The sequence below is a fragment of the Paenibacillus sp. FSL K6-2859 genome, from assembly GCF_038008265.1.
Classification (GTDB): domain Bacteria; phylum Bacillota; class Bacilli; order Paenibacillales; family Paenibacillaceae; genus Paenibacillus_AQ; species Paenibacillus_AQ nitricinens.
In genome coordinates this window covers 2359916-2417586 of record NZ_JBBOYU010000001.1, presented here as the reverse complement: position 1 = coordinate 2417586, position 57671 = coordinate 2359916, and the positions used below count along the sequence as shown (strand labels likewise).

The following is a 57671-nucleotide window of genomic DNA, read 5'->3' as shown; positions in this document are numbered from 1 at the left end:
CCTGCTGCTGCATTTGAGATAATAGACTCTGGAGTTACATCTCCAGCCGCTTGAGGCCATCTAAAGTCAGTGCCTGTCGTGGTGAATTGTCCGCTTTTATTAATCCCGCTCCAACCAAAAGCTGCAGCATCAAAGCTAGGAAGCAAGGAAATTTCGCTGTATGAGCTAAGCGCATAGAAGCCCAGTTTGTACATATCCGTCTTGGGTGAAGTGATGGATACCGTCTTCGTCGCTTGATCCCAAGCTACCCCCGCACCAAACTGCTGGCCGAAGAAGCTAAGCGGAATCATCGTGTTATTGCGGATCGTTTGGGGAGCAACCCCTAGCTTCACCACTTCGCCATTTACGCCTGCATTTTTGCTGCCAAGCGTCAATGTTACCACTTTAGTACCCGCCGTATCTGTCTTGGTGGCGGTAATTTTCTTAAGCGCTTGATTCCACTCTACGTTGATCCCCAGCGCTTCAGAGATCGCCCGGAATGGAACCATCGTGGTTCCGTTCATCACAACAGGTTCTACTGGAAATGGTAGTGCATAACCGTCCAGCACAATACTAACTCCACCTGCTGGTGCTGCTTGTGTAGTATTTTGGAGTAATGCCGTGGTGCCACCTAGCGATATCGCCAGACATAAGACCAATTTACCAATCCGTTTGTTCATGACTGTTAAGTCTCCCATCTTCCATAATATGAAGTGTAATCTCTTAAACTCTTTATATGTCTTCTACCATTTTACCAAAGATTATCCAATTGTAAAATTAATAGATTGTCATTTATGAGCTTCGAAATTATTTTTCATATTAGTAGAAGTCGACAAAATTACATAAACACGCTCAAAAAGGTACCCACCGCTCGTTCAACATCTACATCCACAGCAACTTGTATGGGCTTACCCACTTTTGGCTGAGCCCGCAAATCCGCTACGACCATTCCAGATGTAAACTCACCTTTGTGCTCCACACGAACATTCATTTCTTTATAGGTTACTAGATCTGGTTGCAGCGCAACCATAAGCGCGAGTGGATCATGCAGCGGTGCACTGTTAATCAAAAAGTTCGCTTCACGATAGAAATTAAAATAATGAGTGAGCGATTGTTCCATAAACGAAATGATCGCTTTATTCTCTTCACGTCCAAAACGGTTTAATAAATCGATATGCTCTTGGGTAATCCGCGTCTTAAGCGTAACGTCTAAACCCACCATCAGAACGGGAAGTCCAGATGTAAATACATGATCAGCAGCTTCCGGATCTCCAGCAATATTCGCTTCTGCAACCGGTGTTCTATTGCCGGGATTAAAGATCGTACCGCCCATCACCACTACTTTTTTCAAAGTATTCCTAATACCAGGGTCCAAATCAAGCGCCATCGAAAGATTGGTTAGATGTGCCAGTGTAACTAATACAATTTCTCCGGGATTCTCATTAGCCATCCGAACAATAAACTCAGACGCAGTCTCGCTAATGGGACGCTGGCTGGATGGAGCAATTTCCACATTACCAATACCGTTCTCACCATGCACATGAGTGGCGTAGCCTGAGTGCTCACGAACGAGTGCCTTGGATGCTCCGATGGCTACAGGAATCTCATACCCAGGCTTAGCAAGCTCAATCAGTCGCAGAGAATTGTCCGCCGCCTTTTCGACATCAATATTCCCAAAAACGGTTGTAATTCCTTCTACAATTACATTTGGAGCACGTAAGGCATATAGAATTGCCAGTGCGTCATCAATACCTGTGTCTGCATCAATAATAATTCGTGTTTTGCTCATTTATGTTCTCTCCCACCCTGTAATGTCGTATGGATTATCATATCACGGCCTACCAGTACGCTCAATTTTATTCCTTTGCTGTTTTTTAAAAGTATGAATAAAGCTTTCAGGATCACACTCTACCAAATAAGTATATACACCTTTACTCGTGTACAGATAGAACATCCCCTCTGAACCTCCCATTGAGCGATAGGACATATCTAAAATATCTTTTATTGGAAATTCACGATGACGAGTCACAACTCTATCTTTGTACAAATACATAAAGCGATTGCATGTAATACTTCGTTGTTCTCCATCCTTAATTTCTCGCTGTATCTTATAGTACGGAAGCTGAGCTACCCATTTCATTTGAAGTCCTCCTGCTTGACGTAATGGACTCCATTTTATTATTCTTTTTACCTTTTTGCAAAATAAAGAAGCTCGACGATCCCCTTAGAAGGAAACATCAAGCTTCAGGAATACCTTTTATTTCGCAGTATAAGCTACAGCTGCCTGGCAAAAGCGTTCTAACGCTTCAACTAGAGTAGATCTAGGACAAGCTAGATTGATCCGCAGATGACCTTGTCCCTCAGTTCCAAAGACAGAGCCTTCATTAAAAGCAACTTTAGCCTCTTTGTACATTAGCTGTTTAAGTCCATCAATATCCAGATTCAGACCGCGGCAGTCAACCCATAGGAGGTATGTGCCTTGCGGATGCATCACTTGGACCTGTGGCAAATGCTCTGACAGATAGCTAATCGCATAGTCCACATTGCCTGACACGTACTCTAAAAGCTCATCCAACCATTCTTCACCATCATTATAGGCAGCTTCTACTGCACCCTGGGCGAAGAAGCTAGCCATATGTAAACTCAAGGCTTTCATTTTTCGATCAAATTTAAGCTTTAATTCCGGATTGGAAGACACGATAAAAGAAGATTGTAACCCCGGTAGATTGAAGGTTTTGGTCGCAGCAAGTGTGGTCAGTGTAATATTCGCAATTTCCTCAGATAAGGATGCAAAAGGGATATGCTCATAACCTGGAAGCGCCAAATCACAATGAATCTCATCAGAGATTACGGTCACTCCATAACGCAGACAGAGCTCACCAAGCTTCAGCAGCTCTTCTCTTTCCCATACTCTACCACCCGGATTATGCGGACTGCATAAAAGCAGCAGCTTGGCTCCACCTTGCATCAGCCCTTCCAATTGCTCATAATCCATCTCGAAGCGTCCATTACGAATAACAAGCGGATTCTTGGCGACCTTGCGATCATTCATTTGGATGACATCATAGAAGGGATAATAGACTGGCGACTGTAAAATAACCTCGTCCCCTGGCTCAGTAAACAGCTCTACAGAAAAACTTAAGGAGGTTACGATTCCTGGAGAATCCGAAATCCATTCCGGTTTAATTTCCCAATCATGCCGTCTTCTGAACCACGAGGTGATAGCTTCTTTATAAGAGTCACTAGGTACACTGTATCCGTAAACCCCTTGTTCTGCGCGGCGCAGAATCGCTTCCTTCACTGCAGGAGGACTTTCAAAATCCATGTCTGCCACCCAAAGTGGCATTATATCCTTCTCACCAAACAACTTCTCGGACTGGTCCCACTTGTAAGAACGTGTATTACGGCGGTCAATTACGCGATCGAAATCATACTTCAATTAAAGTCACCTCATCCTTATAAACTTGTCCCTTATTGTATCATGAGGCGGAGGATATCGCACTCTGGATAAGAAAGAACGCACTTGTCGAAAGTGCGCCCTCTTTAACTCACGTACAGCTTTGTATCATTTCTGCAGCCACTCTACCAAGTGTGAAGATATAAATTCATGTCCCTGACAGTGATACAAATCTACTCCTTAGCCTGAAAGCTCGCGGACAGCAGACCACTCACGCCAGGCTTAGCCATAAACAATCCTCCCGCATGCGGATACTGACAGATCTCATCTTCATTTAGACCTGTCCTTGCAGTCGTAATGTAAAGCTCTGTTAAATCACTACCGCCGAAGGTGCATGAGGTGACAAAAGGCGCTGGAACTCGAACCAGTCCAATCTGCTCCCCCGTATTCGGATCCCAGCGCGAAACACAACCCCCGCCCCAATGGGCGACCCAAAGCATTCCTTCGCTATCTATCGTCATTCCATCTGGCAAACCTGTAGCATCAGGAATTTGAAAAGCGACTCTCCGGTTACAGATCTTTCCGGCCACTTCATCGTAGTCAAATACATCCACATGTCTCGTAGGCGTATCAATATAATACATTCTGCTCCGTGCGTAATCCCACGCCAATCCATTCGAAATACCAATGCCAGACAACACTTGGCGACAAAATCCGTCGGGCTCAAGGACATACAATCCTCCAACTTTCGGCTCATTATCCATACTCATCGTCCCCACCCAAAGTCGGCCTTGTCGATCGCATTTTGCATCATTGGATCTGTTACGTGGAAACTCTGGTTCAATCGAAATCATTTGGACAGGAGATCCTTCGAGGGAAGAGAGATAGACTCCATCCTCCATAGCTAGAACAAGTCCACCGGCAGTAGTTGGAATAACTGCGCTGACCATAAGATCAAAAGAGCGGACGGTTTCACTGCCTGTGACTCTGTCATATATTCTAAGCTTCTTACCCGTAATATCTACCCAATATAACTGGTTGAATTCAGCATCCCAATGTGGTCCTTCACCCAGCTCTGCCTGAGCATCGATAATCAATTCTGCCTGAATCTCTGTATACTCCAAAACGCTCACTCCTTCCTATTTTCTACACATTAATATCCAAAAACCCTACATCCGAACCTTTCAAAAGCAATGTATGCCGATCACACTAGTTGTGACGAGCACGTAAAGGGATACATGCATTATGACCTTTTCACCTTAGTAGCTCAACTCTTCCAGCGGAATAAGAAGACCTCTCCTATTTCTGTCCAAGAGCACTACAACATAAGTTGAGTAAAAAAACAGCCCCCAAATCCTGGGGGCTTCAAATCATCAATTATATTTTATCAATAGGCTTACGAATCGCTTCGCCAACCTTCACAAGAATATCAGACATCGAAGTCTCATCATTCACATCATAATCATCAATGTTCAAACGAAGCACTGGACAAGCTGTAAACTCGTTGATCCATTTCGAATATCTGCCATGCATATGCTCCCAGTAGGAAACATCCGTTTGAATCTCCATCTCACGGCCACGTTCATTAATTCGCGTCAGAATGGAAGGCAGACTGCCTTCAATATAAATCAGTACATCAGGATGCGGGAAGTACGGCGTCATAACCATAGCTTCATACAGGCTGGTGTAGGTTTCATAGTCCGTCTTGGACATCGTACCTTGATCCGCATGCATTTTCGCAAAAATACCGGTATCCTCATAGATGGAACGGTCCTGAACAAAACCACCGCCGAGTTCGAACATTTTCTTCTGCTCTTTGAAACGTTCAGCAAGAAAATAGATTTGCAAGTGAAAGCTCCATCTCTCAAAATCATGATAGAACTTTTCGAGATAAGGATTGTGATCGACCTGCTCTAGCGAGGTTTGAAAATTAAGTCTTTTGGCCAAGGCGCCTGTTAAAGTGGATTTCCCCACCCCGACAGTTCCAGCCACGGTAATAATGGAATTTTCCGGGATATGATATGAATTCATTTGATTAGCTCCTTTATATAAGAGACAATTTCAGTGAAGTGTTCCGGATTCTCCACGAAATCGACTGCATTTCCATCAATGGTAATAATTACGGTCGAAGGCTCCTGAATGGCTAGAGAGGCCATCGCGTCATCATAATCTTTAATTAATTGCTCCAAATACGCAGTATCCATTCCCTCTTCAAAGGGCCGCCCACGTTTTTCAATTCTGCTTAATAATGTATCTAAATTGGCTTTAATATAGAGAATAATATTTGGCTTTGGCAGGTCATCCGTAAGCACATGATAAATTTGCCGATACTTTTCACGTTTCGTTCCATTCAGCGTTCGTTCTCCAAAGATGAGGTTCTTATAAATATGGTAATCGGAAATGACCAGGATCCCTTTATCTATGTATTGTGTAACGGTATCTTCAAGCTGTTTATACCGGTTACAGAGAAAAAACATCTCCAGTTGAAAGCTCCAATCGTCCATGTTCTCATAAAATTTAGCTAGAAACGGATTCTCATCGACAATCTCTTTGATGATCGGTAAATTTAATTCTTCTGCTAGCATAGAAGCTAATGTTGTTTTTCCAGCCCCGATTGGGCCTTCCACTGCAATAAACGGTGCTTGTTTCATTGACGCTGACTTCCTCCTCAGATACAAACCTTTCAATAGCTAAATCAAGAATAAACGCCTTCGGCGTCCTTATAAGGACGGTAAGTGTTTAAGCGTGAAATATAAGGATAAAGTATAGCGTGAAACTTATACTCTCTTATATTTTAAAAAACAGACTAAATTATTGTATCACATGAGACCTTTCTTGTGAGTGGGTAAATATGAAGAAACTTTTCCAGTAGTTCTAGCGTCTATATGTAAGATAATGGATTATAGTGTAGACATAATGAAAATATTTAATAAGAAAAGAGAGGTATTCCTATGAAAAAATGGATCAGCATGGTTAGTGCTCTTCTCGTATTAAGCCTCGCCTCTAATGTAAGCGCAGTTGCAGCAGAGAAGTCGGTCACAACTACTAACCTCACTTCGTATGGAGCGGATTATCTGACCAAAACAGATGGTTCCTTCTGGGTATGGGGAGGGAATCGCTCTGTCCCCACTCAAATCCATGACCTGAATGAGGTACAAGCATACTTTGGTTCTCAATATGTAATGAAGAAAGACCTTTCGGTCTGGCAATGGAGAACATCGGCATACTCTGAAGCTGTTAAAGTGACACCCGTTCAAGAGTTAGACAATCTGGCAGATATGTTCATGGCGGGAAATAGAACGATAGCCCTTAAAGGAGACGGGACGATTCTAAGCGCCCCCTTTTCATCCGATGGACTCACTTCCTCCGCGTTCACACCGGTTTCCGGCGTCGATAACGTGGCAGCTGTGGGCGGTTACTATGAGTCTGATCTTCATAAGAGCTGGACACGTTACGTGTTCTTAAAGAAAGATGGAACTGTTTCTACTACACGCGATGACTTCGAAAGCTTCGAAACCATCCAAAAATTGACGGATATTATTCAAATCAAAAACAACCTAGCACTCAAGAAGGACGGTTCCATATGGAGTTGGCCAGTCCAAGATTATTACAAGAACCAAGGAGCTCCAATAGATCTATCTGCAACGCCTATTAAGGGAATCAGTAATATTAAAAGTTTAAAAGGAAATCAGAACAGCCTATTAGCCATTGACGGGGCCTCCCAATTATGGTTCTGGGGCGCTACCATTACAGGTTCCTCTGACGGAACAACTTACCATGAACAATCACCGGTTCTCCTTAAAGGAATCAAGAATGTAGTCGATGTTTCTATCGTAGAGCGGACTATTGTTGCATTAACTGGGGAAGGAAATCTCTATCAGACTTCTATTGAAAACGAGAGTATGTCCTCTGATTCAAAATTCACACTTCTTGATACTGAGGTAAGCAGCATTAAGAATGGTGCACGACATATCATCATGCAAAAGAAAGACGGTTCCCTATGGGGTTGGGGTGTCAATAAGAACGCACAGCTAGGATACGGAGACTATGAATTCACCCATGAAGCACCCGTCCCAGTTCAAAAGCCAATTTCTATCTCCCTAAATGGTGAATCCATCCCTCTTTCCAATGGTGTTATCACTCGAAACGGGCAGAATTTCGTCCCCCTCCGATCTCTGTTCGAGAAATTAGGCGCGACGATTACCTTTAAAGAGAACTTAACCGCAGCCAAAACGGTAGATAAACAAATCATGATCACTCGTACAGCTTCAGATAAGCCAGCTCTCGCTATCGGTATTAACGGTGTAACAGGAGCGACAATGGTGAACAATAAATCCGTGAATCTCCCTACACTCCCCTTCATCGTAAATGGATCAATGTATCTGCCGCTTCGATTTATCAGTGAACAACTTGGCGCAAAGGTTGAGTGGCTCCCACAGGAGGAGCGCATCGCCATCACGATGCAATAAGGAGTAATCAAAAAAGGTGTCCCATCACGGGACACCTTTTTATTAACCTTAAGATAAACGTTCGCTGAAATCTTCGAAAGCGAACTGTTTGATCACTTTAATTCCCTCTTCTTCATTGTAACTAACAATAGAAGGCAGGTTCACACCGTTAAACATATGGTTCTTCACCATGGAATAATGGGCCATATCAAGGAATACGAGTCTATCTCCGTATTTCAAAGGCTCCTTAAAGGAATAATCTCCGATAACGTCACCCGCTAGGCAAGTCATTCCACCTAATCTGTACGTATAAGGAAATTCCCCAGGTTGTCCAGCATCAATAATGTTCGGACGGTACGGCATGGCCAGTACGTCCGGCATGTGGCACTCTGCCGAGGTATCGAGAATCGCAATATCCATTCCGTTATGCATCACATCGAGAACGGTAGCTACCAGATATCCGGTATTAAGCGCTACTGCTTCACCCGGCTCCAGATAGATTTCCACACCGTAAGTCTCTTTCATGTGTAGAATGCACTTGACCAGGGTCTCTAGATCATAATCAGGACGTGTAATATGATGACCGCCACCGAAATTAAGCCATTTCATTCCTTTGAGATAAGGTCCGAACTTCTCTTCGACTACCTTGAGCGTACGCTCAAGGGTATCCGAATTCTGTTCGCACATTGTATGGAAGTGTAGTCCATCAATGCCTTCAAGCTCTTCCGGTCTGAAGTTAGGGAGAGTTACTCCCATTCTGGAATAATTATAGCACGGATCATACAGCGGAACTTCGATCTCGGAATATTCCGGATTCACACGAATGCCGCAGCTGATATGCTTCGGTGCATTCTTAACGCGATCCTTGAATCGAATCCACTGGTCAAAAGAATTGAACACAATGTGATCGGAATATCCAAGAAGCTCATCGAACTCACTATCTATATAAGCTGGTGCGTACACATGAACCTCTTTGCCCATCTTTTCATAGCCAAGTCTGGCTTCAAACAAAGAGCTTGAGGTTACGCCATGCAAGTACTTTCCAACTAACGGATACAAGGAATGCATGGAGAAGCCTTTTTGTGCGAGCAAAATCTTTGCTCCAGTACGTTCCTGTACAGAATTCATAATCTCAAGATTACGTGTAAGCAATCTTTCATCTACAAGGTAACAGGGTGACGGGACCGCGCTGATATCTATATCCATTATCGCGCCTTAGTCTAACAGCGTTGGCGAGAAATCTTCTTGCCAAGGCAGACCATGTTTATTTAAAGCTTCCATGAATGGATCTGGATCGAACTCTTCAACGTTGAAAACGCCCGGTTTCTTCCAGATTCCTTTTATAATTAACATCGCTCCGATCATTGCAGGAACGCCTGTAGTGTAGGAAATGGCTTGGGAGCCAACCTCTGCATAGCACTCTTCATGATCGCAAACATTGTATACATAATAAGTTTTTGGCTTTCCGTCTTTAGTTCCTTGGATGATACATCCAATGTTCGTTTTGCCTTTTGTTCTTGGTCCCAAGGAAGCCGGGTCAGGTAAAATCGCCTTCAAGAATTGCAGAGGAACGATCTCTTTTCCTTCATACATGATAGGCTCGATAGAAGTCATGCCCACATTCTCAAGCACTTTCAAGTGAGTCAGGTAATTCTGCGAGAAAGTCATCCAGAAACGGATCTTCTTCACACCCTTGATGTTAACGGCCAAAGACTCTAATTCTTCATGATACAAAAGATAAATATCCTTTGGTCCAATTTCCGGAAGATCATATACTTTTTTCTCGGAAAGCGGTGCTGTTTCAATCCACTCGCCATTCTCGAAATAGCGGCCATTGGCTGTAATTTCACGAATATTGATTTCAGGATTAAAATTTGTTGCAAATGGATATCCGTGATCACCAGCATTGGCGTCTACAATATCAATAGTATGAATTTCATCAAAATAGTGCTTTTGAGCGTAAGCTGTGAACACGCCCGTTACACCTGGATCAAATCCACTGCCTAGCAACGCGGTAAGACCTGCTTTTTCGAATCTTTCTTTGTAAGCCCACTGCCAAGAGTATTCAAATTTCGCTGTATCTTGTGGTTCATAATTGGCAGTATCCACATAGTGCACTCCTGTTGCCAGGCACGCATCCATGATTGTCAGGTCCTGATATGGGAGAGCGACATTAATAACGACATCCGGCTCAAAGCTCTTGATCAGTTCAATGACTTCGTCCGTATTATCTGCATCGAGCTGAGCAGTAGAAATCTTCGTGCGGCCTCCGGCTAATTTATCTTTCAGAGCGTCACATTTCGCGACAGTTCTGCTAGCTATGCAGATCTCTTCAAATACATCCGGGTTCTGGCAGCATTTGTGAACAACAACACTGGAAACACCGCCAGCGCCAATAATTAACGCTTTTCCCAAAATAAAAACCTCCTAAAATTCCATTTGCAAAATCAACAAGGCTGATTATACATAATATTTTTGAATAAATCAATAAAAACCGACAAAAAATGATGTTTATTGTGTAAAATCTTCAAAGATTCTTGTTAATACTCTTGAATGCTCATATTTCCTCGATTATCCACCTATATATCTTATGAAAATCGCTGGAATGGAGTAAATTTCCGGAAACTAGGACAACTAGATTATTCTATCACAATAGGGGGCTACTTCATACGATTTATTTTAAATTCAATGTGAAACCTCACCACCCTTTCAACTCCGCGTAGAGACGTTCAGTTTCAGTGGCATCCTTATTGTTGTAGAGCACATATACATCCGGCAATTTAATCACAATATATGGCGGAGAATTTTTCACAAGATAGACCTTACTCTTCCCAAACCCGTCAAACTTAAAGTTTCCAATGGCTACTGTATCCGTCGCAACGCCATTTGTTCTTCGGCCTCTTGGTAAGCTGTCCACAAGCGTCAGTTCTTGCACATCCTTCATGGCGAAGCTGTAATTATACATTGGATATTCAATCGAGACCCTTCCTTTTGTGTCTGTAGTTAAGGTAGGTGTTGAGAAATCAGTCTGAACGCCCATCCAACCCGTCCCGATCAACAGCAATATAACGAATACAAAGAGGCCGTAGTATATACTCTTACCCGTTTTTGTCCCAATATTAATCGTAGTGCCGATCCCAAGACGCTTCGGAACCATAACAGAGCGATCATTGGGGTTATTATACGTTGTCCCATTAATCCAATATTCATCATCATCCGTATACAATATCTCATGATCACCATTTAGCAGCGCAGCTTCAAGTTTCTTCAATTTATGATGTACATAAAAAATACCTGTCACCGGAATAACGGAGAACAAGAAGATACCCAAACTCCATACTATAGTTGAAGCCGCTCCATTTAAGGATAAGGCAAACACCGAAATTACGGCGATACAGCTATTGATGATAGCCATTCCAAACCATAGCAAGGACCAATATCTACGATTAGCCTGGTTAAGCAGGATATTAGTCTCGCTGTTATTCGTGTAAATTTTAGTCTTCATTCGATTAAAGGAGATAGCAATAATACAGAAAAACACGGTCAGCCCTAATGCTGTACCACCAGCCATTCGAACAATTTCAATATTTTCCTCCGGAACTGGGATCATAAAAGATAACGTAGCAATTAGTGCAGGAATTATGTACCAGTATAAAGAAAGACTCATTTTCTTTTTTAGCAGAGATAGCTTGGTATCCATTCGAACCATTCGCTTCTCTCCCACGAACCACTCATTTTCCCGTTTCAGTTCTACCGCTGCATGATGTGCCTTAATGAATGGAATTCGAAGCAGAAGCATCATAACACTCGTCCAAACATAAAAAAAGATCAGTGTGAAAGAGAGATAGCCGCTCAAGAACAAAATAGGAATCAAAGCCAGAAATGATAGGAGTCCATACTTTTTATATCTCTTCTCAGTTGAAATTTGCAGTTCGCGCAGACGTTCATCCTCAAGAGCAAACGCCGGAAGACTAACCCCAAACCACAGATTATCCTTCAGCTTCAAAGTACTCCTATACGTAAAAAACATAATAACTAAAATAACTATAGCTATACAAAAGAAAACGATAGCCATCTGAGTGTCCCCCTATTCCGTGATGGATGTAGACTTAAACGATACGGATGAAAAAATTCCAGCACACATTTGCATAAACTCCTCCCGGCCAATCCCTTTTACACTTGCCTCCGAGATGACTAACCGTAGTTCATTTTCCAGCTTCTCCTTAAACTCTGGCTGTCCATTCCCTATCGGAGCAACTGTAGCACCATGCCTGCGATCTATCGATATGAAGCCTTCATTCTTCAAAATCGCGTACGCTTTGTTCACGGTCATTGCGTTTATCCCTAAATCTTCAGCCATTTGCCGCACTGTTGGTAATTTCTCCCCATCCGCCAGTTCACCTGAGCCAATTCCAATCACGATCTCATTACGAAGCTGTACATAAATTGGTGTATCACTTTTAAAATCAAGCGTTATGATCATATTATCCATCCATTCAAAAAAAGTATTATTTGTATTAGTGATACTAATACAAATAATACTTAATGTCAAAATACCCCTATTTAATTCGAATGGATTTGAACAGCATAAGCTTCTGCATCCCACTCTACTTTAGCGCCTAACATTTCACTCACCAGTCTTAAAGGTACATATACACTATCATTAATAAAGACTGGCTTTTGATCTGTGGCTATTACTTTTCCATTTACAGTCGTTTGTCCATTAACCGAATTTAAAATCAGCGTAGTAGATGTAGATTTCTTCACAGCAATAACTGATCTCGATGGAACGTCCCAACGTACATCCACTCCCATTTGCTGAAATATTCCTCTTAAAGGAACGTAAGTAGAATTGTTGAGCAATAAAGGAGGCATGGTCAGATCCATTTCACTATTGTTCAACAGGACCTGTATCGATTTTTTCACGGGCTGAGGTGTGTCAATCATAAAATCTCTAACCCCCAACCCAGTCTGTCCAAATTCATTCGTTCCCCATGCAAGAACGTGACCGTCTTTTAAGAGCACATAATGATTTCTGTTCCCGCTGGTAATCGAAGCTGCATTTTGAATACCACTAATCTGCTTAACATTCATTTTATTTTTATCATCAACGGTCCACTGCCATACGGTCCCATCAGCTTTTACTGCAGAGTCCGTTGTCATCGATACGACATCAGTGAGTCCTGGGAGCTGAATCGGCTGTAACGCTTTACCCGGATAACTATCTGTGTAATTACCCCATAACCAAACGGTGCCATCCCATCTCAAAGCTGCTCCATACTGCCCATTAATATCTACAGCTTTATATTCCCCATTCCCCTTAATTTGGGTAGGCTTTAAGACCGTATCCTTTTTAATGCCTATAGTTTTAGATGAACCCCACACCCACACCTCTCCGCCGTTCCCAAGTGCCACTGAATTATTCGATCCTGCAGCTATAGCTAAAATAGAAGGTAGTCCTTTCACCTGCACCGGTGTTAGCCCATTTTTCCCTGAATCGTTACCCAGTTCTCCTTGCTCATTGCCACCCCACGCCCAGACCGTCCCGTCTTTTCGAAGAGCCAAGCTATGTGAGCCTCCTGCCGAAACAGAAATCACGTCCGTTAATCCCTTCACTTGAACCGGCTCTACAAGGACCGTCAAGGATTGTACGCCAGTGCCAAGTTGTCCATGTTCATTCCTACCCACTGCCCACACGGTTCCATCATCTTTTAGCATTAAGTTATGCCGATCTCCACCTGAAACTTGCTTCACATGATCAATATGCATTTTGACGGGAGTATACGCCGGCGTAGTTGCTCCATTACCAATAGAGCCGTATCCACCACCCCAAGCCCAGGCTGTTCCATCTGCAGTGATGGCATAAGCACTTCTATCCCCCGCATCCAGCCCTGTGATGCCAGACAATAACTTCTTTTCATCCGGGAAATTCACTACACTGTCCGCCTTAACTATTAATGGAGAGACTGCAGCTAGGATAATTGCTGCCCCGACAACCACACTACCTATTCGTCTTATCTGAATTTTAATGCTTGAAATTTGTCTTCCCACTTAAAATCACTCCTTTTAGAATCGGTAGGGTCAACCTATTGATCTGCACCAATAGAGACCCATTGTATTCATTCTCCTTATATAGACTGTGGAATATTATGTAAAGTTGCGAGAAACTGTAATTTTTTAAATCAATTTATACGCATTTAGCCTGTAGTTTAGGATTGAAGCTGGTTTTAACTATTTATATGGCATAAATCGCTTGTTGCTGCGCTCTAGGTCTCTCGTCCGTCTTTTGACACACGAAAACTTCAAGAGCATAATAGGCATCGGCATATTGCAACGGATTCCCACAACATACAGGGTTATGCAGGGTGATAGTATGTTTTGCACCAGAGAGGATGATATCGAGTGAAAAAAGATTTTCGGATAAAAAATAAGCCCTTTCTAATCTTTAGCTTCGTCCTGCTCTTAAAATGCGCAGTGGCCTGGTTCGTGGTATTTAGTGACGGACCTAATTGGAGCATGCTGCTCACAGAGATTCCGTTCTTCTTTATCGTATTTGGACTCATTGAGTGGATGGCTTCCAAGCGGAAGTTTCTGTATTACATGATTGCGAACTTATTGATTTCAGTAATTTATTTTGCTGTCCTTATGTATTACAAGTATTACGGAGTCATTGCTACCTACCACGCCTTACAACAAGCGGATAAAGTTACCAAGGTTGGAGAAAGCACATATTCTTTGCTGGACCCTTATTATTTGTTCATTTTTGTGGATATTGTAGTCTTCATGTTCTTTATGTTCCGTCCCAAATATATTGCGGCCTGGAAAGAAAGAGGCATGAACCGGCGTATGAACCGAACCGCCTTGCTTGGGATCATTAGCGTTTCCCTGGCGATCTGTGTCTTTAATGTTTGGCCGAATCATGCCAGTATGAACGAGAATAAAAAGGCAGAGAGTATGGGGATTCTCAATTACGAGGTATATACCATCTTTGCTGACAGCACAGAAAAGCAAGAAATGATCGACAGCAAAGAAATTACGCAGCAGGCTGTGGACGCTACAAAGGGGATTACGGAGCCAGTCTCTCCGAAGTTTTGGGCAGCGTCTCAAGGTAAGAATCTCATTGTAGTGCAAATGGAATCTTTTCAGAATTTCCTGCTTGGCTTAAGCATCGACGGACAGGAAGTGACTCCCAATCTAAATAAGCTTATAGCAAGCGAACATTATTTCAATAACTTCTATACGAATGCGGGGCAAGGTACAACATCAGATGCAGAGTTTGTAGTGAACACCTCGCTATATGTTCCTCATCACGAAGTAGCTACTTCCTCCAACTATATGACTAAAGAACTTCCCAGCCTGCCTAAGCTGATGAAAGCTAACGGATACAATACGGCCACCTTTCACACCAACAGCGTAGAATTCTGGAATCGTAAAACTTTATATAAGGTGCTGGGCTTTGACAAATACTACGATCAGTCCTTCTATGGAGATGATGATCATATCGCATTTGGTTCCTCCGATGAAGTGCTGTTTGCCAAGACGGTTCCTGAATTAAGCAAAATGGATGCTGAAGACAATCCTTTTTACGCGATGGTCATCTCTATGAGTGCTCATCACCCTTATAAAATGCCTGAATCAAAATATAAGATGACGCTGCCTAAGCGGTACGAAGGAACCTTAGTCGGCAACTATATTTTAGCCCAAAATTATGCGGATTACGCCATGGGACAATTCCTAGACGAACTGAAGTCCAGCGGGTTATGGGAAGATAGCGTGATTGTCTTTTACGGAGATCATCAAGGTGTATCACTGTACTCTCTTGATGGCAACGAGAAATCTTTAATGGAGGAAATGGTCGGGCATGAATATGGATATACCGATATGTTCAATGTTCCTTTCATTGTTCATGCCCCAGGCTTAGATCAGCCTACTGTGTACACTCAAACCGGCGGTCAGATTGACATCTTACCCACTGTAGCTAATCTGTTAGGCATTTCTATGAAGGATCAGCTCCACTTCGGAGAAGATCTGATGAATCAACAGACCAACCTGCTGCCGGTTAGACATTTTCTTCCCACTGGTTCTTTTATTAATGACACAAGCTTGTACTTGACGGGTGTCGATTATGATGATGGAAATAACTATAATCTAATCGATGGATCTGAAACTGAGGGCGGTTCGACAAAAGAACAATTCGATGCCGTTCAGCGGCTGTTGAATATGTCTAATAGTTATATTCTGCAACGGCCGGATTTATCTTCTACGGAGGATGGCGGACAGAGCAAATAATTGATATAAACGCAAGAATGCCCTTCAGCCATTGGCCGAGGGGCATTCTTGCGTTTATTAAAATAATTAAACCGTTGTTGCAGGCACACTTTCACGAATTGCCTCTTGCTCTACTGGTGCGTTAACCAGCATATACACACGAGATTCGTAAGGGCGTAATGCCACTGTCTCGATCTTCTCGGCAGGGTCAGCTTCATAGTTATTCAACAGCAGCTCACTGGAGTCAAATTCCAAGTCAAACGGAAGATCGAACAGTGCTTCCTCTGAAGTCAGGTTTGACATGACCAGTAATTTCTCATTGCCAAGTGTACGAGTATAAGCGTAGATTCGTTCATCTTCAGGCAGGATCAAATCATAGGTACCATAAACGGTAATAGGATTAGCAGCCCGAAGTGCGATTAGTTTTTTATAATGATGATAGATGGAATCAGGGTCCTGCTTCGCACGCTCCACATTGATCTCCGTGAAATTAGGATTAACCTTCATCCAAGGCTTGCCGCTGCTGAAACCAGCATTCTCAGAGTCATCCCATTGCATTGGCGTTCTAGAATTGTCGCGACCGTTCTTCCAAATAACCTCCATGACTTCTTCATGTGATTTTCCGGCTTCTGTCTCTAAACGATACAGGTTCTTCATCGCCACATCATCATAATCATCCATCGAATCAAATCGTACATTGGTCATTCCAATTTCTTGACCTTGATAAATAAATGGTGTTCCTTGCATTAGGAAATACATCGTAGCCAGCGATTTGGCCGATGCCTTCCAATACTCCCCATCATTTCCCCAAGTGGAAACTGAACGTGGTTGGTCGTGATTCTCGATAAAGAGTGCATTCCAGCCTCTACCCTCAAGACCTTTTTGCCAACGCGAAAGTGCTGATTTCAGCTGCAGAACATCCAAGCCACCTGTAACACTCTTATTCCAAAGGGCTAAATGCTCGAATTGAAAAATCATATTGAATTTGCCCTGCTCCTCGCCTACCCACATTTCCGCTTGATCGACACTGACACCACTGGCTTCACCAACGGTCATAATGTCATAACGATCAAATGTTTCCTGTTTCAGTTCCTGTAATAAATCGTGAATGCCTTCCCGATTCATATGACCCGCACCGGAGGAAACGAACGGAAGATGATCTGGATTTGGCAGATCAGGAAGACCTGAAATTTTCTTAATATGTGAAATAGCATCCACTCTGAAGCCGTCAATCCCTTTATCTAGCCACCAATTAACCATACCGTATAATTCCTTACGTACTTCAGGATTTTCCCAGTTGAGGTCAGGCTGTCTTTTGGAGAATACATGCATGAAATATTGCTCTGTAGCGGGGTCAAACTCCCAGATTGAACCGCTAAAAATACTCTCCCAGTTATTCGGTTCCTTTCCGTCCTTAGGATCTCTCCAAATATAATAATCACGTTTAGCATTATCCTTGCTTGAACGTGCTTCAACAAACCAAGGGTGTTCGTCTGAAGTATGGTTAATGACAAGATCCAGAATCAGCTTCATGCCCCGTGCATGAACCTCGCTTAATAGCTGATCGAAATCGGCCATACTGCCGAACTCCGCCATAATATCCTGGTAATCTGAAATATCATATCCGTTATCATCGTTCGGAGATTTATAAATAGGACAAATCCAAATGACATTGATGCCAAGGTCCTGTAAATAATCAAGTTTTGAGATGACTCCTTGTAGATCTCCAACACCATCGCCATTGCTGTCCATAAAGCTCCGCGGGTAAATTTGATACGCTGTGGCTTCTTTCCACCATGTTCTGTTCAATGTATGCAGCTCCTTCGTATTCATATACCCTCTCAGGAAAATATTTTCCTATCCAATTCACGAATTAGTGATTTTCATCATAAAAATTAAGATTATCCACTAAAAAACTATCTATTTAGGGTTTATTTAAGGAAATTATTTTCCTATGCGATCATTATAGGATCTTTTATTTTCCTGGTCAATAACAATCTTTTGGATTCTTGAAGCTATCCGTGATATGCTTGCGATATATTCTAGAACGAATACAAGATTGGAAAGTTATGGTGATATTCTTGAAGGTAAAAATTAAAGATATAGCCAAAATGGCTGACGTTTCAATAGCTACCGTATCAAGGGTTGTCAATAACAGCAAACCGGTAAACGAGGAAGTTCGTAAGCGTGTATTGGAAGCCATGAAACAATTGAATTACCGTCCTAATGTCATCAGTTCAGATGCAGGCAGATCGGATACACCTCTGATTGGTGTCATTATTCCGCAGAACAGTAATACCGTGCTTGATGATTTCAATATTGGCATACGTGATCTCGCCGAGCTATATGGTTATGATGTTTTGGTCGGGTTAACAGACGGAAGTGTAAATAGTGAACTTCATTATTTGAACTTATTCCACCATATGGGGACTGAGGGTTATATATATGTAGGCTCGGTTCCGAGTAAGGAGCATTTGGGGATTATTCAAAAATCCGGGTCACCTTGCGTGTTAGTCGGAGAACAATCTCAGATTGATTCGATCCCTTCTGTCCATCTGGATAATGTCACCGCTTCCTATGAAGCCGTTACTTATCTGGTTCAAAAAGGGCATAAAAGTATCGGCATGATCCGGGTATCTGGAGAGAATGCGGTGGGTGGTGCTCGTTATCGCGGATATCAACAAGCGCTGATGGATGCTGGAATAACCTTAAGGGAAGAATGGGTAGTAGAAAGTGGAATGGCTGTAGAAGATGGAAGCGACGCGATGCGCCGGATTAAGGATAGCGGGGAGTTGCCTACTGCGGTTTTTTGCTCCACAGATTGGATAGCTGTAGGGGCGATGAATTTTCTGATCGATAACGGCATTCGGGTGCCAGAGGATGTTGCGGTGTTCGGATTCGATAATAGCTTTATTGCTTCTGTCGTTCGTCCCAAGCTGTCCTCGGTGGAATATTCCGGAACGGAGATTGGAATGACTGCTACCCGGACCTTAATCAAGCTGATTAAAGGGGAGACTGGTATTCAGCATCATGCAAATGTAGCTCATTATTTGGCGATTCGCGAAAGTACGGGTTAGGGAAAACTTCCCTAACCCTATTTTTAAATCTGAGACTGGTTATTGTGTAAATCCTACACGGGCGCGTTCCCGTCCTTTAGTATCTAGTGTGATGGAACAGACGGAAGTCATGGGAATATAAAGCTCCTCGAATTCTGTCCGATATTTAATGAACTTCTCAGTTACCGTTTCCAAAATGCCTTTTCTAGCGTTAGAGCCATCTACAAAATAAATGGTTACCTCTTTGCCTTGCAAAGCTTCCAGCATCACTCACTTCACTCCTTCGTCCTACAGATTTGTGATGACTTTGTCGATAATCCCGTACTCCACTGCTTCATCAGCTGACATGTAATAATCCCGATCCATATCTTGCATTACCTTTTCCACCGTTTGTCCGGTTCGGTCCGCTGTAATTTGAACAAGCACTTCCCTTATCTTCAAAATACGTTTGGCTCTAATTGCAATATCACTAGCCTGACCCTGCGCTCCACCATGCGGCTGATGTATCATGATCTCACTGTTTGGCAATGCAAAACGTTTCCCCTTGGCTCCAGCTAACAATAGAAGTGAACCAAAGGAAGCCGCCATCCCTGTGCAAATCGTGTTCACCTGTGGTTTAATAAGCTGCATCGTATCATAAATACTGAGTCCCGCCGTTACGGACCCCCCTGGACTGTTGATATACATGTGTATATCTTTATCTGGATCCTCTGCCGATAAGAACAATAGCTGGGCAACAATACTATTCGCCAATTGATCCTCAATCTCAGCCCCGACAAACACAATTCGGTCTTTTAGCAGCCGTGAATAAATATCGTAAGATCTCTCTCCTTGATTCGTTTGTTCAATGACATAAGGAATGTACGCCATGCGTATCTGACCTCCATCCGTTAATATTATTTTGAAATCTACCCTGTAAACGGATTAGTCTTTGGAGAGGATACGGGATGTGGGGAAAATATTATTTTTATGATTGCGTATCTTATTTTCGAGCTCATTCGTTTATTATTAGAAGTAACCGAAATCACTTTACCGGAAAAGGGGTTATGCAGAGTGATCAGCCTTGAGAAGCTTAACGCCGGCCATGAACCGGATGAGAATCATACCATGTGTTTGCAAATGACCCTGAAGCGGTATTGCCTTGCACTGACACAATCCCCGTGGGAAGCCGAAGATTTGGTTCAGGATACGTGGGTCAAAGCACTGGGCTATATGAAGACTTCCGAACATTCGAAGCTGAAGAGCGATGATATGAACGATACAAGTCAAATGAACAACAATACAGATCATACAAGTCGTACGAATTTCAGCTCGCTAACGAATCATCCGAATCCTGAGGCGCTACTCCTGAGGATTGCCAGAAATACCTGGACAGATATTATGCGGCGAAAAGCCACGTTGTCACGGGTGCTGGAAATGGATCAACCACGGACAGAGGAAGCAGCAGGGTATGGTTTATTTGAGATTGAGGCTGCTTTTCAAGCCTTACAGAAGCATCTGTCTCCACTACAGCAAGCGGTCTTCCTGCTTCGCGATGTCTTCGAGCACTCCGGACTCGAAGCTGCGGAAATACTCGACACCACAGAAGGAGCCATCAAAGCTGCTCTGCATCGCGCCCGGCAAGCCCTCCCTGCAGTCAGACAAGAGCTTCTTCAATCTAACGGACCCTCCATTGTGCAGGATACGGAATTAAAGATTGCCTTGAATCGCCTTGCATCCGCCTATGAACAAGGGCAAATCGCCGAGCTGATTGAGCTTGTCCTTGCGGATGAAAGTCAAGAAACTGTTATGGCCGTGTCCAGCCAAAGCTTCCAAAGCTTCCAGAGCGTTCAGCCTTTCCAATCTGACGGATTCAGCTCTATGGGCTGGAACTATTCCGAGCCAGGAATGCGGATGGTGGCTTAGCCTTTCGTGACGCTATTTCGTAATACTGGACTACACTTAGCTAAATGAAGCACATTACGTTACGTTATAACCGAACAAATATTAGTTTTGAAAAGTGTGAGTTTGATGAGATAGGTAAGTTTTGTGAGTCAGGTCAGTTAGTTGTATAGTTGGGTGATGTTTTAGCTTTGAGCTAGTGACGTTGCAAAATGTGCAACAGAATCCATGAAATCAACGCTAAAAAATGAAAGTACTGCACTATCTGCAATAGATTTTTAATATAAGTGACTTTTAAGGCAATTTCTCATCTTTTGATTGTATAGAGTGCAATAGAAACTCTGTCTTATTTAGTTTAAATTCTATTGCACAAAGTACAATCACACGAATGAAATCTCCTTACATACCTTCATGCATAATTCATAATTCATAATTCATAATGCATAATTCATAATTCATAATTTATCATTTATCATTTATTTATCATTTATCATTCATCACCTAACACCTATCACTCTTTTAGGCACACCCCCGCTTATAAAAGGAAGACTTCATTTAGACTTATAAATATACATTAGTTGGTGAGGAGTGGCATGATATGAGGAAAATTCTTATCTTAGGCGGCACGCGCTTTTTTGGAAAAAGGTTAGTTGAACGATTACTACAGGATTCCGTAAACGACGTAACGATACTTACACGCGGGGAAACTAGCGATTCCTTTGGAGATCGCATCCACCGGATCCATGCGGACCGTTTCCAAGCCAACGAGCTCGCTCAGGCGGTAGGAGATACACTATGGGATGTCGTGTTCGATAATATTTGTTATTCACCGGACGAAGCGGATCAGGCATGCCGGATTTTTGATGGTAAAACGAAACGGTATATTCTCACCTCAAGTTTATCCGTCTATGATTTCAGCGAAGAAGCGCTGACCGAGGACATTTTCGATCCTAAAGCTTACCCTATCCGCCACGGAGGGCGAAATGATTTTACCTATCAAGAGGGAAAAAGACTGGCGGAAGCTGTCTTTATGCAGAAGGCCACCTTCCCAGTCGCCGCGGTTCGCTTTCCAATTGTGCTGGGAATAGATGATTATACGCGAAGACTTCATTTTCATATTGAGCATGTCCGTAATGAGTTGCCGATTGGTATACCGAATCCCGGAGCATATATCTCCTTTATCCGTTCAGATGAAGCAGCTGATTTCCTATATTGGCTCGGATGTAGCTCTACTATGACAGGACCGTTCAACGCTTGCTCAGACGGTACAATTAGAATTACGGATATTCTCACAATGATTGAAGAAGAAACGGGGAAGCACGCCAGCATCCAGAGCCAAACCGCGGACGAGCATATGTCACCATTCGGAATTGAACAATCCTGGTTTATGGATACGACCAAAGCCCAGTCGGCGGGGTACAAGTTTCTCAATCTAAAACACTGGTTCCCAGAGCTAGTCAGCTCTCTGAACAAAACCTACGAGGAATAACAGTCAGCACCTTAATAGACCCCTTTCACTCACTCATTCATCTACGCAACAAAAAAGCTGTCCCTTAGTAGATTTTTTCTATGAAGGAGCAGCTTTTACATTGTACAAAACCTCTGCAAATGTTCAGTTAACTGCACGCTATACAACTAAATCAGGCCAGCCAAGCTTATGTTCGACTTTAGTTGTATTCAGTGCAATTAAAAACTAGCTAAACACCACTGACAGCCATTTCTCGGAGAAATAACTGCACAAAGTACAACTAAACACACATAGAGGAGGTCACATCCTTTAATAGCTGTATTGAATACACTTAACGCACAAAAAAAGGTAGTTAGAAGGATCTCCCCTCTAAGCTACCCTTTACGTTACAGAATTAGTGAATCAAGTCGCTACCGATGTGCGGGCAGTCAATCAAACCTTCCCCTATGCGGAGATTGTCAAATAAGAGCGCTCCTCAAGCGTTTCATCGCCAGGTGAGTCACTGTCATCCCCAGCGATAATCTCGTCTACTATGTCCGAATTAATCTTGAAGACGTTGATTTCCTTGAATAATTTTTGCGAAATCTCATTAATCTCAACAGCTTGACGGGCAATGTCGTGGATCGCGTTGTCCTGTTGCACGCTAGAGGCATTCACTTCCTGAACCCCTGCCGCAGTTTCCTCAGCAATGGCTGCCACGTTGTGAACAGACTCTGCGAGTCTACGATTCATAGTCTGTGTCATATCTACCTTGTCATGGATTTGCCCAATCTGCTTACTAATCTCAACGATCGATTCATCTATCGCTTCAAATGAAGACAACGTTTCTGCCACTTTTTGATCCTGCTCTTCAAGGTTTCCTTTGGTCTCCAGCATATATTGCTGGAATTCATCCATCCCTGCTTGCAGTTCGTTAATAATCTGACTGATATGTACGGAGGATTCTTTGGTCTGATCAGATAATTGTCTCACTTCATCAGCTATGACGGCAAAGCCCTTTCCATAAGCTCCCGCCCGTGCTGCTTCAATCGCTGCATTTAGAGAGAGAATATTGGTCTGGTTTGAAATGTTTGTGATCGATTTGGTAATTCTGGAGATGTCCTTCGATTGGTCACTCAATTTGGTTAAAGCAAGATATACTTTATTCACAGACTCACGGGAGTGCTCTGATACCTCACGCAAGGCGATGACGGATTCAGAACCTTTTCGAGTATTGTGATTAGCGGTTTGACTGGTCGAGAGCATAACCTCGGTATATTCCGTAATTTCAAGAACTTCCCGTTCCAGTTCCTGAATCAAGCTTGCGCTCTGCTCAGATTGTCCGGCTTGCTGCTCAGCGCCTACAGAGATTTCCTGTATTGTGCTTACGATTTCTTGATTCGTATGAGCGGTAATCGATGAAGATTGTTGAAAAGAGTGCGAATAAGTCGCAAGCGAAGAAGCTACGGATTGAGTCTGCTGAAGCATCTCTCGTACCCGCAACACCATATGGTCAAAATGATGACTTAAACTTCCAAGTTCATCATGATATGGCGAATTAATCTGCTGCCGCAAATCACCCTCAGCAATTTTACGTAGAGCCGCTTGCAACTTATTTATAGGATTCAGAAAGGACCGAATTAGCATAACCGCAATAACAAGTGTGAAAACAAATACTAATAATGCGGCATAAGTCCCCATAGAACTGGTCAGATTTAACAAATCAAAAGAATAATCTTGGGCTCTTTCTGCGTTCTCTGCTGCTGCGATGTATAGTTTCTCATTAGTCTCCAGCATCTCTTTATTCATAGCCAATGCTTTCGTATGTAATTCATCTATTCGTTCCAGAACGGCCATGGGATCAAGCTGCTCGTCCTGTATCGTATTCACTAATCCGTCAAAATAACCCGTATACCCTCCAATTTGATTACGTAGCTGTTCTAACTCCTTAGACGCTGGCGAATCTGCCTCAAATTCCACTTTACCCAATTGTTCCATTAATTTTGTCTGTTTGTCCTTAAAGGGTTGGGTAAACTCTAAATCGCTAGAGCCTGCTAGAGAGGTTTCCACACCATTCATTTCTTGAAGCAGTTGAGTAATGCTGGATACTGTAATTCTTTTTTCCATCTCCATTTTTTGTGTTTCCATAGAGATTTCTACTTGATTGATTTTATAATTTTGGTATAGCGCTACCCCTAGAAAGAATAGTACCACGGCAGAAAAACTCAAGATCAACTTCCACTTCATTGATAGATGCATAGACCTAGCCTTCAACAATATCATCCTCCGTATAAAGCCTCATATGGCAATAGGTACTTTTTACTAATATCTAAATTGTAGAAGCTGTACATTAAATACCGGACACAGTTTTGTATGAGAAATGTAAATTTTGTCGAGTACACGTTCACAACTCTCCTATTGCCATTGACGTAACGTTAAGTGCTAAAATACTTCTCATAGCGCGCCTTATCAATCTTTAGAACAGAAGTTGTCTATGAGTGGATTTGTGACCATTGATAAGCTTTCTACACAAATCGGGCTGAAGAGTCGGACGTTGCGTCACACTGGGAAGCACAAGGATTATTTGAAAGTCACCGTGAAGTTAGCTCGGGTTGGCGGATTTATGATGAACACGCAATCCTTGCTATTCATATCACCGCTTTATTAAGAAAGAGGTAACGATAGTCCCAAGGGTAGCTGAAATGAGTATGTATTAAATCTGCTCGAACCTATAAAAAAGAAAGCATAGAACAAAACGCTCTCCTTTGCCCATCATGGCATTGGAGAGTGTTTTTATTCTCATCAAGAAATACGATGATAGCTTATGATTGACTCAGCTTTAACAGCTTCGCTAACACTCGAGCTATTTCTTTACGAGTCGCTGCAGATTTGCGTAATGGTGATGTAAACATTCTCTATGCAGTAGCTGGAGTAATTTTCACAAATATAAATCGTGTAAGAGGCCCGACTAATAGAATTTGCAGTGGAAGTGCAACAATGAAATTCTTACCTATTGCAGACAGATAAGCCATCGGTAGTTCTGAGGTGAACCCTACATGAAGAACTGCGCCATAGAAGGACATAAACAGCACCATTCCGGTTACCATAAAAAAGGAGATGAACATTATTTTTTTGATCATCGGATCATTCTCTTTTACCAGCTTATATGCGATCCCTTTCGCAACTTTACCTACAACAAAGACATCCAGAATAAATGCAATTACAAACGCAGGTATGTAGCCGATGATCACATCTTTAACTAATGTACCTGACCAGCCCTCCATCAGAGCTACATTGTAAATACTCATACCCAGCACCATCAAAGCACACATGATGAATGTAAATAATAATGCTTCTTTTTTGTTTCTTCCCATCTTGTTCTCAGACTCCTTAGTGTTCCCTTAGTATTGTTATATTGTCAACTCGAATTACAATATCACAGTGCCTTAAACTAAGTCAACCAAGTTGACAATAAATATATATGACTTATACTTGGATTAACGAACGATGATTTAGGAGTGTTCACATGGATAACCATCTGCAAGAAATGAATCTAATTGATTTACTCAGCGAGAAGCATCTAGCCTTACGTAAAATAGTGACCGACCAAGACCCTGACCAAATCAACAAGACAGAATCCCATATCCTAGCAGTTCTTGAAACACATCAAATGCTCTCGATCTCGGAAATCAGTAGAATTATTCATATTTCAAGACAGGGTACGCATAAGAGCATTCAAGGACTGTTATCCCGTAACTATGTGGAAGCCGCCCAAGTCAAAGGAAATCAACGTGATAAAAACATCATCCTTACCCAGAAGGGGATTGAATGCAATCAAAGAATGATGATCACCAAAATCGAATTAGAGCAAAAAATCTCTAACAAGCTTGGGGCAGCTAACGTAGAACTTCTCAAATCTTTGCTAAAAGAAGAATGGATTTAATCTCCAGCAAAAAAAAGACGCAGAGTTGCCCACCCTGCGTCTTTAAAAAGATTCAATTATTTTCCGGGAAATTGTCGTTAATTCGCTTTTAAAGCACAGTGATTGCATCCTACCCGTAACTTGCACTAAAGAATACTCCTTCATCAAGTTTTCCACTTCCGGCAATGGAATCCCTATACTTCTGTACCATCTACTCATAAGCAAATCTCTTGCATCTAAATCAATAAAATATCTGTAATTATTGCTGTTATCTTTAGTGGGCCTAACAATATCATGTTACTCGTATAACCTCAGTGTATCTGCAGTTACACCGAGAATAGAAGCAAATTCTTTTTTACAATTCAATAGTATGCAAAAAATCACGCCAGTCCAAACCAGTGAACTAGGGTAAATCCAACGAAAGACAATAAGACTGAACCTATAAGCCCTGCTGCAAAAGACTTCATCCCTAGTCGTCTAAATGCCGCCAAATCAACGTTTAAACCAAGTCCAGCCATCGCCATAGCGATTAGCATATAAGCAATCGTTACAATTCCATTTGCCACTGATGCTGATACGATCCCTAATGAGTTCAAACCACTGACAAGTAAGAAACCGAGGATAAACCAAGGAATAGGAATGCTTTTCCATGAGGCTTTGGATTGGCCGCCCTGCACCTTTCTTTCCGCACGATTCGTCCAAATCCCAATTATTATGGCAACCGGAACGAGTAAGGCTACCCGAGTCAATTTAACGATAACCGCCATATCTACTGCTGCATTCCCACCAGCATCTGCTGCTGCGATGACGTGAGCAATTTCATGTAAGGTAGCTCCTGAGAATACACCGTATCCTAGATCCGACAAGCCTAGAAAAGGATACAAAAAAGTGTATAGCAACGTGAATATTGTACCTAAAATAGCAACTATAGCTGCGCCAATAGCAGTTTCGTCGTCTTTGGCTTTGATTTGTGGAGCAATCGCCACCACCGCCGCCGCACCGCAGATCGCTGTCCCGCAAGCCGTTAAGATACCAAGTCGTTTATCTACCTTGAACAGTCGGGTAAGTCCGTATACAACTGGGATCGTAAAGCCGATTACAATAAGCGCCAGTAGAAATACCCGCGGACCTGCAGCAACAATATCCATTAAATTCAGCCGCATACCCAGTAGGATAATTCCTAGACGTAGCAGCTTTTTGCTGGAAAAATCAGTGCCCTGGGTGATCGTACCCGGCACTCCTACGGTTGCCCGCCAAATAATTCCGATTAAGATGGCAATGACCAATTGGCCCATAATAGAGAGAAATGGAAAGCCTGCTAAATATTTTGCGACTAATGCAATGATTAAGGTTAATCCAATGCCAAGTGCAAAACCAACTTGTTTCTTATTGTTTGATTGGTATAATCCCTGTGAATCCCCCATGTCGTATACACCCCTTGTATGAATCTCTAGATGACGGAGGTATGTAATTCCCTTCCCCCATGAATCAACAATAATACGCCATGGCTCGAAAGTTAAATACCAATATACTATCCGTAAGATTAGGAATCCTTATGCTTGAATTTACATAAAAAAAACTCCTTCGAGAAGCAGCATGCCGGAGCATCCACCTCACCAAAAGAGCGATTGTGTTCCTATATTAAATTTTAAAATTTATACTTCAAGCTTCTGAAGCTTAGTTCCCTTCGGGAGTACAGAAGTTATATACTCGTGAACGGGATGTTGTCCTTCAGCTTCCGCAAGTACCGTCACAATTCCTTGGTCCGTACCCGTTCTGATCAGACGTCCCATTCCTTGTTTAAGTCTTAGCAGCATGTAAGGTAAATCCACATCTTCAAAAGGATTGGAAGTCTCCGCACGTTTTGCCATAAATACAGGATCAAGCGGAGGATAAGGTAGCGACCAAATGATCACATTAGATAGTGAAGGTCCTGGAATATCTAATCCTTCCCACAGTGTCACCGCACAAAGAACACTATGCTCATCCCGTTGAAAAGCGGAGATCAGATAGCTGATCTCCTGATCCCCTTCATAGAGGAAAGAATACTTGCTGGATTCTGCACTCTGCGAGTTGAGCTGCTTGAACTGCAGAAGTTCTTCGCGAGTACGGAATAGTAACAGAGCCCTTCCTTCTGTCTGCTGGATAAGCTTCATAGAGATCTCCATTTTCTCAGCAAAATCACCGCTCCGAAGCTCTGGTACATAGATATTCATCTGGTGCTCATAATCATAAGGTGAGTCTACCGAGAAAGACAGGAAGTCGTGTATTCCAAGACTATCCTTCAAGTATTGGAATGATTTATCCACGGATAATGTAGCCGAAGAGAAAACGATCGGCATTTTTTGCGTGAACAAGCTATCTTGGAGTACTTCCTTAACATTACGGGGCATGACCGACAGTGTTAAGCCATCGCTATCTTCCGTCGCCCAGCAAATTAACGCACCTGAATCCTCAAACAATCTCAACGCGATTTCTATGGTCTCCAAACGTTCTTCGACTATTCGCAACTGATATTCATCAATCGTGTACAGTCCACTTTCGAATACTAATTCTTCTTCGATAGCAGCAATTACACTACGCATGCGATGCACCTCACGGATTAGCGACGCATTTAACGCAATGCTTTTTCGATCTGATCCAGGAATGGTGCGGCATTGACGACGAATATATTTAAACATCTGCTCACTTTGCATAATCGCTTCATCGATAAGTACCGCGAGCGTCTCACGAATCTCATTCTGTAGCAGACGAGAAATCAATTCTTCAAAGACGACATGCTTCATTTTATAGCCTAACGCCTTCATGGCGGCAGATTCTAACAAATGCCCTTCATCAAATACAACTGCACAATGCTCTGGAAGTAAAGGAATTTGCCCTTCTCGCTTACGCGCTTCATAAGTCCAGACATGCTCCATGTAATAATCGTGGGAACAAATGATCAGGTCGCTTGATTTCCGGTAATGATCACGGGACAACGTTTGTCCACAGCGATGACGCATATCACAAGTAAAACAATCCTGAAACGTATCCCAGTTAATCTTATTCCATTGTTCGTCGTTCAGATCTGGATAATCCCTACGGTCGCCATAGGCATGGAACTGCTGCATCGGTGCATGAGAATGTACAAAATCAGGTAAAGTACCATACAAACTCTCCAGCGGCAAGCTCCCATCATCATTGTTGCGAGCATGATCCAGCTTTTTCAGACACATATATTTATCTGGAGATTTCGCCAGCCTGGCATCGATATTCATATTCAGATGCTTCGCAAGCTTGGCAATATCACCCTCTGGCTTCACCAACTGCTCAATTAAGGACTCGTCCGCACAGGCGATAATCGCAGGTTTACCCATATACCGCGCATAGCAAATGCTATATAACAAATACACTAAAGTCTTACCCGTACCGACCCCTGCCTCAGCAAAAATCGTCTTCTTCTCAGCAAAAGCTCGCTCCACCTGAAACGCCATGTAAATCTGTTCATCACGAACTTCAAATCCTGCCTCAGGAAGAATTTCATAGAATACATCGCCGACCCATTCCCCTACTTGCTCCATAAAAGGTCTGGTCCGATCGTATTCAAAAGGATACTGTGTCGCCAACAAGCCTACCTCCAATATTTGATCAGGCATAGCTCGTATGCCATGAAAAATAGAATCAACGGAAAAACTCTATTATCTCATAACTTTGGAGGAATTACAAAGTAGTTCAATTGGAAACGTATTAAATGTCGAGTTTACTTAGACAAAATAAAAACTCCCCTTCAAGTAACGGTTATTTATCAAACCCCTGTCTACTTGAAGAGGTGCTTATCAAAATCAGCAGCCTGTTACGTAATTTATAATAGTGAGGTTACGAACTTCACCTCCGGAAAGCGGCTATTCGGTCCTTTCATTAAGATTCCGCCTTGATTTTTCAGATACAAATCGAAGAAATCAAGCATATAGGCATTGATAACGGAGTTTGCTCTTTCGGGAGCAATCTTTCCGGTAATGCCCAGTATTTTGAATATCGGAGAAATGAACTGTATGTCGGTAAAATTCAAATGCTCCGTATTTTTGATATAGAGGACCTGTCCCCCTTCGTCGACTGTTTGGCGCATCCGTTCAAGCTCCAACTTTTTATCTTCCGTTACTTTATCCTCCCACTCTCTTGTTGAGCCCATACGGTTAAGCTCTGAATCCGTGTAGACCCGGTTATCCATCACCATTTTTAATTTTTCAAATTCGCTTTCCGAGTTGATGAACAAAAACGGCTTACGCAGACCCTCTCTGTCACGCAAACGATAAAGCCCTCCATCAAAGTCTATTCCAACCGCGATTCGCGGATCGTAAGAAGCGTCATAGGCCGTCGCTCCGCCGATGGAATGACCGAATACACCGACATTATCGAGATCTATTCTCCCTTTTAGATGACTTGGAATCTTCCCCGATTGGATGAGCTCCAATTGATCCAGTACAAACGCCACATCGTCGGTTAAAACTTTACCTAACTTGTCGCGATTCCCTCTTTCCGTCTGGTAATCATGGTCAGGCGAGAATAAATCGTTGGTTGTGCTGGTCGTGATTCGACCGTCCGGAAACTCGGTTGCAAATGTATTGTAGGTGTGGTCAATCACTGCCACGATATATCCGTGACTTGCGAGATATTCAGCTTGCGCCGTGTGGAGGAACCTGGAAGAGCCGAAGCCGGGATTCGCAAGGATCAGTGGGTATGAAGTTTGTGCAGAAGAGACTTCAGCCCCCGAATACGCATGACTGGATACGTACTTTAGGTGTTGTAAAGTAAACCCGGGAAGGCCATAGTTCGTAGCCATATAACGTAAAATCTGGGTATCTGGAATAAAGGGAGCGTACTTGCCTGTGCCATCTTGAGCCGGATACCATACCTGAATCATCAATTCTCTCTTGCCTGTCGCGGTTTTGCTAAATGTTTCCTCCCGGTTTTGGTCTATGAAATGAAAGATTTTCGTGCCTACCTGCAACTCGCCGGATAGCGCCGGAATGTCGAATACAGGAAACACATATAGGAAGCACCCCGTTGCAATTAGCCCAATCACGATAAAAAAGCGGCCCAACACCCTACGAATTCGCGAGGCAGTCCGAGCGACTTTCCGCTTTATGAAAACGTCTGTAAGCGAAAGCATAAGCATCAGGATCGTAAATCCGTATAAAAATACAAGCTGAACCCTGTATCCTTCGACAAGCAAATGTATCACTAAAAAAATGGAGCCTGCTCCGCTTGTCAGGAGCAAAGCAGGTCTTCGAATACGTTGATTTAAAATGAACTGGAGTGCCAAAAAACTAACACTTGAAAAGAATAACAGCATTTCAAAAAACCTCACGACTAACTCCCCCTTTAAATTAATCCTATCAATGGATTAGTATAGAGAAGCTGCTAGGTTGATGCCATTGATCTAGATGACAGTCACCTAACACTTTTGTAAGGTTTCGTGACGAGGGCATTAACATTTAAAGCAAGCAAGATATTTTTAGTATTAGGCAAAAGGGAGGGGACAATCATGCATTGGAAAAAGTATTTTATTCTATTGCTGCCAACGATATTAATTGGGCTATTTTTATTTTACATTCTTCCAGCAATCCAAAGACCTTATGTTTTAATAGTTCCTATGGTATTTTGGTTGATCTATTACTCTTGGACATATTTCAAAAGAAAACAAAAGAATAAACGATAAAGAGCTCATTCATTAAAAACGGCAGCCTAGGACTTTGGTTCACTCGTCCAAGACTGCCTCTCTTTATAGACTAGTCAATTACAGTATCTGCTTCCAAAAATCCGTCCCAGCAAAAACAAACTCTTTATCCAGCGCTTCTTCCCCTTCCTCAAAGCAATCCGCCCAGGGAACACGTTGCTTTCGCACATTAGCAGCATCCTTCACGCCAAATTCCTGATAACTTACGGTTAGCTCATTAGCAACATTATTCCAGTTATCCCAGCCTAAAGAATGAATATGCGAGCCCATCTGACAACCCACAAATACAGTCTTAGCGTACTCACGCCAAGGACGTCCTAGAAACACTGGAGCAATATCAGGTTCGGCTGTTAAGAAGCAATTCTTGAAAATATAACCATGTGGTTGTCCCTCGGGTGTGGAGGCAGCTGTTATATACCCTGTATTGTTTTCATAATGACGTAAACTGCGGATTTCACATTGATCAAAATAAGCCGCTGCGCTACCAAAAATAAAATCAATCGTTCCTTCTATATAGCAATGCTGATACAACTGATGATACTGGGCATGATGTTCTCTCAGCGGAACACCTCCGAATGCCCCTCGCTCTCGAGGAGCAGGTGGCAAAGGCCCTGTGAACAACGTGTCTTGATGCCCTTTGAAGGTACAATCTCTGAACACGGTTTGGTCGCAATGGGCATAAACGGCTATCGCCTGACCAATATGTTCTCCCTGCCCAGCACTGTTGGTAATCACCAGGTTCTCTAAGACCAGGTTGGTACCTCCCAGAAATAACGTTGGTGTAGCAAACGTATTGATTTCTTCACCCGCTTCATCACGCTCTTTGGCATAACGATTCATGGTTATTTCCACGAGGCCAATCCCTATGATCGTTAAATAAGAACGATAAATCCTAACTGTCTCATTATAGATGCCTGACAAAATATAAAGCGTATCTGCCTGGTCCGGTGGCTCGCGCTCTAGCGAATCTATCGCTTCTTGAATGTTGTGATAGTCGCAAAAGGATTCTTTGCCTACTACTAGCATCGTTGGTTCAGTTCCCTTCTATGGATTTTATAGATACTTCGCCAAAAATCGCTGCCATAAAGTCCGCATTTCCACAGTCTCCATATGCCCGCCACTTGAAATGACAGGTTGCCAATGTTCTGATTTCCCTGCCGTTTGATAAGCTTCGGACAGCCCCTTATCCAAGAGTTCTACTCCTTCAGCGGGACATAGGCGATCATTTCTGCCTACCAGGCTCATTCGCGGGCGGGGAACAATCCGCTTTTGAATATCGAGCGTTGTGAAATGCTTCAATAGCCCGGGCACATAAGAATAGTAACCATGATGATCTAGTCCTCTTACAGCCATTAGGGTATGCGCATCTACTTGACCACAAATATCGACAATCACCCCGACTCGTTCATCTAATGCAGCCAGCCACCAGGCCATCAAACCACCCATGGACATACCGATTGTTGCAACTCGTGACGTATCAATATCCTCACGTCGGCACATGTAATCTAACATACGAATATTGTCATATAACATCATGCCCCACATGACCTGCCCCTGCCACAGCATTTCCTTCACTAACTCACTCTCCGTTTTGCCACCACGCTCATTAAATCCCCACATGTCGATACAGCAAGCTGCATACCCCAACTCCGTTAGCGTTTTAGCAAAAGAGGGCTGTTGCAAATAAGAACTACTCCGAATAAACTCATTGCGTCCATTCGCGTAATTCCCTCCATGAGAATGATTAAAGACAACTAGTGGAAACGGCCCTTCCTTATCCAAAGGGACTGCTACGTAAGCAGGCACCTGTTCAATTCCATTAAGATCCAGTAAAAGGGATTCCAGGCTATATCCGCCCCGCTCCTCTTGGTTCATCACAGTTACCGAAATCGGCTTATCCGCCGGAACATCACCTAACAGTTCCTTCAGTTTATCAGGCTCCATGGTTCCCTCCCTTACGGACACACCTTCTGTTCTGTGCGCGAAACTGTAACTTGTTCTACTAGTTTTTCTGGCTTGCTCGTGTTCTTCGAATGACAATTCATGATCTCTATGGCTTCGCCATTTTCAATATAAAAAGCAGGTCCTTCATGATTCTCGATGGTCACCAGATGAAATTGTACATCCCTGGCATTGCCCAGATAAAATCCGCGATTGTTCATGTTCTCGATCCCTGTCATCATATCCGGATGCCCGGGAACTGCATTGCGTGCCATCGAGATATCAATATTTGTAAAAGTAATCTCCGAAACATACTGCTCCGCAAGTCCATATAAGAATCCCGCAGATGCATGAACATTACGTGCGGTAATATTGGCGAAATGAATTCGTCTAAAGCATGGCGTTTCATCTGTAATCGGATAAGGATTTTTGTCCCATACATACTTCTCTTTCCCGCGAGGTCCACAGAAATAGTATAGATTTAGTGTGAACGGACAAATGACGTCTTCCATTACAATATTACTGATCCGAATATCTTCAATCGTCCCTCCGCGTCCACGTCTTGATTTCATACGTATGCCACGATCGGTTTGTTTAAAGACACAGTTACTGATGGTTACATTACGAATATCTCCGCTCATTTCACTTCCGAGTACAACTCCCCCATGCCCATGAACCATGGTACAATTGGTGATCGTGATATTTTCGCATGGAATGCGCTCTTTCGTATCTTCAGTTCCCGCTTTGATAGCAATGCAGTCATCACCCACATCAATATTGCAGTTACTAATCCGAACATTCATACAAGATTCTGGATTAATACCATCTGTATTCGGAGAATCAGCCGGGTTATTAATGGACAGATTATCAAGCGTCACATTGTAGCAGCCCACAGGATTAACGGTCCAGCTTGGAGAATTCACTAGCGAGACATCCTTAATCGTTACACGCTGACAGCTATCAAATCCAATCAAAGTCGGACGGGGGTACTTCAGCTCTTCAGGGCGGTTCCGAAATACATCCCACCATGCTTTGCCATTACCATTAATAGTTCCGCTTCCGATAATCGATACATTGACTAAACCTTTTCCATGAATACAAGGCGTATGAACCTGCTGCTTCACTCCTTCCCATCTACATTCCACAGCTGGGTAATTCACCGGATTCGTACTGAATGAAAGGATCGCTCCCGGATTTAAATTTAATTCAATATTGCTTTTCATAACAATCGCACCCGTATAGTAAGTACCTGCTGGCACATACACAGTTCCTCCACCAGCCTCACTTGCCGCTTCAATCGCAAGCGTAATTGCTTCTGTCGCTAACATCCCGCTATTCTTAAGCGCTCCAAAATCCTCAATATTATATACGGACATTTTATAGCCCTCCTATTCTATATCAGATCCAGCCTCTTAATTGCTCGTACTCCACACAAGCTTGCAAGAAAGCACCGACACCCTTTTGGTCGTTAGTGACAATAGGCTCGCTAATGTAATAAGCAAAAGTGCCGTCGCGTTGATCTGCTCCACCTAACCCTGCTACTTGGCAATTCTTATTTAGATTGACCCAGCCTTCTTTGGTTTCGAGTACAAATTCGGCGATAAGTCCTTGGAAGGCGTAATCTAACGGTTCGTACCAACTAGCCTCTAATACGCCTAATCGAATACCTTTTGCCATAGCGTACACTATCATACTGGAGGCGGAAGCCTCTAGATAGTTCCCTTTGCGTTCTCCCAGATTCATCACTTGATACCAGACTCCGGACTCAGTATCCTGATATTTCTTCACAGCAGATAAAGTATCGTTTAGAATACGCACCAGCTCTGGATAATCGGAGTGCCCACTCGGCAATAATTCTAGAACATCTACTAGAGCCATAAGATACCAACCCAGTGATCGCGCCCAAAAGTTAGGGGAGCAGCCTGTTTCGGGGTCACACCAAGGCTGAATACGCTGTTCATCCCATGCATGGTATAGCAGGCCTGTTTCCCAATCCTTCGTATGCTTCTCACACAAGATAAACTGTTTCGTCACGTCTTCAAGCCCCTGCCCTTCTTCAAAAGCTTGCAAGTAGGCTAAATAGAAAGGCGCACCCATATAAAGACCATCTAACCAAATTTGATAGGGATAAATATTTTTATGCCAAAAAGCACCTTCCAAGGTTCGCGGATGTGTCTCTAGTTGCTTTCTAAATAAAGCAGCCGCTTGTTTATATTTTTCCTGCTTGGTTTCTTTATATAGCGTAAATAATAATTTCCCGTTATTGATGTGATCGATATTGTACTCATCCAAATGATAGCCCTTAACGCTGCCATCCTCCTGAATAAAGTAATCCAGCTGACCTTGAATGAATTGCAGATACTTCGCATCCCCGGTTAACTTCCACAGCCATTCAAATCCATTCAATATGACACCATAGTCATAGGTCCAGCTTCCGTTGTAGCCTTTATCTTCATAGAGCTTTGGTGTCCTTGCCATGATAGAGTCAGCTGTACGGATTGCCCAATGTGATCTCTTCATCCCAACCCCCTGAATATCATTAAATTTAAGGATACACATGAATCACTCTTGGATTAAGCTCTCCATCTCAACACAAGCCATCACCAACGCGCCTACGCCATGTAAATCATTTTTAACTTTAGGCCGCGTGACGTAACTCTCGTAATCCCCGGCCGAAGTACCAATACAAATGTCTGGCAAGATTAATCTATCCTGCTCATCCCACTGAATGGTTCGGATTAACCCTTCATAACCTTTTCTAGCCGCGGCTGTAGCAACTTCCACATCGCTTACAACGCCATGCTTCACTGCTTTGGCAATTGTGTAGACGAATAAACATGAACCTGAGCTCTCCAGCCAATTATCCGGCTCATGCCCCTTATCTACGACCTGATACCAAAGCCCACTTACCGGATCTTGATAACGAATAAGGGCATCTACGAATTCTCGTAAAGTAGAAGATAATTCAGCTCGTGCTGGATCTTGGACGGCCAACAGATCAAGAAATTGTGATAAGGCGAGACCATACCAGCCCAGCGATCTGCTCCAGAATTCCGGTGAGCACCCTGTCTCCGGGTTTGACCATGGCATCCGGCGGCTCTCGTCCCAAGCATGATACAATAACCCGGTTGTCTCATCTTTCATATACTTACGCATTAACATCTCTTGATGGAGAACCGTATCACGCAAGCTAGGATCACCATAGACATTCGCATATTTTAACGAGAATACGCCTGCCATATAAAGCCCATCTAACCACATTTGGTTAGCATATTTATCCTTATGCCAATACCCACCTTCAGAGGTTTTGTTTAACGTAAGCAATAAATTCTTCAGCTTCTCCGCAGCAATGTGATACTTGAGTTTACCTGTCCGTTTATGAAGATTAAACAGCAGTTGTCCAGCTTGAACAGCATCCAGCTCATCGCGGGCGAAATAAAAGTTACCATATTCATCTACCAAATCATCCACGTATTCCTGAATATAGTTAATATAGCGGTCTTCTTGATCAGCCTTCCACATAAGCTCCATACCACACAGAAATACACCTTGATGGTAATGCCAACGATGTGCTGGAGGAAGCTCTCCCGCTCTATAAGTATCCATTAAAGAATCGCATGCCTTTTTTGCCCAATCCATTGGTGTTGTTGGTAACCTGCCAGTCATCTCCAAGCTCCTTCCAAAGAATAATCTCTCTCTTCCTCTTATTAGCCCTTCATAGAACCTAACATGGCACCTTTGGCAAAATGCTTCTGCAGGAACGGATACACCATGAGAATGGGCAGGGTAGCTACCACGATGACAGCCATCTTAATCGTTTGATCCGGTGGTGGAACGGTTGCATCAAGCGTAGCACTATGGTCCATACCACTTGCAAGGACAACGATTTGTCTGAGCAGCACTTGAATTGGCCATTTCGCACTATCATCCAGATACAGAATAGCGCTCATGTACGTATTCCAATACGTAACCGAATAGAACAATCCAATAGTCGCTAAGGCTGGCAGGGATAAGGGCAGGACAATCCGGAACAAAATGCCGAAGTCGTTGCAGCCATCGATTTTTGCGGATTCCTCCAAGCCCTCAGGGATATTTTGAAAAAAGTTCTTTAAGATAATCATGTTAAAAGCACTAATGGCTGAAGGTAGAATGAGTGCTGCATAAGAGTCGATAAGACCTAATTCCTTTACTACCAAGAACGTTGGAATCATTCCTCCATGAAATAGCATCGTGAATACGACCAGGAAGTTAACCACCTTACGTCCATCCAGATCTTTTCTAGCCAGCGCGTAAGCCATCAGAGAGGTAATAAACATACTGAAGATTGTTCCGATTACTGTGACCCCGATGGAAACTCCCATCGCTTTAAATAATGTGTTCGTAGAAAAAATGAACTTGTACGCTTCGAGACTCCATACTTTTGGAATTAGCACAAATTTATTCGCTGCAATCTCGGCACTAGTTGTGAAAGATCCTGCTACAACGTGCACAAAAGGGAGCACCGTCACCAAAGCAATAATGGCTAACAGCGTAAAATTTATTGCTGCAAAAATTCTACCACCGATTGTTTTATCCTCTACCATTTCGATTCCTCCTACAACGTATCAATAAACGCCTTCTTCTCCCATTTTCTTGGAGATTTTATTCACCGTCATGACCATGATCAAACCAACAATAGATTTAAAGAATCCAATGGCTGTGCTGTAACTAAACTGTCCTTGTCTTAGCCCTGCGGTGTATACATACGTATCAATAATTTCCGCGACCTCTCGATTCATGGAGTTAAGCAGCAGATAGACATGTTCAAATCCAAGATCCAGAACGGAACCGATTTTCAAAATAAACAAGGTGATAATTACGCCTCGAATCGCTGGAAGTGTAATATGCCAGACTTGTCTGAGCCGGCCAGCTCCATCCATACGTGCTGCTTCATATAGTCCTGGATCAATTGCAGCAATAGCAGCCAAATAAATAATCGTTCCCCAGCCCGCTTCTCTCCAAATGACCTGAATAATGTACATCGGTCTGAACCAGCTTGGGTTAAGCAGGAAGTTGATTTTTTCAAAGCCAAAATAAGCCAGCAGTTCGTTGACAATGCCTCCGTCCATCGTAACCATAACGAAGGAGATGGAGACGACGATAACCCACGACATAAAATGGGGTAAATAGAATAGGGTCTGAAACGTTCTTTTGAAAAATGTACCTCGAAGCTCATTCAGCATCAGGGCTAATATAATCGGTATTGGAAAATAAATAAGAATATTCAATCCAAACAGGATCAGTGTGTTCACTAAAATATTTAAGAAGTCCGGTTCTGTGAACAACCTGCTAAAATGCTTCATCCCTACCCAATTGCTGCCCGTGATTCCTTGGTAGGGCTTGTAATCTTGAAAGGCGATAATTAATCCATACATAGGTAAATATTTAAAGATAATAAAGTACAGTACACCCGGCGTTAGCATGACATAGAGCCATTTATTTCTCCACAGCCGCTTTTTTAGTTCACTGTTACTCTTATATATACGCTTTGGTTGTGGGGCTGGCTGTGCGGTGAGTTCCTGCATGGTTCTCTTCCTTTCTCCTTCTTTATTCAAACTTTTTATTTCACCATGAGTTTAAAAAAAGGTTGTTGAAACAGGATCAACAACCTTTTTCTGCGAGAATCTATTTCTTGTACAATGCGTTATACTCTTCAATGATTTTAGCTCCGCCACGGCTCTTCCAATTCTCAACTTCTTTCTCAAATCCAGCCTTATCGATCTGTCCATAGATATACTTGTAGGTCGCATCGGTAATGATTTGTTGGAGTTCAACACCTTTTTCTGTATAAGTAGGAGAGTCCATAGCAGCAGTTGGGTCAGGTACACCCACCTTCACATTCTCAAGAACTAATTCTTCGGCGTGGATTCGACCTGGCAGCACGTTATAGCTTTGGTACATGCCATTCGTTTCATATTCTCCAATAACACTATCCTTAAAGCCCTTTACCTCACGCTCAATCAGCTCTTTATCATCGCCAGGCTTCGCTTTACCGTCTTCAACGGTATAATGAACGCCTTCAATGCCCCAATACATCAAGTTTGCAACTTCAGGGGTCATCATCTGATCAAAGAAAGCAAGAATCTTCTTCAGCTCTGCTTCATCTTTTACAGCAGATTTAGGGAACAAGACGACGTTGTTATACCCAGGAATCATCCATTGCGCAAACTTTCCATCCGGTCCTGCAACCATACTATGTGTGTCCAGAACTGCATCCGGGAAATTCTTGATAGTATCTTTATTCAGAGAATCGATATCCTGCATGGAGCCCCCGATATAAAGGCCGCCTTTACCACTGGTGAACATATTCACCGCATCTGTTTTACTTGTAGCCGCGAAATCTTGGTTCATGTAGCCGCCATCACGTACTTTTTTAAAAAAATCCATCGTATCGATATACTGCGGGAACGTAAAGTCAGGTGCTAATTTGCCATCCACTTCGCCCCATGTGTTCGGTGTACCAAACCAGGAGGATACTGTTTTGAAAGCACCGTAGGTTAATTCATTCCGGTCAATAATACCAGTGGTGTCCTTCTTGCCATTACCATCTGGATCTTGTTCTGTGAATGCTTTAGCCATAGCCAGTAATTCATCTACATTAGCCGGTGCTTTAAGTCCCAGCTTATCTGCCCAGTCCTTACGGTAAATGATCCCTTGGCGTGCTAGTGGGCGGCCGATATACAAGGTGTACAGCTTGCCATCCACTTTCGTGTTATTCAGAATTTCCGGTTTCAATTTACTCAAATTAGGGAACTCGCTTAAAAGAGGACCTATTTCCCAGAACTGACCGTCTTTAATCGCGTCTTTCATTTGAATAAAGGTGGTTTGATTCTTCAAATAGGTTACTTGTGGCAGTGAACCCGTAGCAAAGGATGAATTCAGCTTTTCTTCATACGTATCTGCCGGATAGAATTGATAAGTTAACTTGGTATTAGTCAATTTTTCAAGCTCAATTTTTATTCTGTCGGGTGGTGTTTCTGTAGTATTTAATGGAAGCATAATCTTAATTTCTGTCGGTCCTGCTTTCACTTCTTCTTTAGGTACTTCTGTCTCAACCGGCTTAGCAGTGCTCTCACCACTTGCAGTTTCAGAACTTGCTTGATTGTTGTTACCACCACATCCAGCTAACAATGTGCTGAACGCTAACAGTGCTGTCAACAACATGGTGAAGGATTTCTTCTTCATACCATTTTGACCTCCATAATTTGTATTGGTTACGAGTTACACGTTACATCGCCCGCAAGGTTACGAAAACAATCATTTCCCCATAAAGCCCTGTTCTTAAAGGGATCTGAGCAAATGATTATGGTGATAACACAAAAAAATCCACCGCGTCATCCGCAGTGGATCAAACTAACCCATTTATTTTTCTATCCCAAGCTCAGCCTCACCATATTCCTTAATAATCAGATCTCCTCCGCTAGCTCTCCACTTCTCAACTTCCTTCTGAAATCCCTCAGCGGTTATATTGCCTAATATGTAATTGTACGTAGCATCTACAATAATGGTAGACAATTCTACATTCTTCTCATCATAGGTAGATGAACTTAGAGAAACAGTCGGATCGTCGACCAAAAAAGATTCATTATCTTTACTTAGCTGATCCGCAAGTGAGGTCAATTGCTCCTTCTGAGCCACCTCCATAATGTTCTTATTACTAATGTCTGCAATCATCAAAGAATATAACGGATTCACTTCCTTCACCCGCAGCTCTGAGGTCTCCTCGGGAAGAATGATTTTTCCCTCCTCAAGCTTATAATGGCGTCCTTCAAACCCATACATCATTATATTCGCTACATCTTTATCCATGGTTCGATCAAAGAATTCGAGTACCTGGCGGAGTTCATCCTCCGTCGCAATGGCTTTTTTGGAAAAGAGATAGAGTCCGTTATAATTGGGAATCGACCACACTTTATATCCTTCAGGCCCTTTGATCCGATTGATTAACGTAAGTTCTGCTTTCGGATTCAAATTCTGAGCTTCAATAGAAAGCCGCTGAACATCTGTCATACTGCCAATAAATACGCCAGCAATGCCATTTATGAACTTATCACGTTGCACTTCTTTGCTCGTTAGGGCAAAATCCTGATTTATGATTTTCTCATCATATAATTTCTTCATGAAATTCATGGTGTTCTTATACTGAGCGGTCACAAATTCAGGAACGAATTGATGGTTCTCTAGTTTCCAATTATTCGGTGTACCAAAATACGAACTTAACGTCTTGAATACCCCATACACAAGATCATTTCGATCGACTAGTCCAAGGGTATCCTGTTTGCCATTCTGATCTGGATCGTTGTATGTAAATTGCCTCATGACCTCATACAGTTCATCCAGTGTTTGTGGATTATTTAAATGGAGATTGTCGAGCCAATCCTTACGAATAATGACTCCCTGTCTGGAAGAGGGGCGTTCCGTATATAGGCCATAGATCTTACTATCTACAGAAGTCTGCTTAAGAATGGCGGGGTTCAGTTGTTTAAGATTGGAGAACTCCTGAAGATAAGGTCCAATCTCCCAAAAGGCATCCGAACGAATAGCATTTTTCACCAGATTATAGTCTGAAAATTTTACAAATGTGACCTTTCCGAGGGAATTAGTCGTCAAAGCAGTATTCATCTTATCCGTGTAGACCCCCTCTGGAACCCATCTTATATCGAGCTTCACGCCTGTCAATTTTTCAATCTCCGCCATAATCTCTTTCGAAGGCTGTTGTGGAAAATGAAGAGGTGCCAAAATTGAGATACTCGGCCGAGCCGCATCTTGACCGGATCCGGTAGACTCTTTATCGTTGCAAGCGCTTAAAAAAGAAAAGACGAGCATGGTAAATAAGCAGAAATACAGCGTTGCCCTTTTACCCATAGATACTTTAGACATTTCTGTGGCCTCCTAGGTATTGTAAGGATTATCACTCTATATCTTGAAAATTTTACAATTTATAAGCATAATTAGAGCTAATGATTATCACAGAACAAGATGATTATTGTTATTTCCTACCAAATTACATACACTTAGATCAAGTGTCTACTTCTTCATAAGTAAAGGTGCTGAGTCCAGTGAGACCATTAAGCTTTCTAAGTAAGCTAACGATGTTTGCCTTTGTAATTAGCACACTGCCTGTGTTGTTCATCGGTTCTTTTTCATACTTCACATCGTCAAAAGAAATTCAAAAAAACGTTAACAACAGCAAAATGGAATTAATCTTACAAATCACCTCAAATGTAGAACATAAGTTAACAACTGTCAATCAAACATTAAACCAAGTGATCAACTCTAGTGTATTAAAAAAAGCACTAAACAACCCTTTAAATGAAACCGATTTCATTTTATACAATGATTTAAGAAACGAAATTCGCAATATGCAGTCCTTCGATACGAAGCTGGAAGATGTCATCTTATTAAATCAGCAGCAAAATTGGATGATCAAAAATTCTGGTGTTTATCGCTTAAATGAGTACAAGGACCATGCGCAGCTCACAAACTTAATGAATATTGCCGAAGATACCTCTTGGATCCTGAACCCGTCCTCCATATTTTACAGTGAGGAAAGCATTAACGTCACAGGCTGTAACTACAGCATTAGTCTCATCAAGAAACTCCCAACCAATAAGCTGCAAAAATATGGGCTCGCCTTAGCTAATATTCCTGTCTGCAGTCTTCAGGATTTCATTAACTCGGATGTACAGCTCCTCGACGATATTATCGTTCTGGATAAGACAGGTCGATTCCTGCTCCATCCGGATCGCAACTTGATCGGAAAACCAATGAAAGAAGGCGGATTCACTGAAGATTCTTTCATTTCTAATCCATCTAAACTTTCAGGTCAGTTTAAGACCATGATCCACAAGAAGGATTACTCTGTCACTTACATGCGCTCTCAGATGAATGGCTGGGTCTATCTTTCGGTCACATCCATGGAAAGTTTAACGAAAGAATCCAAAAAAATTAGCCTGTTTACGATATTCGTGTGTACCTTTATGCTTCTATTGTCTATTCTCTTGGCATGGATCGGATCAAGACGGATGTACACCCCCATTGAAAGACTGCTCAATCAAATGGGCCAACGCAAACCCGACATCAAATCCAGACATACGAATGAGTTTCAGATTATCGGAGAACAAGTTCATTCTTTATTCCAATCCAAATCACAGCTGGAAAAAGAAGTCCGTCAGCATATCCAACAGGTTCGTACCTTCTTCCTAATCAATGCTTTCCATGGCAACGTCAAGAAGCGTGATCTGCTTGAAGAACTGGAACAATTCGGCTATCATAAGCAGCTTGAAGAATGGAAGACGATGGCTGTGATTACGTTGTCGATCGATTTTGCCGATGATTCCAGCTATGAGAAAAAAGATCTTAATCTCTTATTATTCGCTGCCCACAATATAATTGAAGAGTTAGTCTGCCCTGAACAACGACTGGCTCCTGTAATTATGGATCATGCAGTTGTCGTCTTATTAGGGAGTCCAGACAGTGATACCGAGTCTTTTCACAAGACATTATATTCGTTAACTGAGAAGCTGCAGCAGGAGATAAACAACTACCTAAAGCTTCAGGTGAGCATCGGTCTAAGCCTCCCCTTCAACACCTTTGACAAATTATCCACGGCTTACAGAGAGGGACTCGAAGCACTGAAGCACCGGATCAAACTTGGTAAAGGTGTCATTATCCAGTATGAAAATATTAACTCTGGCAAGCACTATCTGAATTTGAACTACCCTACTCATAAAGAAAATGACTTACTGGACGCTATCAAATTAGCTGAAACAGATAAAGCAAAGGAACTCATTCATTTGCTCTTCAAATCTATCTTTGCTCATGAGCTTTCACCACAGGAATACCAGATTCCGTTGACGCGCTTACTAAATAATTTACTCATTATGATGCAGGAATCCGGTATTAGCTTAAATCAGATTTATCATGCCAATGGTTCCATATTTGAGGAGCTGCATGACCTTCATACTGTAACGGAAATTGAAGATTGGTTCTGGAGCATGGTCATTTATCCGATGATCAAGATTTTTAACAGCAGACAAAATGCTCAATATCACAACATCTCCGAGAAGATCATTGATTTGATACAACATGATTACGATACAGATCTTACTTTAGAAGAATGTGCTTCACGTCTGCATTATAATGCCAACTATATCAGCAGTGTCTTCCGCAAGGAGACCCAGTACTATTTCAGTGAATATTTAACGATGTACCGATTTAAAATGGCGAAAAAATGGCTGAAGGAAACTGATATGCCCATTAAAGATATTGCAGCCAAATTAAGATATAACAACTCTCAGAACTTCATTCGCTCTTTCCGAAAGCAGGAAGGCATGACACCCGGACAATACCGGGATCACAACGCTGGCACAAAACTTAAATCCACCTTCGACGAATCAATGTAAAAAGAGATGAATATGGTTCAGGTGGAATCCAAAAAAAGAGTCTCTCTTTTTTTCTCAAAATATGTTAACGTGTGCATATAACCTTTTAAGGAGGCACGGAGTATACTTATGACACCCACATTATTTATCGCAGGGGATTCCACTGCGGCTATCAAAGGTGCTGGAGAGAAACCTATGACTGGCTGGGGAGAATACCTGCAAGGCTATTTTGGGACTTCTGTTCGAATCGATAATCGCGCCATCAATGGCCGCAGTACTAAATCTTTTATAACTGATGGTCGCCTGGATGCCATCCTTAAAGACTTCAAAGCCGGTGACTACCTCTTCATTCAATTTGGACACAACGATGAGAAAAAAGAAGATCCTTTGCGCTACACTGATCCCGACACTGAATATCGCCGCAACCTAATTCAATATATTGAAGCTGCTCGGCAATTAGGTGGGACTCCGGTTCTACTAACCTCTGTAAGTCGCCGCCGCTTCAACTCCGATGGAGAGCTTGACCCGCTTGCTGTAGGCGCTTATCCCGAGGCTATGAAGCAGGTAGCTGAAGAAACGCATACACCGCTGCTTGATATTTTCGCAGCTTCGCAAGTGCTCTATCATTCATTAGGCGAAGAAGAATCCAAGAAATTATTCATGCATTTGCCTGAAAAAGCACATCCGAATTACCCAAATGGAGTTATGGATGATACTCATTTCTCTGATCAAGGTGCTCAGCACATCGCCAGACTTGTGGTTCAGGCTATTGAACAATCTCCTGCCTTACCATTAACAGACTTACAACAACTAATAAAAGGAGTGATCACATCACATGGGCATTCCCCTGCATCTGGGTGTTCGAGCACATGATTTCACACAAGTTCCATTGAAGGATTTAATTGAAAAGATTCAGTTTTATAATTTCGCTCATATTCAGTTTGCACTTAAAAAGTCTTTTCCTGACAGTACTCCGAGTCTGACTGCTATTAGCCCTGGAACAGCTAGTTATTACGGAAATGCCTTTAGACAGGCTGGTATTCAGATGGCGGTGCTTGGCTGTTACGTTAATATTATAGACACTGATCCATTCAAACGGGCACAAGCGTTAGCCGAATTCAATACGCATCTTCGCTTGGCCAGGGATTTCGGCGCTAGCCTGGTAGGAACAGAGACCGGAAGTGTAGGCCGGGGCTATACCACAGCTAATTTTACAGAACAGGCTTTTCAGGAGGTCGTTACTTCGGTAAAGGTAATGGTTGCAGAGGCCGAACGTTTTGGTGTGACGGTAGGTATTGAAGCAGGACTTCATCATCCGCTTTATTCCGCTTCCTTAACTCGCCGACTGCTGGATGAGATTCCTTCTAATAATCTTCAGGTCATATTGGATTGCGCAAATCTAATGTCACCTACAAATTACTTACATCAGGAAGCTATTATTATGGAGGCTTTGAAGCTCTTAGGAAATCGAATAGCCATCATTCATTTAAAAGATTTTATCGTGCAAGATGGAGCCATCAAAATTGTTCCTGTAGGTCAGGGCTGGCTTGAGTTTGAGCCGATTCTTCGTTATATGAAGTACGAGCGTCCGCATATTCAGGGCATTTTAGAGAGCACTCCTGAATCGCATCTAAGAGAAAGCATCGCTTTTTTACAGCGGATATATGAAGACGTGTAAATATAAGATCTCATACAAAAAAAATCCACGGTACACCTCATTACCTTGTACAGTGGATTTTTATATTCTGTTTAACATCCGTTTGACCTCCATGAAATAATAGGCTGTTATGATCAAGACATCAAGAGTACCTGGGAGGGGTTCTATGCGTCTTGCTTTATTTACAGACACATTTCTTCCGCAAACGAATGGTGTCTCACTTACGCTTCAGCGCTTAACCACTCATTTGAACCGGCGGGGTATCGAGCATCTGCTATTTTCGCCGAAATCTGCTCCTGAAGACAGTTATGCCGATCCCATACGTCCCATTACCAGTATCCCCTTTTTCTTATACCCAGAATGTAGACTCGCGCTGCCGAATATGTCCTCCATCCAGTCAGAGCTAAAAGCTTTTCGACCCGATCTGCTGCATTTGGCTACTCCGTTCAATATCGGTCTATGCGGCCTTCGCTATGCGAGAAAGCTTGGCCTGCCTCATGTCGCCTCCTACCATACCCATTTTGACCGCTATCTTGAATATTATCGGATGAAAAAAATTGTTCCTCTTTATTGGAAGTACATGAAGTGGTTTCATCGGTCCTGCGATGCTACCTTCGCGCCCTCCAACGAGACACTTGATTCCCTCCAAGCTCAAGGTTTTCAACGTTTGAAGCTTTGGTCTAGAGGCATCGACTGCAATCTCTACACTCCGAAAAAACGCAGCCATCAGGTCCGTGATCGTTACGGAATTACCGCGCCGATATTACTTCTGTATGTGGGAAGGATTGCTCCTGAAAAAGATATCAACACCCTTGCTCTCGCCATGCAGCAATTCCCCGAGTCTATGCAAGCTCAGGTGCATTGGTTAGTTGTTGGAGACGGTCCCTTATTATCAGAAATGCGGGCACAGGCGCCGCAAAATGTCACGTTTACGGGCTACAAACACGGTGAAGAGCTTGCCCAATTGTATGCCTCAGCTGATCTATTCGTCTTCCCTTCCAGTACGGAAACCTTCGGTAATGTTGTCCTTGAAGCCATGGCCTCTGGACTGCCTGTCCTCGCCGTAAATGAAGGCGGGGTGAAGGATCTGGTTACACCCGGCCGCACCGGAATCATCGCCCCACCTCGTTCCCCTGTTGCTTTTATTCGTGAGATTTGTGCCTGTATAGAGCAACCCCAAAAGCTGGCTGCTATGGGTTATGAGGGGCGACAGCTGGCGCTCGGCCGCTCGTGGGAGAGCATTTTTGATGGACTCATTCGCGATTATGAAGAGATCATTGAGAATAGGCGCTTCGATCTTATACCGGCTTTACTACCATTAATATAATAATGACGATAGTGAGCACATGTACAGCTGCTTCTAACGGAGCGATCTTGTTCATTGCGGCGTTGTAGCCTACAGGGATTTCGTCGCCTTCACTCGCCATCACGAGCTGGGTCAGCTTTTTCAATCGAGGCTCAACAAATCCAATAATAATGACTTCTATCACGATAAAAAATAATAACGAAAGATTGATCCACAACACCGACAAGCCCATTTTATCAATGATCATTAACAAAATGCCTGTAACGATCAGGGTAATCCCACCCGTTTTAGGGAATCTGTTTATTGTCTTCATCATGCCAAATACAAAACGAAGCTGGCTACCTGTCTTGGCAGAGCTTGTCAGTATTGGCAGCACAAAAGCTGGTCCAATTCCCACAATGGCCGCTATAACATGTATGACTACCACAATCTTAGAGATAATCTCCGTCAATTCCATGATTACAATCCTCCCTATCATTCGTTGTTTAGATTCATATGACGATGATAGTGAAAATAGTCTTGCAGAATCCTTTAATTCTTAGATAATCTCGAAAAAGCGCCTAGCCGGATATTACCGACGTAGGCGCATTTTTAACTATTGCTTAGTTATTTTACCGTGACTTTCATAACTGTACTTTCACTTACGCCTTGATTATTCATCAGTTCTACACGGTATTCATAAACACCTGGAGATTGATTCGTGATCGAAGTAGAAGCCATTTGGGCATTCGGAGTATTTGCTGTTAAAGTTTGTGTATCGATAAGCACTCCATTCTCATACAAGCGATACACTTTGCCGTTCATCCCCCACCATAGATTCATGGTCACTTTATACTCTCCATCACCATCCCAGTTGTCATTAGATAACACTGGCTTACCTGGTGCAGCATCCTTCACAATAACCATATGAGAAGTAGATACCGTTGTTCCAAATGAATTAGTTAGCTCAGCCGTGTAGGTGTAGGTACCGTTTTCTTTTCCAGTAACACTAGTCACTGCGGTCTGTGCGGTTGGGGAGTCATCGCGTAAGGTTTGCGTGTCTATTAAAGTACCGTTCTCATATAGCTTGTAGACCGTACCATTATTGCCCCACCACATGTTCATTGTGATTTTGTAATCACCATCCAAGAGTCCTGTATCCTGCCCATTGTTATTGGATAGGACCGGCTGCCCCGGAATTCCTGTAGCCTTTTGCGACCCATTTACGACTATAATTACTTGTTCTGTCGTCGAGAGTCCAGCGTTATTCACAGCTGTTGCGAGGAACGTATGTGATCCCGTAAGTCCTGTTAGGGCAATCTCATCACCATAGGCAACTTCTTTTCCATCAAAGGTGATATCCAAACTACGAACACCCGATTCAGGATCTTCTGCTACGACCTGTATTTTCAAAACCTCCGATTCACTCATTTGAGTAGAAGGTAAACCCGTAATTGCAGGTGGTGTAGTATCTTCTGTTTCCCCCGGTGAACCAACATATTGAATTTTTGGCGCCGCAGGTTGTTCCATGCCTTCGCCAAGAAAGAATCCAGGATGCGGAGGTTGATTATAACCCACGTTCTGCCAAACCACTCCCAGTCGGTAGATCGGATCATGCATCAAAGTTCGAATACGATAATCTGTCATATCCGTTGTTGTATAGATTCTTAATTCAGAACTGTCCGTTGCGCGCCAGATCACTTCTTCACGCCAATCCCCGAACAGATCCGCCTGTAAGCTTGGGTTCGCCTTAGTGCCATTATTAGAAGAAGCTCCAGTAGCCGTCAACAAATTAGCTGTTGTCTGGTTGGTGTAATCCCACTTATCCACTCGATTAGAATCCAGCAATTCCCGTAAAAGATCACCATCCCACCAAATGCCGAAATTCGTAGAGGAAGGCAGCTTATTCGTAATTAGCTCTCCCTGAGCACTGTATACGCCTGTAACAGGGATCTGCACTTCATTGGTGATCGTTGCAGCCCATACCTCTTCCCCAGCATAACGCGGGTCAATATCTGCTGACATTCCGCGTCCAGTATCAATTCCTGTGAACACACCCCATAAGGTTTCCCCTGTAGCTGCATCACGCATTTCAATACCATACTTGGAATCGGTATGCTCATGTACATCAAAGACCTCCAGCCCCGGTCTGGTTGGATCAAGATCTCCGAAATGGATCGCATCCCCATGACCAAGCTTTGTATTGTACAGCGGCAATCCATCATCATCAATGGCCATCGCGCCGAAGGTTATTTCGTCCTTACCGTCACCATCTACATCTCCTACTGAAAGATTATGGTTCCCTTGCCCTGCGTAATCGCCATACCCTTCTTCATTACTATCAAATCGCCATACCTTCTCTAGCTTACCTCCGCGATAGTTATACGCTGCAAGTACAGTTCTAGTGTAATAACCACGACTGAAAATCACGCTTGGCTGTTCACCATCTAAGTAAGCTATAGCTGCCAAAAAGCGGTCCACCCGATTACCATAGGCATCGCCCCAAGCGCCCACATCACCACGCGGCGGATCATAACTAACCGTATCCATTGCCCGGCCTGTTGCCCCTTCGAACACTGTTAAATACTCATTGCCGAGGAGCACATAACCCGAGCTGTTGCGATAGTCTGCACTAGCATCACCGATCAAAGTACCTTGACCATCAACCGTACCATCTGCTGTCTTCATCATAATCTCAGCACGCCCATCACTGTCCAAATCGTAAACCATGAACGGTGAATAATGCGCACCAGCACGAATATTAGGCCCTAAATTAATCCGCCATAAACGTGTGCCATCTAGCTTATAAGCATCCATATAGACTAGTCCTGTATAACCTGCCTGGGAGTTATCTTTGCTGTTCGAAGGCGACCATAACATGATGATTTCGTAGACCCCATCACCATCCACATCCCCTAGACTTGCATCCCCTGCACTATACGTATAAGGCTGACCGTCTTTGGTGTAATCATCTGCTGGTTTTTGCAAGGGAACTGATAGGTACTGCTTCTGCCATACGCTGAATTCTTCTGAAACAGATTTTTCGATTCCATTGTATACCGATGTGATTCTATATTTGGCATCAGCTGTGCCGGAAGGATCGAGATAGTTCGTGCTTTGCGTAATCAACAAATCATTTAGCTTCTCTTCCCCGCGATACAGATTGAAACCGATCGATTCCGGGTCCAGACCTAACATCCGCCAGCTGATATAAATGCCCTCATCTGTCTTAACCGCTACAGGCGCACGATCCAGCGCCTCCATCTTCCGATATAGTGTTGTCACCGCTGAGGTTTCCAGCGTAGCGGAAAGATCAGAGATACCGCCTGCATTTACCGAGGCAACTTTGTAATAGTAAGGAATTGTACTTAGAATGGTGGTGTCTGTGTATGAAGCTTCGAATGATTTGCCGATTAGAATGAACTCACCATCCGCGGATTTCGCACGATAAATGTTGAACATCCTTGCATCCGATACCTCATTCCATGTAAAGGTCACATCATTTTTGTTCGTAGACTGTACTGCTAGACCACTAGGTACGGCTGCTTTTGCTACAGATGGATCAATCATAGATACCTTTAAGGCATTAGATGTTACGGATTCCAGTCCCGTGCTATCTACCGAAGTTACCGTATAGATGTATTCCATACCGATATCCGCAGTGGTATCTGTGTAAAGCGGCTCTGTTGTCTCGCCCAGCAGCTCTGCACTGTTCGCAACCGTTGCTTGACGATAAACTCGGTATCTCAGCGCACTATCCATACCATCCCAAGATAGATTAGCTGCGATAGGCTCATTGTTTAAGTCCAGACTACCTAGTTTCAGATTCGTTGGGGCTAATAATAGAGGTGTGATTTCAAGTCCATTGAGATGAGCCGTTGTGCCGCTAAAAACAAGATTCATCTGACCGTCTTTGACAGCGATCTGGTTATACAGCTTCTCAGCAATATTTTCCTTACCTGAGGAGACTGTTCCATAATCTTTGCCTTCAATCGCTACGTTCGTCTTGGTAGAACCAATCCAATCTCCGGTATAAGTCTTAACGGAATAATAACCATTCGGTAAATCCACTTTAAATTCATACGAGCCTCCAAAATAGATCACGAAATCTCTACGAAGTGCATCAGTCGCACTACCGCGATCTCGATCACTCATACCTTCACTTGAGGACAAGCCATAACCACGTTCTGCTGTATAAAGTACATTACGGTTCACTTCCGTATAACCGGCGGCAACGGGTGAGCCAACAGGTCCAAAATCATAACGATATTGTGCGGACTTCGTAGTCAGCTTAACTTCATCTGAAGGCTCAGACTCACCTAATCCGTTTACTGCAGTCACTCGAACGGAGTAGCTGTTACCTTCCGCCATTCCGCTTAATGTTAAAGCTGGAATAGTGGCAGTTCCCGCCAATACGTAAGCAGTTTCAGCTTCTGACGCCAGCTTACGATAGATTTTATAAATATCAGCGCCCTCTACATTATCCCATTTCAGTACTGCACCTGCATTACTGATACTTCCCGCTACAAGACCTTTTGGCTTGGCAGGCACTGTTTCTGGCTGCTTAATGTCCTCTACAAAACTGGAGAGCGGAATGTTTAATTGCTCTATTCCTTTGGCCAGCAGACGAGCCATTTGAATCGCTCCGTACTCTTGAAAGTGAGTATCGTCTGTCGACCCATTCGGGAAAGCACCATATATCCCTGCATCGAGGTGAAGGAACACCGATCGTGTAGCTGCAAAACCGATCGCGTTGTAATAAGCGACACTTAGCGCGCTAAGATCAACCAATTCCACATGCAGCTCATTCGCTACCTCTTTCATCGCCTGCACATATTCAGGGAAACTCACATTAAATTGTTCCGTGGCAGCATTATAATCTCTACGTCCCATCGGGGTCACCAGAATCGGAGTCGCTCCTCTTTGTCTGGCTCCCTCGACATACGTTTTTAAATAATTTTTATAATCTGCTGGAGAGGCATACCGATCAGGAACGCTGATCGTTGCGTCATTGTGACCAAATTGGATAAGGAAATAATCACCTGGCTGTATCTTTCGCAGTACTTCATCCAGCCGCCCCTCTACAATAAATGACTTAGAGCTGCGGCCTCCTATAGCGTGATTCTTAAACGTTACTTCCTCACTAAAGAAATCAGGAATCATTTGTCCCCAGCCAGCCTGTGGTATCCAGTAAGGATCATAAGTCTGCACAGTTGAATCACCCGCAATATAAACTGTAGGCAATTCATTAGCAGGACGGTCTGGCTGCTTAGTAATCACCAGTGCATTGATATTAGGCTTAGTGCCAGAGAACGCCAAGTTCATTTGTCCATCCACCAAAGCGATGTCAAAGCTCATTTCCAAATACTGACCTGATGTTTTGCTCGTCTGTTGAACTTTTTGAATGGATTCTACTTTGATGCCAATGTCCGTATCTCCGGCGCTATCTCCAGCGATAAGTGACACAGTATAGTCACCATTCGGTAAATCTACATTAAAGGCAGTATCCTTAGGGACCACCAAATCCGATCGTAAAGGATCAGAGGTTCCCCGGTCTACAGCAGTTACCTTTGATATATCCGTAAATCCATATTTAACCGCAGAGGAATAAGATACTCCCGCATCGACCTTAAGATAACCTTCCGCCGCAGCACCTGGGCCAAAATCAAAGGAATATACATTTCCTTCTGGCAATGTTACAGGTGGCGTGTATACCATACTTTCCACTTTGTTAGATAACTGGGATTGTCCTTGGCCATTAGCAGCTTTTACCCCAAAATATTGACGCTTAGAGGTATCTACTGCTACATCCGTAAATGTCGTCTTTTCCGACTGCCCAATCTCCTGGAAGGATCCATCTGCTGAATCAGATCTTAAGATTGTATAACGGGTAGCTCCCGCCACGTTGTTCCAACTTAGCTGAACAGAACTCGCACCTACGCTGACAATCGAAAGGCCCGTTGGTGCTGCCGGAACCTCTGCCTCCGGAATTTTATCTACTGTCACAGATGCACTCAAAGCAGACTCCTCACCGCTGCCTTTAACAGCAGACACATTATAAATGTAGCCACTGCCTTGATTTACGTCTGAATCCACATAGTTGGTCGCAGGAACTTGACCAATCGATTGAATAGCCCCGCTAGGAAGCTCTGTCCGATATATATTGTAATAGACTGCTTCTGTCACGCTGCTCCACCCGAGGGAGACCGCAGCGGGCGAGAGATTCGTAACCGCTAAGCTCTCAGGAGCCTGCAGCGGACCCGGCACGATTTGCTGAATCATAAGTCCATTTAAATACCCGCCAACCCCTGTACCCGTAATGCCAACGGTCAGTTGACCGTCATGGACAGCCGTGCGGTAGGTGGCTTGATTTACAGCCTGCTTGCTGCTTATTGAACCAGCCGTAACACCTTCTAAGGTAATCGTAGTTTTAGTTGTACTTGTGCCTGCCAATAAATCTCCTGAGAATACAGTCACATCGTAATCCCCATTAGGAAGATCCACTAGAAAGGCGTAAGACAATCCCAATACAAAATCATTAGTCAGTTCATCTCCGCCCGAGCGATTTCTTGAGGCAACCGCCTGATCTAGACCATATCCTAGCTCCTTCGTATACAGCTTAGATTCATGCACAGCTGTATAACTACTCATTACAGGACTTGTTGCCGTTCCAAAATCATATCGCAAAGTTATTGGACCTGAATCCGCACTGGCTGGTTGCACTCCAAAGGTTGTAGAGGGAAATAGAGATGAACAAATGAAGACCCACGACAATAACACAATAAGTATTTTATTCCCCATTTTATTTCTCTTCATCTTCCGTGCTTCACCCGCTTTCTTAGGATTGAAAGAACTTAGTACGCATCTGGCCCTGCTGTAGTAAACGCTTACAATAAGCTTCATTGTCATTCGTTCTTCAAATATAAGTTCTCTTCGTGCGCGTATCCCCTCCTCCTTGCTCAGATACTTTTCTGGATAATCATTTCCAGATGCACTCATATCCAACACGATACTACCACCTAAGTTTCACTATGAACATTTAAAAAACAGAGTTTATCGTACACTAAACCGTTCAATTCACTCGCCTCTAGTTATAAAATCCTACGATTTCGTGACAAGCTGGGACATAAAACCCAGAATACACCTATACATTTTTAATTTCATATGAGTAAAATCATTTCAAAAAACAGCAAAAAGACCCCTTGGTTTCCCAAGAAGGTCTTTGAGTTATGGTTAGATCTTACCGTTTAAGCTGCCACCCGGAGCAAATAATCGTTCGATATGCTTTTGAACCGCTTGATCTGGAATTAATGGTGGCGCTTGATGAGGTTTTACACGCGCATCAATAATCACGTTATCACATGACCAATGCTTATACTCCGTTGAACTGTTCACGCCATATATATCATGAGAAGGATTGCTGCGCGTGAACGTCGCCCATAGGAAATTCTCAATTCTATCACTTAAGAACTTGCTATCATCACACACAATAATCATCGGACAAGATGGGAGTGCTCCCTCTTCTTGAATCGCTTCGCTAAGCTTGTTCATTTCCTGCGCTGCTTCAGCGTAAGTAGTGAATTTAGAGCCTTGAAGCGCCACGAGACCCGGCATCACCATACGCGCATGTTCAAATCCTTGTAGTTCTTGAAAAATGCCAGGAACCTCTGTACTTAGCTCTCTTTTCTTCTCCCCAACTGCAGCGAAAATCACCTTACTCCCGCTGTTTAATCCTGTGCCGGAATAATCAAGGGTATCAATCGTTGTATTCGTATAGAAATGAATATCTCTTCGAAGATTAATTCGCTCCAGAATATACGTCAAGAAATCTTCAACATCATGTGTACTAATAGGCTGTTGTTCTTCGGCTGTAATAAATAAAAACTTAGCTAAACTAAGCTGGCCTGTACCCAAAATCCGATTTGCAATGGTAAGAATCTCTGCTGGCTGCTTCACTTGCTGATAAGGCGTATAACGTTCACTGCCAATCGCAAATAAAAGGGGATGAACTCCCGCAGCATCAACGGCGTGAACTTCTTTGACACCCGGGATTTCTTGTCGAATAGCTCCGCCCGTCAACTCGTGAATTAACTCACCAAAAGCGGTATCCTCTTGTGGTGGTCTGCCGACAACCGTAAATGGAAAGATGGCATTCTTTTTAGCGTACACTTTATGTACTTTCATAACTGGAAAAGGATGAACTAAGCTGTAATATCCTAAATGATCACCAAAAGGCCCTTCCGGCTTCGTCTCACCAGGATGAATTTCCCCTGTGATCACAAAATCTGCATCATTACTAATGCAATATCCATCTACATAGCTATAGCTAAAATGACGTCCCGAAAGTAAACCTGCAACGATCATCTCACTCATTCCCTCTGGCAAAGGCATTACAGCCGATAACGTATGCGCTGGAGGTCCGCCGATGAAGCAGCTCACTTTAAGGGGTTCTCCCTTTCGATTGGCTCTTTCTTGGTGAACGCCGATACCGCGATGAATCTGATAATGAATACCAACCTCTTTATTGAGTTCATAATCATTGCCATTCAACTGAACGCGGTACATGCCCAGATTGGAATTCATAATGCCTGGCTTGTCTGGATCTTCGGAATACACTTGCGGCAATGTGACAAAAGCGCCACCATCCTCTGGCCAATGTGTGATCAGCGGAAGATCAGAAATACTGATTTCCTGAAAACCACTTGGCAGACCCCCTGGCTTTTTGATAGGCAATGCTTTTCTCGCGGATAGTCCTGTCCCTACATATTTAAAAGGATTTTTGAGTGCTTTCATAGGATCGTTACGAAGTGCAATTACGTTATGTGTGGAGTTCCAGGTACGCCGAAAGATAAACTTACTGCGCTCAATCGTTCCAAAAAGGTTAGACACCGCACGAAACTTCGAGCCTTTTACATTTTCAAATAATAATGCAGGCCCACCGGCTTCATAAACCTTCAAGTGAATTGCGGCCATCTCCAGATAGGGATCCACTTCTTCACGAATACGAACCAAATGTCCATGTTTCTCTAAATCATTTACACACTCTTCTAAATTGCTATATTTCATTTCATTACTCCGATCTCTAGAAGGTTATTACAAGATTTCTTGGATGTTTTAATTATACCCTGTAACTTATTAAAATAAAGCGATACCCTATGTACTAGAACATCCCGCCGTTATCTTGTATGTTCAGGTTTAGGTTCATCTCGCAAAATATTTCTGGCAGGAATCCCTACGGCCGAAGCATTATC

The 57671-nt window shown here is 43.0% G+C and carries 44 protein-coding genes (2 of these 44 running past the window's edge); 11 read left to right on the top strand and 33 right to left on the bottom strand.

Annotated elements, in window-relative coordinates:
- The 7 genes from MHB64_RS10425 to MHB64_RS10395 form a co-directional block, all read right to left on the bottom strand.
- Positions 1 to 659, bottom strand: the 5' portion of a protein-coding gene (locus MHB64_RS10425) for a stalk domain-containing protein (protein ID WP_341134363.1). It extends 595 nt beyond the left edge of the window; the window shows 659 of its 1254 coding nt (coding positions 1-659); it begins with the start codon at positions 657 to 659; the stop codon falls past the left edge of the window.
- 158 nt (positions 660 to 817) lie between these two features.
- A complete protein-coding gene (locus tag MHB64_RS10420) occupies positions 818 to 1768 on the bottom strand; it encodes a nucleoside hydrolase (protein WP_341134362.1) in 951 nt (316 codons plus the stop codon).
- A 42-nt stretch (positions 1769 to 1810) separates the two neighbouring features.
- Positions 1811 to 2119, bottom strand: coding sequence for a hypothetical protein (locus MHB64_RS10415; RefSeq protein ID WP_094873370.1), 309 nt, complete (start codon positions 2117 to 2119; stop codon positions 1811 to 1813).
- A 117-nt stretch (positions 2120 to 2236) separates the two neighbouring features.
- Positions 2237 to 3418, bottom strand: a complete 1182-nt coding sequence (locus MHB64_RS10410; RefSeq protein WP_094873372.1) for a MalY/PatB family protein — start codon at positions 3416 to 3418, stop codon at positions 2237 to 2239.
- A 191-nt stretch (positions 3419 to 3609) separates the two neighbouring features.
- A complete protein-coding gene (locus MHB64_RS10405) occupies positions 3610 to 4500 on the bottom strand; it encodes an SMP-30/gluconolactonase/LRE family protein (RefSeq protein WP_341134361.1) in 891 nt (296 codons plus the stop codon).
- Between the two features lie 253 nt (positions 4501 to 4753).
- On the bottom strand, positions 4754 to 5407 hold the full coding sequence (locus tag MHB64_RS10400) for a deoxynucleoside kinase (protein WP_094870901.1): 654 nt from the start codon (positions 5405 to 5407) through the stop codon (positions 4754 to 4756).
- Entirely contained in the window at positions 5404 to 6027 is a 624-nt protein-coding gene (locus MHB64_RS10395; protein ID WP_341134360.1) for a deoxynucleoside kinase, read from the bottom strand. The genes MHB64_RS10400 and MHB64_RS10395 overlap by 4 nt, the downstream gene beginning before the upstream one ends.
- 300 nt (positions 6028 to 6327) lie before the next feature.
- On the opposite strand from MHB64_RS10395, the gene MHB64_RS10390 reads away from it, so the two are divergent.
- On the top strand, positions 6328 to 7845 hold the full coding sequence (locus MHB64_RS10390) for a stalk domain-containing protein (RefSeq protein ID WP_341134359.1): 1518 nt from the start codon (positions 6328 to 6330) through the stop codon (positions 7843 to 7845).
- 48 nt (positions 7846 to 7893) lie between these two features.
- On the opposite strand, the gene nspC is transcribed toward MHB64_RS10390, so the two are convergent.
- The 5 genes from nspC to MHB64_RS10365 all read right to left on the bottom strand — a co-directional run bounded on the left by nspC (position 7894) and on the right by MHB64_RS10365 (position 13875).
- The gene (gene nspC, locus MHB64_RS10385) at positions 7894 to 9030 is read right to left on the bottom strand and encodes a carboxynorspermidine decarboxylase (protein ID WP_341134358.1); all 1137 of its coding nucleotides are present in this window, start codon (positions 9028 to 9030) and stop codon (positions 7894 to 7896) included.
- 9 nt (positions 9031 to 9039) lie between these two features.
- The gene (locus MHB64_RS10380) at positions 9040 to 10239 is read right to left on the bottom strand and encodes a saccharopine dehydrogenase family protein (protein ID WP_060624451.1); all 1200 of its coding nucleotides are present in this window, start codon (positions 10237 to 10239) and stop codon (positions 9040 to 9042) included.
- 283 nt (positions 10240 to 10522) lie between these two features.
- Positions 10523 to 11899 (bottom strand): DUF5808 domain-containing protein, encoded by a 1377-nt coding sequence (locus tag MHB64_RS10375; RefSeq protein WP_094870907.1) that lies wholly within the window; start codon positions 11897 to 11899, stop codon positions 10523 to 10525.
- A gap of 12 nt (positions 11900 to 11911) precedes the next feature.
- On the bottom strand, positions 11912 to 12307 hold the full coding sequence (locus MHB64_RS10370) for a GntR family transcriptional regulator (RefSeq protein ID WP_094870908.1): 396 nt from the start codon (positions 12305 to 12307) through the stop codon (positions 11912 to 11914).
- Positions 12308 to 12387: 80 nt separating this feature from the next.
- On the bottom strand, positions 12388 to 13875 hold the full coding sequence (locus MHB64_RS10365) for an RCC1 domain-containing protein (RefSeq protein ID WP_341134357.1): 1488 nt from the start codon (positions 13873 to 13875) through the stop codon (positions 12388 to 12390).
- Positions 13876 to 14226: 351 nt separating this feature from the next.
- On the opposite strand from MHB64_RS10365, the gene MHB64_RS10360 reads away from it, so the two are divergent.
- Entirely contained in the window at positions 14227 to 16113 is a 1887-nt protein-coding gene (locus MHB64_RS10360) for an LTA synthase family protein (protein ID WP_341134356.1), read from the top strand.
- 66 nt (positions 16114 to 16179) lie between these two features.
- Here the strand turns inward: MHB64_RS10360 and MHB64_RS10355 are convergent, their stop codons facing one another.
- Positions 16180 to 17901 carry a glycoside hydrolase family 13 protein gene (locus MHB64_RS10355; RefSeq protein WP_280786932.1) on the bottom strand — a complete coding sequence of 574 codons (1722 nt, stop codon included), beginning with the start codon at positions 17899 to 17901 and terminating at the stop codon, positions 16180 to 16182.
- A gap of 272 nt (positions 17902 to 18173) precedes the next feature.
- Between MHB64_RS10355 and MHB64_RS10350 the strand changes: the two genes are divergently transcribed.
- Positions 18174 to 19169, top strand: coding sequence for a LacI family DNA-binding transcriptional regulator (locus tag MHB64_RS10350; protein WP_094870975.1), 996 nt, complete (start codon positions 18174 to 18176; stop codon positions 19167 to 19169).
- Positions 19170 to 19208: 39 nt separating this feature from the next.
- Here MHB64_RS10350 and MHB64_RS10345 read toward each other — a convergent pair whose 3' ends face one another.
- On the bottom strand, positions 19209 to 19415 hold the full coding sequence (locus tag MHB64_RS10345) for a hypothetical protein (RefSeq protein WP_042193575.1): 207 nt from the start codon (positions 19413 to 19415) through the stop codon (positions 19209 to 19211).
- 21 nt (positions 19416 to 19436) lie between these two features.
- Positions 19437 to 20018, bottom strand: a complete 582-nt coding sequence (gene clpP, locus MHB64_RS10340) for an ATP-dependent Clp endopeptidase proteolytic subunit ClpP (RefSeq protein WP_341134355.1) — start codon at positions 20016 to 20018, stop codon at positions 19437 to 19439.
- A gap of 99 nt (positions 20019 to 20117) precedes the next feature.
- On the opposite strand from clpP, the gene MHB64_RS10335 reads away from it, so the two are divergent.
- Positions 20118 to 21053, top strand: a complete 936-nt coding sequence (locus MHB64_RS10335; RefSeq protein WP_341134354.1) for an RNA polymerase sigma factor — start codon at positions 20118 to 20120, stop codon at positions 21051 to 21053.
- A gap of 574 nt (positions 21054 to 21627) precedes the next feature.
- The gene (locus MHB64_RS10330; protein ID WP_280786935.1) at positions 21628 to 22518 is read left to right on the top strand and encodes an NAD-dependent epimerase/dehydratase family protein; all 891 of its coding nucleotides are present in this window, start codon (positions 21628 to 21630) and stop codon (positions 22516 to 22518) included.
- 423 nt (positions 22519 to 22941) lie between these two features.
- Here the strand turns inward: MHB64_RS10330 and MHB64_RS10325 are convergent, their stop codons facing one another.
- On the bottom strand, positions 22942 to 24624 hold the full coding sequence (locus MHB64_RS10325; RefSeq protein WP_341134353.1) for a methyl-accepting chemotaxis protein: 1683 nt from the start codon (positions 24622 to 24624) through the stop codon (positions 22942 to 22944).
- Positions 24625 to 24970: 346 nt separating this feature from the next.
- Between MHB64_RS10325 and MHB64_RS10320 the strand changes: the two genes are divergently transcribed.
- Positions 24971 to 25144: a hypothetical protein gene (locus MHB64_RS10320; RefSeq protein ID WP_179281627.1), complete on the top strand. Its 174-nt coding sequence runs from the start codon at positions 24971 to 24973 to the stop codon at positions 25142 to 25144.
- A 247-nt stretch (positions 25145 to 25391) separates the two neighbouring features.
- On the opposite strand, the gene MHB64_RS10315 is transcribed toward MHB64_RS10320, so the two are convergent.
- The gene (locus MHB64_RS10315; protein ID WP_094870919.1) at positions 25392 to 25850 is read right to left on the bottom strand and encodes a DUF2798 domain-containing protein; all 459 of its coding nucleotides are present in this window, start codon (positions 25848 to 25850) and stop codon (positions 25392 to 25394) included.
- 152 nt (positions 25851 to 26002) lie between these two features.
- On the opposite strand from MHB64_RS10315, the gene MHB64_RS10310 reads away from it, so the two are divergent.
- Positions 26003 to 26419, top strand: coding sequence for a MarR family winged helix-turn-helix transcriptional regulator (locus MHB64_RS10310; protein ID WP_094870921.1), 417 nt, complete (start codon positions 26003 to 26005; stop codon positions 26417 to 26419).
- A gap of 359 nt (positions 26420 to 26778) precedes the next feature.
- Here MHB64_RS10310 and MHB64_RS10305 read toward each other — a convergent pair whose 3' ends face one another.
- The 12 genes from MHB64_RS10305 to MHB64_RS10250 form a co-directional block, all read right to left on the bottom strand.
- Positions 26779 to 27822, bottom strand: a complete 1044-nt coding sequence (locus MHB64_RS10305; RefSeq protein WP_094870923.1) for a YeiH family protein — start codon at positions 27820 to 27822, stop codon at positions 26779 to 26781.
- A gap of 231 nt (positions 27823 to 28053) precedes the next feature.
- Positions 28054 to 30033, bottom strand: a complete 1980-nt coding sequence (locus tag MHB64_RS10300) for an ATP-dependent DNA helicase (protein ID WP_256989856.1) — start codon at positions 30031 to 30033, stop codon at positions 28054 to 28056.
- A gap of 206 nt (positions 30034 to 30239) precedes the next feature.
- Complete coding sequence (locus tag MHB64_RS10295) at positions 30240 to 31745, bottom strand: alpha/beta hydrolase family protein (RefSeq protein ID WP_341134352.1); 1506 nt, start codon at positions 31743 to 31745, stop codon at positions 30240 to 30242.
- 429 nt (positions 31746 to 32174) lie between these two features.
- Positions 32175 to 33140 (bottom strand): pectinesterase family protein, encoded by a 966-nt coding sequence (locus MHB64_RS10290; RefSeq protein ID WP_341134351.1) that lies wholly within the window; start codon positions 33138 to 33140, stop codon positions 32175 to 32177.
- Positions 33141 to 33167: 27 nt separating this feature from the next.
- Positions 33168 to 34058: a dienelactone hydrolase family protein gene (locus tag MHB64_RS10285; RefSeq protein ID WP_341134350.1), complete on the bottom strand. Its 891-nt coding sequence runs from the start codon at positions 34056 to 34058 to the stop codon at positions 33168 to 33170.
- Positions 34059 to 34069: 11 nt separating this feature from the next.
- Positions 34070 to 35431 (bottom strand): glycoside hydrolase family 28 protein, encoded by a 1362-nt coding sequence (locus tag MHB64_RS10280; RefSeq protein WP_341134349.1) that lies wholly within the window; start codon positions 35429 to 35431, stop codon positions 34070 to 34072.
- A gap of 22 nt (positions 35432 to 35453) precedes the next feature.
- Complete coding sequence (locus MHB64_RS10275; RefSeq protein ID WP_341134348.1) at positions 35454 to 36575, bottom strand: glycoside hydrolase family 88/105 protein; 1122 nt, start codon at positions 36573 to 36575, stop codon at positions 35454 to 35456.
- A gap of 42 nt (positions 36576 to 36617) precedes the next feature.
- A complete protein-coding gene (locus MHB64_RS10270) occupies positions 36618 to 37721 on the bottom strand; it encodes a glycoside hydrolase family 88/105 protein (RefSeq protein ID WP_341134347.1) in 1104 nt (367 codons plus the stop codon).
- Between the two features lie 41 nt (positions 37722 to 37762).
- Entirely contained in the window at positions 37763 to 38638 is an 876-nt protein-coding gene (locus tag MHB64_RS10265; RefSeq protein ID WP_094870936.1) for a carbohydrate ABC transporter permease, read from the bottom strand.
- Between the two features lie 21 nt (positions 38639 to 38659).
- Complete coding sequence (locus tag MHB64_RS10260) at positions 38660 to 39619, bottom strand: ABC transporter permease (protein WP_094870938.1); 960 nt, start codon at positions 39617 to 39619, stop codon at positions 38660 to 38662.
- 100 nt (positions 39620 to 39719) lie between these two features.
- Positions 39720 to 41279, bottom strand: a complete 1560-nt coding sequence (locus MHB64_RS10255; RefSeq protein ID WP_341134346.1) for an extracellular solute-binding protein — start codon at positions 41277 to 41279, stop codon at positions 39720 to 39722.
- A gap of 177 nt (positions 41280 to 41456) precedes the next feature.
- Positions 41457 to 42974 carry an extracellular solute-binding protein gene (locus MHB64_RS10250; RefSeq protein WP_341134345.1) on the bottom strand — a complete coding sequence of 506 codons (1518 nt, stop codon included), beginning with the start codon at positions 42972 to 42974 and terminating at the stop codon, positions 41457 to 41459.
- A gap of 179 nt (positions 42975 to 43153) precedes the next feature.
- Here MHB64_RS10250 and MHB64_RS10245 point away from each other — a divergent pair, with 179 nt between their 5' ends.
- From MHB64_RS10245 to MHB64_RS10230, 4 genes are all read left to right on the top strand, one after another.
- Positions 43154 to 45499 (top strand): helix-turn-helix domain-containing protein, encoded by a 2346-nt coding sequence (locus tag MHB64_RS10245; RefSeq protein ID WP_341134344.1) that lies wholly within the window; start codon positions 43154 to 43156, stop codon positions 45497 to 45499.
- Positions 45500 to 45607: 108 nt separating this feature from the next.
- Positions 45608 to 46351: a rhamnogalacturonan acetylesterase gene (locus MHB64_RS10240; RefSeq protein ID WP_094870943.1), complete on the top strand. Its 744-nt coding sequence runs from the start codon at positions 45608 to 45610 to the stop codon at positions 46349 to 46351.
- Positions 46314 to 47156 carry a sugar phosphate isomerase/epimerase family protein gene (locus MHB64_RS10235; protein ID WP_280786944.1) on the top strand — a complete coding sequence of 281 codons (843 nt, stop codon included), beginning with the start codon at positions 46314 to 46316 and terminating at the stop codon, positions 47154 to 47156. Before MHB64_RS10240 ends, MHB64_RS10235 begins: the two co-directional genes overlap by 38 nt.
- A 145-nt stretch (positions 47157 to 47301) precedes the next feature.
- A complete protein-coding gene (locus MHB64_RS10230; RefSeq protein WP_094870947.1) occupies positions 47302 to 48462 on the top strand; it encodes a glycosyltransferase family 4 protein in 1161 nt (386 codons plus the stop codon).
- On the opposite strand, the gene MHB64_RS10225 is transcribed toward MHB64_RS10230, so the two are convergent.
- The 4 genes from MHB64_RS10225 to MHB64_RS10210 form a co-directional block, all read right to left on the bottom strand.
- Positions 48434 to 48898: a DUF2269 family protein gene (locus tag MHB64_RS10225; protein WP_179283714.1), complete on the bottom strand. Its 465-nt coding sequence runs from the start codon at positions 48896 to 48898 to the stop codon at positions 48434 to 48436. The two genes, MHB64_RS10230 and MHB64_RS10225, sit on opposite strands and share 29 nt — an antisense overlap.
- Positions 48899 to 49047: 149 nt before the next feature.
- Positions 49048 to 55419 (bottom strand): rhamnogalacturonan lyase family protein, encoded by a 6372-nt coding sequence (locus MHB64_RS10220; RefSeq protein WP_341136066.1) that lies wholly within the window; start codon positions 55417 to 55419, stop codon positions 49048 to 49050.
- Positions 55420 to 55653: 234 nt separating this feature from the next.
- Complete coding sequence (locus MHB64_RS10215) at positions 55654 to 57486, bottom strand: UbiD family decarboxylase (protein WP_341134343.1); 1833 nt, start codon at positions 57484 to 57486, stop codon at positions 55654 to 55656.
- A gap of 110 nt (positions 57487 to 57596) precedes the next feature.
- Positions 57597 to 57671, bottom strand: the final stretch of a protein-coding gene (locus MHB64_RS10210; protein WP_094870953.1) for a serine O-acetyltransferase. The gene runs 447 nt beyond the window's last position; only the last 75 of its 522 coding nucleotides appear in the window; its start codon lies off the right edge, out of view — the gene reads right to left on this strand; the stop codon is at positions 57597 to 57599.

Coding starts and splice junctions, on each gene's coding strand:
- MHB64_RS10420 (WP_341134362.1), bottom strand. CDS start 1,768: ATGAGCAAAACACGAATTATTATTGATGCAGACACAGGTATTGATGAC.
- MHB64_RS10415 (WP_094873370.1), bottom strand. CDS start 2,119: ATGAAATGGGTAGCTCAGCTTCCGTACTATAAGATACAGCGAGAAATT.
- MHB64_RS10400 (WP_094870901.1), bottom strand. CDS start 5,407: ATGAATTCATATCATATCCCGGAAAATTCCATTATTACCGTGGCTGGA.
- MHB64_RS10395 (WP_341134360.1), bottom strand. CDS start 6,027: ATGAAACAAGCACCGTTTATTGCAGTGGAAGGCCCAATCGGGGCTGGA.
- MHB64_RS10390 (WP_341134359.1), top strand. CDS start 6,328: ATGAAAAAATGGATCAGCATGGTTAGTGCTCTTCTCGTATTAAGCCTC.
- nspC (WP_341134358.1), bottom strand. CDS start 9,030: ATGGATATAGATATCAGCGCGGTCCCGTCACCCTGTTACCTTGTAGAT.
- MHB64_RS10375 (WP_094870907.1), bottom strand. CDS start 11,899: ATGGCTATCGTTTTCTTTTGTATAGCTATAGTTATTTTAGTTATTATG.
- MHB64_RS10370 (WP_094870908.1), bottom strand. CDS start 12,307: ATGATCATAACGCTTGATTTTAAAAGTGATACACCAATTTATGTACAG.
- MHB64_RS10345 (WP_042193575.1), bottom strand. CDS start 19,415: ATGCTGGAAGCTTTGCAAGGCAAAGAGGTAACCATTTATTTTGTAGAT.
- clpP (WP_341134355.1), bottom strand. CDS start 20,018: ATGGCGTACATTCCTTATGTCATTGAACAAACGAATCAAGGAGAGAGA.
- MHB64_RS10335 (WP_341134354.1), top strand. CDS start 20,118: ATGATTGCGTATCTTATTTTCGAGCTCATTCGTTTATTATTAGAAGTA.
- MHB64_RS10330 (WP_280786935.1), top strand. CDS start 21,628: ATGAGGAAAATTCTTATCTTAGGCGGCACGCGCTTTTTTGGAAAAAGG.
- MHB64_RS10325 (WP_341134353.1), bottom strand. CDS start 24,624: ATGGAAACACAAAAAATGGAGATGGAAAAAAGAATTACAGTATCCAGC.
- MHB64_RS10320 (WP_179281627.1), top strand. CDS start 24,971: ATGAGTGGATTTGTGACCATTGATAAGCTTTCTACACAAATCGGGCTG.
- MHB64_RS10315 (WP_094870919.1), bottom strand. CDS start 25,850: ATGGGAAGAAACAAAAAAGAAGCATTATTATTTACATTCATCATGTGT.
- MHB64_RS10310 (WP_094870921.1), top strand. CDS start 26,003: ATGGATAACCATCTGCAAGAAATGAATCTAATTGATTTACTCAGCGAG.
- MHB64_RS10305 (WP_094870923.1), bottom strand. CDS start 27,822: ATGGGGGATTCACAGGGATTATACCAATCAAACAATAAGAAACAAGTT.
- MHB64_RS10300 (WP_256989856.1), bottom strand. CDS start 30,033: ATGCCTGATCAAATATTGGAGGTAGGCTTGTTGGCGACACAGTATCCT.
- MHB64_RS10290 (WP_341134351.1), bottom strand. CDS start 33,140: ATGCTAGTAGTAGGCAAAGAATCCTTTTGCGACTATCACAACATTCAA.
- MHB64_RS10285 (WP_341134350.1), bottom strand. CDS start 34,058: ATGGAGCCTGATAAACTGAAGGAACTGTTAGGTGATGTTCCGGCGGAT.
- MHB64_RS10280 (WP_341134349.1), bottom strand. CDS start 35,431: ATGTCCGTATATAATATTGAGGATTTTGGAGCGCTTAAGAATAGCGGG.
- MHB64_RS10275 (WP_341134348.1), bottom strand. CDS start 36,575: ATGAAGAGATCACATTGGGCAATCCGTACAGCTGACTCTATCATGGCA.
- MHB64_RS10270 (WP_341134347.1), bottom strand. CDS start 37,721: ATGACTGGCAGGTTACCAACAACACCAATGGATTGGGCAAAAAAGGCA.
- MHB64_RS10265 (WP_094870936.1), bottom strand. CDS start 38,638: ATGGTAGAGGATAAAACAATCGGTGGTAGAATTTTTGCAGCAATAAAT.
- MHB64_RS10260 (WP_094870938.1), bottom strand. CDS start 39,619: ATGCAGGAACTCACCGCACAGCCAGCCCCACAACCAAAGCGTATATAT.
- MHB64_RS10255 (WP_341134346.1), bottom strand. CDS start 41,279: ATGAAGAAGAAATCCTTCACCATGTTGTTGACAGCACTGTTAGCGTTC.
- MHB64_RS10250 (WP_341134345.1), bottom strand. CDS start 42,974: ATGTCTAAAGTATCTATGGGTAAAAGGGCAACGCTGTATTTCTGCTTA.
- MHB64_RS10240 (WP_094870943.1), top strand. CDS start 45,608: ATGACACCCACATTATTTATCGCAGGGGATTCCACTGCGGCTATCAAA.
- MHB64_RS10235 (WP_280786944.1), top strand. CDS start 46,314: ATGGGCATTCCCCTGCATCTGGGTGTTCGAGCACATGATTTCACACAA.
- MHB64_RS10230 (WP_094870947.1), top strand. CDS start 47,302: ATGCGTCTTGCTTTATTTACAGACACATTTCTTCCGCAAACGAATGGT.
- MHB64_RS10225 (WP_179283714.1), bottom strand. CDS start 48,898: ATGGAATTGACGGAGATTATCTCTAAGATTGTGGTAGTCATACATGTT.
- MHB64_RS10220 (WP_341136066.1), bottom strand. CDS start 55,419: ATGAGTGCATCTGGAAATGATTATCCAGAAAAGTATCTGAGCAAGGAG.
- MHB64_RS10215 (WP_341134343.1), bottom strand. CDS start 57,486: ATGAAATATAGCAATTTAGAAGAGTGTGTAAATGATTTAGAGAAACAT.